Genomic DNA, 57,671 nt, shown 5'->3' on the forward strand with positions numbered 1-57,671 from the left:
GTCCCCCAGCACGAGGATGTAGCCGCTGCGATAGCGGCCGATCTCGCGCACGACATCTGCTAGCGGGCGGTTCACCACGCGGATCACGCCGCGAGTCCAGCCGTCGGTATCGTGGACCGACTGGCCCGCGAGGGGCGAGATCCGGTCCCGGCCATATCCCGCCTCCTCGCCCTCGCGGACGAGACGCGAGACGGCGTTCAGGTCGATGCGCACGCTGTGCTCTGTCACGGCCACGCGGGTCTCATCGCCGTCCAGCCTGACGAGGAAGCGCGTACCCAGCGCCGTGACGGTACCCCCGCCTGCTTCGACCACGAAGGGGCGCGCCGGATCCGGCGCCACCGTGAAGGCCGCCTCGCCGCGAAGCAGACGGATGTGGCGGCCATCGCCGAAGTCCACGGCGACGGCACTGTCGGTATTGAGCAGGGCAATCGAACCATCGGGCAGCGCAAGGCTGCGCCGCTCCCCGGTGTTCGTGATGGCATCGGCACGCAGGCGTAGTGCGATGTCCGCCGATTGCGTGGCGATCAGCAGCAGGACGCTGGCGGCAACGAGCCCCCGCGCCCATCCCGATGCCTTGTGCACCGGCGCGGAAACGCCGTGCTGCGTCCCGGCCGGGCGCCAGCGTGCGAAGCGTCCGCTCCGCCGCGCCGTGCCGCGCACCGGGACCGGCGGCATCGTCGTTTCGTCGATCGCCCGCCATGTCCGCTCCACGGCGGCGAAGGCGCGGGCATGGCGCGGGTCCTCGGCCAGCCACTGCGCCAGACGCGCCTCGTCGGCTGCGGACATGACACCCGCGACATGGTCACCGAAAAGGCGGGCGGCTTCCTGCCGCATTTCCGGCGTGATCGTCGTTTCAGGCACGTTCGTCATCATCCGGTTCCAGAGCATCCTGCCCGCGGCGCATCCCTACACCGTCCGACGTCTGCGGCAGCACTTCCGAAACCCGCCCCTTCCAGTTTTCATCGTCCAGCCGCTCGCAGCAATGGGCCATGCCCTGCGCGATGTAGCGCCCGACCATCTGGCGGCTGATCCCCAGCCTTGCCGCAATGTCCGTGATCGACACACCCTCTATCCGGTTCATCCTGATGATCTGCTGGCAGCGCGGCGAAAGTTCGGCCAGCGCCGCGGTCAGCCGAGCCAGCGCCTCGCGGTCGAGCATGGCGGTTTCCGCAGAGGGCACGGGCGCCGCGATGTCTCCGGGCAGTTCATCGCCGCTGGTGATGTGTCTGCTGCGCCGCTTGTCCGAGCGCACCATGTCGATCGCGACATTGCGGGCCATGCGGTAAAGGAACGCCTTCTTGTTGGCGATCGGCGGATGATCGTGGACGGCGTGGATCTTCAGCCAGAGCGCCTGCGCCACATCTTCTGCGCCCTCGTGTCCGACCAGTCCCTGCAAATGGCGCAGCAACGACGGACGTTCGCGCAGCAGCAGCCGGAAAAGGGACAGGGCGTTGGTCGTCACCCGCGCGCCCTAGCTTTATTGCGATCAATTCGCAACTACACACAAAGCGGTCGCCCTGCCTTTCCGTCACCAGAATTATTTTCCGCGGCCGGAAGGAATATCGCGCGCCGTGTCTCTTACGTGGCAGAACGGGAATCCAATCTCGGCAAATTCGATATTCGGTTGGGGAGGGCGTTACGCCAGGGGAGGCTGAAAAGGAGTTCGCGCGCAGGCGCCGCATCGCGGTCTGGGTCGCGCGCGAAATCGTGCCCCACGAGGCGCGGGTCCGGCGCTGGCTGGCCCGTTCGCGCCTCTCGCCAGAGGATGTCGACGAGGTGATGCAGGAAGCCTATTGCCGCATAGCCATGCTCCCCTCGGTCGATCACATCGACCGGCCGCTGTCCTACATGTTCGCCATCACCCGCAATCTCATGCTGCGCCGGATGAAGCGCCAGCAGGTGGTCGTTCTGGAAGCCTTCAGCGATGTCGAAAGCTGGTATGACGATGAAGCCCCCTCTCCCGAGGATCAGGCGTCCAGCCGCATGAACTACGCCCGCGTGCTGCAGATCATCGCCCGCCTGCCCGAGCGTTGCCGCCGCGTGGTGGAACTGCGCAAGATCGAGGGCTGGTCGCAGAAGGAAATCGCCGCGCATCTCGGGATGACCGAGAAGGCCGTGGAAAAGCAGGTCTGGTCGGGCGTTCGCGCGATCCGCGCCGCCTGGGACGCGGCAGAGGCGGAGAACGAGCAACGCCTCACGGGTGCGGAGCGCCGGGAGGCCCGCCCATGGTGAGCACGCACGATCCCCGATCCCGCGAGCGGGAGGCGGCGCGCGATGCCGCTGCCGCCTTCGTGGCGCGCATGGACGGCGATGCGTGGAGCGAAGCGGACGAGGCGCAGCTTCAGGCCTGGCTGGCCGAAGACCCGCTTCGCCAGGGACTGCTGCTGCAGGTACAGGCCCAGTGGTATGCCCTCACGCCCGCCGCCGTGCCGGAAGAAGAATCTGCTCCGCCCGCACAGGACGGCGAGGAAGCCGCGCCTGCCCGCCCTGCGCTGCTGGCGCGGCGCGGGCTGCTGGCGGGCATCGCCGCCTCGGCCGCGGTTGCCGTGACCGGCGTGCGCTGGAGCAGCGCGCCTGCCGTCTACGAAACGAAGCTCGGCGAAATCCGCCGCCTGCCGCTGGCCGATGGTTCGGTCATGACGATGAATTCGGGCAGCGAGCTGGTCGTCGACATGGCCGGGCGCAGCCGGGACATCGAACTTGCGCAAGGGGAGGCCTGGTTCGAGGTCGCCAAGGACGCCAAACGGCCCTTCGTGGTGGCCGCGGGCGACGTGCGCGTGCGCGCGGTCGGCACTGCCTTTTCGGTACGGCGGCGCGAAACCGGTGTGGAAGTGCTCGTCACCGAGGGCATGGTCGAAACCTGGAGCGCGGCCCCGGCGGGCGGGCCCGATCTGCACATGCGCCTTGAAGCGGGCGACCGCGCCACGCTCAGCGCCCATGCCGTGATCGACTATGAGGCCGGAATTCCCACCTCCGTCGACCGTTCGCTGGCCTGGCGCAGCGGCATGATCGATCTTGACGGGCGCACGCTTTACGAAGCCGCGAACGAATTCAACCGTTACAACGCCCGCCAGATCTTGATCGCCGACCCGCGCATCGCCCGCGAACAGTTCGACGGCCTGTTCCGCATCAACGACCCGGAAGGCTTCGCCGAAGCCGTGAAGGCCAGCCTTGGGATAACGCTGGATACCAGCAATCCCGACCTCATCAGAATTTCTCTCAATTCTTCGGATTAAAAACAAATTCAGGGGAAGGATTTTTCGGAGGAATGACTCTCTGACAATACGGGTTCGAAGAAACCCGCAATATATATTTGGGGTGGATAATAATGCACAAAAACAAAGTGCGTAATGCGCTGTTCGCGACTACGGCCATCGTCTGCACAATCGCATCCCCGGCGCAGGCCGCGGCGCAGACCAGAGAGTTCGTCATTGAAGCCCAGCCTGCCGAAACCGCCATTACCCAGCTCGGCCGGCAGGGAGACATCCAGATCATCGCCGCCCGCCGGCTGACCCACGAAATCCGCACCAATGCCGTGCGCGGCGAGATGACCGTAGACCAGGCGCTGGCGCGGCTGCTCGCGGGAACGGGGCTTTCGGCACGGCGCACTGGCCCGGCGTCCTACGCCATCGTTGCCGGCAGCCGAATGCCCGCCGGCAATCCCGCCCGCATGACCGTGGCGACCGTTCCAGTGGCTCTTGCACCCGCGCTTTCGGCCGAGCCGCCTGTCGCGCTCTCCGCCAGCATGGATGCCGCCCCCGCCGCCGAAGCCATGCCGACCGCCGAGGAAATCATCGTCACCGGCTTTCGCGGCAGCCTCCAGCGGGCCCAGGACGTCAAGCGCCAGGCGATCAACGTGACCGAGAGCATCATGGCCGAGGACATGGCCAAGATGCCCGACCTCAACCTCTCGGAATCGATCCAGCGCCTGCCGGGCGTGACCATCTCGCGCGAGGGCGGCGAAGGGCGCAACATCACCCTGCGCGGCTTCTCGCCGGACTTCACGCGCACCACGCTCAACGGCATGGAAGTGCCCGCCAGCAGCGACGGGCTCGATTCCGGCGGCTTCACGATCAACGCAGGCCGCGCGTTCGACTTCCACGTCTTCGCCTCCGAACTGTTCAACCGCATCGACGTGCAGAAGACCCAGCGCGCCTCGATCGAGGAAGGCGGCATCGCCGGCACGGTCGATCTCTATTCGGCAAAGCCGTTCGATTCCCCCGGCTTCCACGTCGTCGCCTCGGGCCAGGCCGGCTACAACACGGTCTCGCGGAAGGTCGATCCCCGCGCCACGGTCATGATCTCCGACACGTTCGCGGACGACACCATCGGCGTGCTGCTTTCTGCGGCCTATTCCAAGCGCACCGTCTATCAGGAGGGCTTTTCCAGCGTCCGCTGGACCTCGCCCTTCGTTAACGGCGATAGCTGGGCCGATACCGATCCCGAAGTCTCGGGCACGCCCGAAAACTGCGGCGCGGCGGATTCGCTCGACTGCCTCTGGGCCCCGCGCCTGCCTCGCGCCGACTTCTTCGGCAACGACCAGAAGCGGCTCGGCCTTGGCGGCTCGATCCAGGCCCGCCCGCTCGACGGGCTGAAGCTCACGTTCGACGCGCTCTATTCGCAGCTCGACAACGATCGCTACAGCTACAACTCGATGGAATGGCTGCTCACGCACGGGCCTGCGGGCAACTATGTCGGGCAGACCCCGCTTTCGTTCACGATTGCCCCCGATGGCAAGCAACTGGTCGCCGCGGCGTTCGATGACGTCACCTCATGGTACGAGAGCCGCCACCAGACCTCGACCTCGAAGTTCACCCAGTTCGTCTTCTCGGGCGAATACGAGGCGAGCGACAACCTCACCTTCGACGGCATGATCGGCAAGGCCCGCGACAGTGCCGACCGCAGCGAACTGCGCTTCTACGCGCGTTCGATCCCGCACTACTATTCCTATGACTATACCGGCAGCCGCGACGTGGCGGTGGTGGACTATGGCGACTACGACCCCAACGATCCGGAAAACTACATCAACGCGCTGACCGCGGCCAACCGGCTGAACAAGGTGGTGAAGGACAATTTCACGACCAAGGCTAACGCGAAATTCCAGCAGGGCCGCTTCACCGCGCTGGCCGGCGTCGCCTACAGCCGCCGCATGGTGCGCTATTCCGAAGCGCAGGGCGCGCTGCCGAGCTTCGAGCCCCAGGCCTACATGACCGATTTCCCGATCGGCCACTTCGGCGACGGCGTGGTCTCGGGCGGGCTGCCCACCTTCGCCGTGGTCGATTTCGACGCCATCGCCGGCTCGGGCCTGTTCAACGACGGCTACACCGCCAATGTCGCGGCGGGCTGGAAGGTCGTGGAGAAGACCACGGGCGGTTATGGCGAGGTGATGGGCGATTTCGACATCGGTTCGATGACCCTGCGCCTCGATGCCGGGCTTCGCTATGTCCGCACCGACGTGGAATCCAGCGCGGTCATCGCCGGTTCGCCAGTGGAGGTGAAGCGCCATTACGACAACCTGCTGCCCTCGTTCAACGCCGCGCTCAACCTGACGCCCGAGCTCGTCGCCCGCTTCGCCTATGCCCGCTCGATGACCCGGCCCGGCCTTGCCTCACTCAACATCGCCAGCCCGGTGTTCGAATATACCACGCGCACGGTGAGCAACCTCGGCAGCCCCGACCTCAAGCCCTACCTGTCGGACGACTTCGACCTCGGCCTCGAATGGTACTTCAGCAAGAGCGGCCTGTTCGCGGTGGGGCTGTTCCAGAAGAACATCATCCGCTCGCTCAAGACCTCGGTGATCGAACAGATGGTGCCGCAGGAATACTGGGCAGCGATCTATGCCGACCCGCGCTACGATCCTTCCTACAACGCCGATCCCGCCCAGGTGCCCTACACTTTCTACACGGCGGTCAATTCCTCCGATGGGGACAAGGTGAAGGGCGTGGAAGTGACGCTGAACCTGCCCTTCACGTTCCTGCCGGGCGTCTTCTCCAACTTCGGCATCGCGTCAAACTACACCCATGTCACGGCGCACGATTCCACCGGGCTTTCGCCCAATTCCTATAACTTCACCGGCTATTTCGACACCGGCAAGCTGGGCCTGCGCGTCTCGGTCAACAAGCGCGACGACTATCTGCTGAGCGAACCGGGCGGCAACGGCCATGTGCAGGAGCGCAAGTACGGCCCGACGCAAGTCGATCTCTCGGCCTACTACAACCTGACCGAGCGGCTCAGCCTCAACGTGCAGGGTATCAACATCACCAACGAGCGCGAGCGGATCTACGGCACCGGAGACGGCACGCAGTATCTCACCCGCGAATTCTCCCGCACCGGCGCGCAGTGGTTCGTGGGCGCCAGATACCAGTTCTGACGCTGCAAAAGTTGCTCCCTGGGCCGCCGTCCTCCCCCGGACGGCGGCCCCCTTTTTCCAAATTCGAGAAGCTGAAGGATGCGCGATGCCCAAGCTGTTCCGATCCGGCCTGACGTTCGCGATGGCGCTGATCGCCCTGCCGGGCTCGGCGCGCGAGGTGGACGAGAGCTATACCGTGGACCAGCGTTTCGCACAGTATCGCGACATCTACCCCGGCATCGCATGGCCCGCCGTGACATGGCGCGAAGGGCAATCGGTGCTGTTCGATCGCCCTTACAAGACCCTGGCAGCGCGGACGCTCCATCTTGACATCTTCGGGCCGGCGACAGCCAACGGACAGGGAATCGTGCTGGTCCATGGCGGCGCATGGCGTTCTGGCGCGAAGACGCATTTCTACGCGCTTGCCAACCTGCTCGCGCAGCGGGGCTATACCGTGTTCCTGCCCGAGTTCCGCCTCTCGGTCGAAGCGCCCTACCCCGCCGGGATGGAGGACGTGGCGGACGCACTGGCATGGGCAAAGAGCCATGCCGGCGAATTCGGCATCAGCGCCGATCGCATCGCACTGGGCGGTGCCTCTTCGGGCGGACAGATGGCCGCGCTGCTTGCCTATGCGGGGCCGGGCGGCCTTTACGGAGAGACGCGCAAGACAAGGCCCAACGCCCTCATCGACCTCGACGGCGTGCTCGACATGGCCGACCCCGAAGCCCTGCGCTTCGAGAATGCGGCAGGCCCCGATTCCCCCTTCGCCCGCTGGCTGGGCGGCAGCTTCGAGGCGATGCCGCAGCGCTGGCGCGAGGCCAGCGCCGCCAGCCATGTGGGGCCGCAATCGCCGCCCACCCTGATCGTCGGCAGCGGCATTGCCCGCTTCACGGTGGGCAAGGACCGGGTGATCGCCGCGCTTGACCGGAACCACGTGGCGCACCGCGAATTCGCCTTCGCCGGCGCTCCGCACGACTTCTGGCTGTTCGATCCCTGGCTCTCCCGCACCGCCGGGGAGATCGACACCTTCCTCCGCCGTCTCGCCCCTGCCGGGAGCCCGAAATGACACGCCTCCGCTTTCTCGCGCTGCCGCTCCTCGCGGCGATCGCATATCCCGCAGCGGCTGAGGCCCCCGCCACCGAACTGGCGGTGCGCCGCGATTGCACGGGAAGCGCCGCGCCCTGCTACACCTCCATCGGCATGGCGCTCGGTGCCGCAGCGCGCGATACGAGCGGGCGCTGGATCACGATCCGCGTCAGCGCGGGCGACTATGCGGAAAAGCCCGTCATCGCCCGCGACCGCATCCGCCTCGTGGGCAGCGGGCGCGAGAACACCCGCATCCATTTTGGCGCCGTCGCGCAGACCGCCAAGGCCTATCACCGCAACGGCTGGGGCACGCCGGGATCGGCCACGCTCACCATCAATGCGCGGGAGATCGCCGTCCGCGACCTCACCATCGAGAACACTTACGACTACCTCGCCAACGACCGCCTGCCTGATGGCGCCGAGAGCAAGATCGGAAACCCGCAAGCCGCCGCCCTGCTGCTCGACATCGCGAGCGACCGCGTGCGCCTCGACCGGGTGGCTCTGCTCGGCTATCAGGACACGCTGTTCGCCAATGGCGGCCGCGCGCTGATCCGCAAGAGCCTGATCGCCGGCAATGTCGATTTCATCTTCGGCAACGGACAATTGCTGATCGAGGATAGCGAAATCCGCACCCGCACGCGTGCAGCGCCCTATACCCCCGGCGAATTCCAGTCCTTCGTCGCCGCGCCATCGACGCCGCTGTCGCAGGCCCACGGCATCGTCTTCCACCGCTGCCGCCTGACGCGCGAGGCGGGCGTGCCCGACCATGCCGTGGCGCTGGCCCGCCCGTGGCACCCCACCACCCGCTTCGCCGACGGCCGCTATGCCGATCCGCAAGCGGTCGGGCAGGCGCTGTTCGTCGATTGCTTCATGGATCGCCACATCCATCCCGACCACTGGACCGAAATGAACGGCACCGCCCGCGACGGCACGATGACGCAAGTGTTCCGGGCGCAGGATTCGCGTTTCGCCGAGCTGTCCTCCAGCGGCCCCGGCGCACCGGCCCGCGACATCGGCATGCGCTGGAAAAGCCCCATGGGGATCGCGGCGATCCGCCGGGAGATCATGGCCGGAATGCCGCAGGACTGACCGGAAGCCGCCGCTGCGGCCCTTATGCCGGTCGGCCCGGGGACCGGCCAAGGCAGTGGACGAGCAACAGGCAGGCAGAGCCGATAGCGGGAAGGCCGATAGAGGCCGCCAGCACCGGGTTCCCTGCGCCCGCACCCGCTGCCGCGCCCTCGCACGCGGAAAGGACGGCCGCCAGCAGCATGGTGCCGATGCCGGAGGCGACTTTGAGCGTGGCGAGAAACAGCCCCACCGGCAGCGCTTCTCCTCCGGCGCCCGAAAACCGGCCGGACTGCACATGGGAGGCCAGAAGCGCCCAGACCGCCATGCTCATGCCCGCCAGGCTCGCGCCAAGCAGGAACAGGCACGCCGTGGCGGCGGGCTGCCGGAAAGCGAGGGCGAACCCGGCCATGGCCGCGATGAAGCCGAGATGTGCCAGCGCGAGGATGTCCCGCGATGAGCGCCACCGCGCGGCGCTCATCCAGAGCGGAAGCGAGACGCCGTGGCCAAGCGTGATCGCGAACAAGGCCCATCCCGGCCATGCGGGCTCGCTCATGGTGGCGCGCCCCAGGAACGGCAATGCGCGCATGAAGAACGGCACCAGCGCGCCCTGAACGGCGACGATGCCCAGTATCTGCCGATAGCCGCTGTCTGCAAGCAAGCTGCGTACCATCCGTACCGCGCCGCCTCGTGAAGGTTCGCGCCCGGTCGCGGGGAGATGCCGCGTCACCCCGCGGGCGATGAGCAGAGTTGAAAGATAGATCGTTCCCCCCGCCACGCCGAACGCAACGAAAGCGCGGCGCTGGTCCGAAGGATCGTGGATCGCCAGCACTTGCGCCAATGCCAGCCCGGTGCATCCCGCGCCGAGGGCACTGAATATCAGGCGCAGCGCCGAAATTCCGGAACTGTCCCGTTCGCTCGCCGCCATGCGGACCATCAGCGTGTTGTGGCCGACATCGCAAAGCGTATAGCCGATCCTGCTGCCGATCACGGCGGCCACCACGATGGCCGTTCGCGAAAACGCCGTGCCGCCCAGCACCGGCGCGGCGAAAATCAGCGCGAAGCAGGCGCCGCAAAGCGGTGCCCCGATGCCGATCAGCCGTGCCAGTCCGTCCTGCCTCCCGGTCCGGTCGGTACGGTAGGCTATGGCGAGATCGGCCAGCCCGTCCCACACCATGAGCAAGGTCAGCAACACACCGGCATGAGTGACGGGAACCCCGCCATGCAGCACCAGGAAATAGAGCAGCACGCTTTCGAAGCTGCTCCAGACAAGGCTCTTGCCCATGTTGCCGCTGCTGTAACCAAGCCTCATCGCCGTGGCCGCGCCGGGCCGCGCTGGCGGCGGGATGGAGGATTCGAACGCGGTGGCCATGCAGGTTGCCCTAGCCGCGATTGGCTTCGCTTTTTTGACGCCGTGGAAACAGTGACCCAGCCGCATGAGCGGTGTCCGCGTGCTCAGCTCGGCAGGTCGGACAATATCCGCGCGCGCGCCATCGTGAGCTGGGCGATCACATCGCTGAGCAGGTAGGCGTCACGCCGCCGGGTCCAGGGCTGGGCGGAGCGACGGTCGTAATCCACCGGAAGCGGCACCTCGCGGGCGGCGGCGGCCGCCATGCCGTTGGCGCGAGAGACCAGGATGCAGCGCTTCACATGATCGCGGTGCCCGACGACGGCGACCTTGCCCAGTGCCTGCGCCGTGCCGGCATGAGCGATCACGCCGCGCGCGACCCCATCGGTGCTGAGGTAGGTCTTGCGGCCATCCTCGCCCTTGGCCGGGTAGATCGGCACGACATCCTTCATGCCGTGCCTGTCGGCGAGGACTTGCGCGATTTCCCATTGCGCGTAGACCCGCACCTTGCGCAACCGCCGAATGGCCTTCACGGCATCGGCCAGCATCGCATTGATCGGCCCCGGTTCAGGCGCTTCCTCGCCGTCGGTAAGGCCGGTATCGGGATTCACCTTCCCCGTCGCCGAACGATAGCCGAAACTGTAGGCCACGACGCTGTCCGCCTCGCGAACCGGAAACATCGGATAGCCCCAGCGGAAACCGGCATCGGCGACATGAGCGGCAAGCTCATGGGCCAGGGCCTCGTCGCCCAGCTCGCCCTTCAGCGTCCGCGCCATGAGCCGTTCGAGCGCGGACAGGTCGTCGCCCGAAACACCGGCTTCGCCAAGCGCCTGCGCGAAAGCGGACGGAGCGGCCAGCAAGGTCGTCGGAGCACCGACAAGAAGCGCCCTGCGCGTGGTCATAATGTTCTCCAATGAATGCAAATATTCAGGGGCGGGGACAACCGGTCACGACCGGATTGCATCGCCAGCCGCGCGCCGACGGGGCAAGGTGATAGCCATTGCCGTAAATGTTGGGCGCCGTGAGATAATCGGTCGACACGATCTGCGCGCCACTGGCCAGTGCCGCATCCCGGCGGCCGGCGTCGTCGCGGCGGGCATCGCCGGTGTCGATATCGGCACGGGTGCGGACGAGATAGCCCTTGCGCACGGCATCTCGGATTTCGGCGCCATGCGTCAGCGCGTTATCGTAAAGCATGAACGCGGCATGGGCCATGCCCGGCTTGCCCTGCACGAAGGCCATTCGTCCTTCCAGCGAGGGCCGGCCATCGAGATAGGGCCTGAACGCCGCTAGGTTCATCGCGGGCACCAGGAACAGGAAGACGAACTTGCCCCGCGCCTCGCCCAGCGTTGGCCAGCGCCCGGCGAGCACGGCGTCTTCCAGCCGCGGCATCGCGCCGCGCACGTCGTCGGGCGCGATCACCCGTTCCCGGCCTAGAACCTCGCGGATCGCCGCGTCCACTTCCTCGAACTGCGCCTTGTCGAACGGCGGTACCCGGGTGGCGCCCGGAATGACGCGGTCCAGTCCGGAAAGCTTGGGTTCAAGCAGGACGAAGACAGGGCTGTGGTTCGGTTCCGCGTCCGACCACTGGCGCAGCAGCGTCAGGCAGGACCGGAAGGTGGGGCACTGGCTGCGGAAGTCGAGGTCCGCCAGATGCAGCACTTTCAGGCCGGGCCGGGCCAGTTCGTCACGGTAGATCGGCGAAAGATCGGTCACGCCCCGGGCCCGCAGTTCGCGATAGGGCAGCGGATCGGCATAGGCCCCGCCCTGCGGATCGGGCTGGAGATCGATCTCCACGCTGCGCACGCCGCTGCGAAGCTGGGCCTGAAGCGGCATCTGCACATAGTCGAGCGCCTGCGCCATCCCGCCGAGGCCGCCGGGATGCTCGTCCTCCATGGCGGCGCGCTGCTCGGCGCTCATGCCGCCGGTCATCGCCTGCATGAGCGCACTGAGGCGCGGGGCCATTACCGCCATCGCGCGCGGGTCGGCCGGAAGCGCATAGCTGTTGTGCGTGCCCACCAGCTGCAGCGCGTTGATCGGCAGCCTTTCCCCTTCGGCGGCCAGTGCGTTTACCGGCGGCGTGCCGAGCGGGGCGGCTTCGTCCGCGCTGACCATGGCCGCGCTGGCCCAGAGCGCGGCCATGGCGGCGATCGCCATGGCCGGTTTCATCCGTTTCATGCGTGCTCCCTCGGGTTCGCGCGGGTCAGAAGCTGACGTTGACGAAGCCGCCGACCGTGCGGCGCGCATTGGGCGACGTGTAGTGCAACAGGCCCAGCACGCCGTACTGCTGCCAGCCGGTGGAGAAGTACTTGTCGAACAGGTTGCGGGCGTAGACGCCGATCTCCACCGGGCGATCGGGCAGCTTCACGCTCACCCGGCCGTTGACCAGTCCGTAGCCCGGCACATGCGAATAGGCAGGCTGGCCCACCACGGTCCAGTATTCGCTGCGATAGGCATAGTCGGCATGGGCGCGCAGGCCGAGGCCGGAGCCGAACTCGTGATCGTAGTCGACCGCTGCCGTACCGGACCACTCGGGCGAATTCGTCAGGCGCGAGCCGGTGTAGTTGGTGGTCGCATTGTAGACGTAGTCCGTGAACTTGGCATCGGTGTAAGTCACCGCGCCGGACAATTGCAGGCCGCGCATCGGCTGGACCACAAGGTTCCCTTCCACGCCCTGCGTACGCAGGCCGCCGGCATTGCCGATGACCGTGGCGTTGATCGTGCCGCCCGATCCATCGGGTATCTGCGTCAGGATCGTGGCCTGGAAGTCCTTGAAGTCCGAACGGAACACGTCGAGGTTGAAGCGCAGGCGGCGTCCGAACCATTCGGACTTGATGCCGGCTTCCCATGCCTTGACCGTCTCGTCCTCGTAAGGCGCGTACTTGTTGCCGACGAAGGCGATCCCGGCCGGCTTGTAGCCGGTGGAATATGTCGCGTAGACCATGACATTGTCGGCAAGCTGATAGGTCGGCGCGATGCGGAAGGAGAAGTTGTCTCCCTTCACGCGGCCGAAATCATAAGCCGGAGCCGCGCTGGAAGCCACGAAGTTCGGCGTGTACCCGGCAATCGCCTGCGGGTTTATATAGACGTAATCGATGCTCTGCGAATTATTGTCGTGCGTGTAACGGCCGCCCAGGGTCAGGCTGAGGCGCGGGGTGAAATTGAACTTGAGCTGGCCGAACGCGGCAACGGTTTCGTTCACGGAATCGAACAGAGAGGCGTTCCCATCCTTGCCGATCGCCCCCGTCAGCGCGATCAGCGTGGGCAGCGGCGTGCCGGCGGCATCGTAGAGCGGCTGCCCGCCGGTCGACCACTGAAGCTGTGTCTGGCGAGCATGAAGCCGGTTGTAGAACGCGCCGACCAGATATTCCACGAAGCCGCCGGTCGGCGAGGCAAGGTGGATTTCCTGGCTGAACTTGTCGGTATCGAGCTGGCCGAGATTGAACGGGATGTAGGCGTAGCGATCGTAGGGCGTGAGGCTGGCGGGCGTCCAGTTGTCATAGCGGGTCGCGCGGTAGGCGGTGATGGAGGTCAGCTCGTGGTCACCCAGCTTCGCATTGGCACGCAGCGAGGTGCCGTATTCCTCGGTGATGATCTGGCCGAACGAGGAATCCGCGGTATCGGCGCTCTTCGGTCCGGGAACGACGCCCAATTCCTTGAGGATCGCGGTCACTTCCGCCGACTGGCCGGAAACCGGCGTGCGCACGCTGCTGTCCCAGTGGTAGGCATAGTCGCCCGAAAGCGTCAGGTTGAAGCTGTCCGACGGTTCCAGATAGAGCCGCGCCCGGCCACCGTACTCGTGCTGCGATCCCACCTTGCGGTTCAGCGTCACGTTGCGGCCGAACCCGTCGAAGGCCTGGTCGAACCCCGAGACGCGCAGCGCGGCGATGGGGCCGAGCGGCACGTTCACGGTGGCGTTCAGGATGCGCTCGTCATGCTCGCCAAAGCTGGCGCTGCCGCGCAGCGACCATTCGCCGATCTTCGGCTTTGTGGTGGTCACCGCAATCACGCCCGAGGTGGCGTTCTTGCCGAACAGCGTACCCTGCGGCCCCATCAGCACGTCCACCCGGTCGATATCGACCAGCCCGGTAAGGCCGTTGGCACGCTGGCCGTCCATGACCACGTCGTCCACGACCACGCTGACCGACTTGGCGTTCGAGAAGTCGAAAGAGGTGCTGCCGACGCCGCGGATCTGGAACGCGGCGCCCTGGGTCGGGTCGAACTGCACGCCCGGCATCGTGTACTGCAGATCGGTGACCGAAGTGTAGCCAGTCTTGGCCAGCGTCTCGCCGTCGATGGACTGGATCGCCAGCGGCACCTTCTGGCTGCTTTCCGCGCGGCGCTCGGCCGTGACGGTGATTTCGGGCAGCGCGTCATCGCTGACGGGGGCTTCGGCGGCCTGCGCCGTCATCGCCCAGCACGGCGCGATCGCACCTGCCAGAATGGTCGAGAGAAGGTGGATACTGCGATTGCGCTTGAAGGCAGACATAGGGGCTCCGTCCTGTTGACCACGGGTCTTCAGGACGCGCCTCTAAGCGCGCTTCATGACTCTTTCAGGACAATCGTATTGGTTATTTCACTGCATTTTTCGTTCAATTAAAACACTCGTACTGCTGCCAGTGAAAGCTTGAACGAGATCCGGCGCGGCCTGCCATTCCGCCTCGGTCGCCAGGCTGCGCAGGCCGTTTCCGATGGAAGCCATGACGATCGCCTGGATGCGCGCCCGGTCGCTGTCCGTGCGAATTCCGAGCCATTGCGCATATTGGCCATGGACATTTTCCGCCCGCCTGCGCCGCATGTCGATCGCGAAAGGCCGGAATGCCGGATCGCCCAGCGCCGCCAGCGCGCATTCGTGCGTAAGACGGATGATGTCGCTGCTGCCCAGCTTCGCACCGCTGGCATGGATGCGGCTGCGCAGGCGGCGATAGACGGCCTCCACCCCTGCGAACAGGATATCGCGGTGCGTCGGAAAGTGGTGAGCGGCGCTGGAGGTCGCCACGCCCGCCGCCTGCGCCACGGTGCGGTGGGACAAGGCACCCACCCCCTGCTCCACGATGATATCGGCAATATTCTCCGCAATGGCACCCTTGGCGCCCTGCGGCGGCACCGCGGTTTCGTCATAAGCGGCCGAGGCCGGCACCGCGAGCCGTTCCACCAGCGCCATGTGCCACCGCGAACCGGCGGGATCGCCGGACGCCCCGCTGCCGCGCAGCATCGCACGCACGGTCGAATGGCGCAGCAGCCGGTAATCGGTCTCATCGGCCAGAAGAATGGAGAAGACCTGTTCGTCCAGACAGTAGCTGGCGATGAAATGGGCCAGTCGCCCGCCCAGCGGGGTGGGGGGCAGCACGTCTCGCCAGAGCCCCTCCCCCTCATCCAGCAGCGCGTCGATCGCGCGAAGCGATTGCGGCTCGCGGCTGGCCAGCAAGGCCAGTTCGCACGTGACGATCGCGGACGTGCGCCGGGAATGCGCGCCCTGGTCCAGCCATTCGCAGATGAGATCGGCCAGGCTCCCGGCGCCGAAAGGGTCGTGATCCCCCACCCGCTCACGCCATTCACGGCGCGCTTCGGCCATGAGTTCGACTTCGCGATCGAGAACGGCGGCGATCAGCGCCGCGCGGTCACCGATACGATAGCTGATCGAGCCGACCGAAGTCTGCGCTTCCTCTGCGACGGTGCGCAGGCTCATGCCCGAGATGCCCCTGGCCGCAATCACCGTCCGGGCAGCATCGAGGAGGCCTGTGATATCGCTTCGAGATTTCATTCCGGCACTTCATATCGTCGTCCCCGGCCCAGTCCAGACGACGCTTCCGGTTTTCCGAAGGAGCCGGGGAGATCAGTGCGCGCTTGCCCCGGCGGCACCGATCCCGGTCTCGGAACGGACACGCTGCGCAAGATAGCCTGCACGATCCACTGCCGCGCGGCCGCTCCTGTCAAGCCGGGAAACGATCCAGATCGTGAAGAACGCCAGTGGCATCGAAAACAGCGTCGGCGAAGTGAAGGGGAACACCGGGTCGGCATGGCCAAGCACCGAGACCCAGACCGCGGGTGACAGGATCGTCAGGACAAGCGCCAGCGCAAGGCCGATCGACCCGCCCCACACGATCCCGCGCGTGGTGCAGCCTTTCCACAGCACGGACAGCAGCAGCACCGGAAAATTGCCCGAGGCGGCCAGCGCGAAAGCCAGGCTGACCATGAACGCGACGTTCTGGTTCTCGAACAGGATGCCCAGCAGAATCGCGACGAGCGCGAGGACCACCACCGTTCGCCGCGATACGCGCAGTTCATCCTCGGAACTCGCCTCTCCCTTGCGCAGCACCGACGCATAGAGATCATGGCTGACGGCCGACGCACCGGCAAGGGTCAGCCCGGCAACGACCGCAAGGATCGTGGCGAAGGCGACCGCGCAGACGAAGCCGAGGAACAGGTTGCCACCAACCGCATCAGCCAGGTGAAGCGCGGCCATGTTACCGCCGCCTCGCAAGGCGCCCGTCGCCGGATCGAGGAAGGCCGGCTCGGTCGCGACCATCACGATCGCGCCGAAGCCGATGATGAAAGTCAGGATGTAGAAATAGCCGATCCAGCCGGTGGCCCAGAGTACGGACTTGCGCGCGGCCCGGGCGTCGGGAACGGTGAAGAAGCGCATCAGGATATGCGGCAGGCCCGCTGTCCCGAACATGAGCGCCATGCCGAAGGAAATCGCGGAAACCGGGTCCTTGATGAAATTGCCCGGCCCCATGATCGACCGCCCCTTGGCCGCCGCCGTCGCCGGGTCGGCGCCGGCATCGAGTGCCAGCGCCGTCTTCACTTCTACCGCGCGCGCGAAGAGGGCATCGGGCGAGAAGCCGAAGCTGGCAAGCACGGCGAAAGCCATGAGCGTGGCGCAGCCCAGGAGCAGTACCGCCTTGATGATCTGGACCCATGTGGTCGCGATCATGCCCCCGAACAGGACATAGAACGTCATCAGCACGCCCACGATCACCACGGCATAGGAATAGGGCAGCCCGAACAGCAGCTTGATCAACTGCCCCGCGCCGACCATCTGGGCGATGAGGTAGAACAGCACGACGGCGAGCGTGCTGGAAGCGGCAAAGAGACGGACCGGGGTCTGGGCGAAACGGAAGGATGCCACGTCCGCGAACGTGTAGCGGCCGAGATTGCGCAGGCGTTCCGCCAGCAGGAAGAGAATGATCGGCCAGCCCACCAGAAAGCCCGTCGAGTAGATCAGCCCATCGTAGCCGTCGGCGAAAATCTGGGCGGAGATCCCCAGGAACGATGCCGCCGACATGTAATCGCCGGCAATCGCCAATCCGTTCTGGAATCCCGTGATACCGCCTCCCGCCGTGTAGAAATCCGCCGTCGTACGGGTCTTTCGTGCCGCCCAGCGGGTAATCCCGAGAGTTGCCAGCACGAACACCCCGAACATGAGGATCGCAGGCCAGTTCGTCGGCTGCTGCTGCGTCTGCCCGGTCAGGGCGTCGGCGAATGCCGGCACGGGAACAGCCATGCCAAGCACAGCCAGAACCGATCCGGAGCGCACTGCGGCAAGGCGGCCGCTCACTTCGCGGCATCCTTGCGAATGGCTTCGAGCAGCGGATCGAAATCGCGATTTGCGCGGAAGACGTAAAAGCCGGTGAGCGCGATCCCTACGAGGATCACCCCGAGACCCACCGGAATTCCCCAAGTCGTGGTCGCCTGGCCGATCGGTTCCGCCAGCAGGTCCTTGCGAAAGGCTATCACGAGAATGAAGCCGAAGAAGACCGCCAGCATTATTCCCGCCAATTGCCAGCCAAGGCGGGACCGGCTTGCCACCAACTTGCGGTAACGCGGATCGGAGGCAATCGCGGACGACGACGTGGTCGTATCGGCTTCGTTCTGCACGTCCTCTACCCTTCCCATCTTCTCGTTGGCGCCAACTATGACCTCGCCAAACTGCAAGGCAATGTTATTGTTGGAAGCAGGCCGTTTTCTTGGCCGATCCTTGCGCGGGCCGGCGCACTGCCTATGTTCCGCCGACTGGCGGCAAATTCGGCCGCGGCCAAACAAGCGGAGAAGGTCATGGGCTTCACGGGACGCGAACTGCGATCCACGATCGATGACGGCAAGCTGACACTGTCGCTGGAACAGGTGCGGATCGACGATCCCGCAGACGACGAGATCGTCGTCCGCGTGGAAGCCGCGCCGATCAACCCGAGCGACCTGGGACTGCTGCTCGGCCCTGCCGATATCGCGACACTCGAACGGCGCGATGGCGGAGGCGGAAGCCTGACTTTCGATATTCCGCCGGCCCGTCTGGCCGGTGTCGCGGCGCGGCTTGGCCAGTCGATGCCCGTGGGCAACGAAGGCGCCGGAACCGTCGTCGCAGCCGGACGGAACGCCGCCGCGCTGGAAGGCAGGCGGGTCGGGATGATCGGCGGAGGGATGTATGCCGACTATCGCCGTATCAAGGCGAGCGAGGTGATCCCGCTGCCCGAAGGCGCGACGGCGGCAAGCGGCGCTTCGATGTTCGTCAACCCGCTCACCGCGCTCGGCTTCGTCGAAACTGCGCGGCGCGAGGGGCACAAGGCGATCATCCATACCGCCGCCGCATCGAACCTCGGGCAGATGCTGCAGAAGGTATGCCTGCGGGACGGCATACCGCTGGTCAACATCGTCCGCTCCACGCAGCAGGCCGACATTCTGAACGAGATCGGCGCCGCGCACGTGATCAACAGCAAGGACGACGACTTCGCCGCCCGGCTTGCGGAAGCCGTGGAGCAAACCGGCGCAACCCTAGCCTTCGACGCCATCGGCGGCGGGACGCTGGGCAGCGACATCATGCAGGCCATGGAACAGGCGCAGGTCCGCGCGATGCCCGAATACAACCGCTACGGCTCACCCGTGTTCAAACAGCTCTACATCTACGGCGCACTGGACACTTCGCCGACGATCCTCAATCGGCTGGCTTTCGGCTTCCAGTGGGGCGTGTCGGGCTGGCTGCTGTTCCCGTTCCTCCAGAAAGCCGGCCCCGAAGTCGTAGCCCGCCTGCGCCGCCGCGTGATCGACGAACTGACAACGACATTCGCCAGCAAATACACCCGCGTGATCGGATTGGCGGAAGCCCTGGAGCCGGACGTCCTGCAAGCATACGAGCGCAAGGCCACAGGCGAGAAGTTCCTGATCGACCCTTCCGGAGGTTAGCCCGCGATAGCAGATTCTGGCGCAGCGAGGCGGGTCCCCTTAGCGCCCATTGCGGCCTCAGGACCCATTGATTGGCAGGCCGCTCATGCTCAGTCTCCTTGCGGAGCCTGAATCACATCGACCTCCGTCAATCAATGGGTCCTGAGCCTAATCTCTCCCATTGAATAACCGCGCACTATCTTGCGCTGTTTCCTCGGGATTGCGGCATCGCACCTCATATCAAAAATCAATAGATATGATGATTTTTCATTCACATAATTGATTATCGGCTATCGCACAAATCCGGGAGAACCTGCGACAGGCACAAGTTTGATGGAGGTTACCGCCCGTCCAAAGAACGGCAACCCTCCGATCCGCGCCTTCTTCGCGCCCTCACATCCCGGTCAGAAATCCATCCAGTCATCGTCCTGCCCGGTTGCCAATGCGGCCACCTTGGGGCTTCGAACTGAGATGGAAGGGATCGCCGCCCCTGCGCCGCGCGGCGTAGCGGCAGGAAACGAGCGCGGGGAATGGGACACGCCACCATTTCCGGTGCGGAACATTGCAGCGCGGTCCGAAAGAGCGGTGACTTCGCTGTTGAGAGTGCGCGCCGCTGCCGAAGTCTGCTCCACCATCGCCGCGTTCTGCTGCGTCGCCTGGTCCATCGTGCCGATCGCTGCGCTGATCTGCGTGATCGTCGATGACTGCACCTGATTGTCAGCCGCGATGTCGCTCAGCAGTGTATGCACCTCGGTCACGTCGCCCGAGATGTTCTGAAGCGCGCCGTCCACGCGCTGCACCGCTCCGACAGCAGTACCGATATCGGTCTGCGTCGCCGTCAATTGCTCCCGGGCTCGCTTGGCTTCCTCTTCCGAGCGCATGGCGAGCGCGGAGACGAGATCGGCCACCACCGCGAAACCGCGCCCTGCGTCGCCTGCGCGGCCTGCCTCTACGGCAGCGTTCATGGCAAGAACCCGGGTCTGGAAGGCGATCTTATCGAGCCCCTCGATCACCGAATCGATACCCTTGGCGCTCTCGCTGACGCGGCCCATGGCCTGCACGGCCTCATCGGCGATCGAGCGGCCGGTCTGAACCACACCCATAGCCCCATCGGCCCGCTGTACAGTGCGACCGGCGGCTTCGGCAGTGGCGCGCAGGCGCTGATCCATCTGGGTGATGGCCGCCGAAGTCTCTTCAAGGCTGGCCGCGTTGCTTTCGGTACGACGAGCCAGGTCCTCGGATGCCTGGGCGATTTCGCTGGAGCCGGTGCGGATCGTAACGGCGCTTTCAGCGACCGCACCGATGAGATCGCGCAGCGCTCCCACAGCCGAATTGAAGTTGTTCTTGAGTTCGCCATAGGCCGGCGGAAAATCGGCGTTGATCGACCGCGTCAGGTCGCCTTCGCTGATGGCCTGAAGGCTGGCTCGCAGCGTCGAGGTGACGACTTCCTGCTCCTTGGCGTGGCGCGCATCGATCTCGGCACGGGCTTCGGAGGCGACACGGAACTGCTCGACGGCTTGCGCTATCTCGCCGATTTCATCACGACGCTCACGATAGGGCACCGCCTGGTGGCCGCCTTCGGCAAGCGAGGTGGTGACCTCGGTGATCCGGCTCATCGGCGCGGCGACGGTGCGCACGAGCACGCGCCAGATGAGCAGAATTCCCGCGATTCCGATGATAGCGAGGCCAGCCGAGAGCCAGGTCGTCAGTTCGGCAGTGGCTTGCCCCTGCTCGGCTCGGCGGCTCGAAAGCTCGCGAACCTTGTCCACCAGAGCATCCGTGCGCGTCGTCACATCGCGCGAGGCAGCGCGACCATCGGTGTTCATCAATGCCAGCGCGCCCTCGAGATCGCCCGCGCTTCGCAGGTTCAGGGTGCGCTCGTTCACTGCATAGAGGCTATCGATCCCGCTCTTGAGCCGGGTAAGGTCGCCTGCCAGACTGACATCGGCTACCTGGCTGTATTCTTCCACCGCCTTGTCGAGATCGGCCCGCGCGGTGTCATAGCGCTGCTTGAGATCGCGCGCTTCGCCGGCGTCTTTCGCGATGTAGCTGGCATAGACCAGCGAGCGAAGCGCCTGCGCATTGCTGATGACCGCTTCCAGCGCCGACATGCTGGCGATGCCGTGATCGACGTGGCTTTGGGCGATAGAGTTCATGGTCCTTGTCGAAACAAGGCCATTGATACCCACTACGCTCAGAAGCGCGATGAGCAGGCTGAAGGCTGCCAGCAGCTTTTTAGAAAGCCGCCAATTGTTCAGAAAATCGAGCAAGGTAAATTCCTCGGGCCGGGGGGAGAACGAGCGCTTCACCGAACGCCTATATATCCCGCCGTTATAGACACTTGGACTTGCCCGTTCGGCCGCCCCTCCTTCACCGTACGCGGGAATCATCGGAATTCAGGATCCGCGGCATTTTCTCCTGCCGGGAAAACCGCGGAAATCCGCCCATTCACCGGCGGCAATTGGAAATCCTGCATAGCCATTCAATATGGGTTCGCATCACAGGCATCCCCCGCCGTGCCCTGCCGCATGGCAAGGCCTGACCATCGATCCGATCGATCAAAGTCCGCCGAGCGGCCCCTTGCCCGTCCTTTTCTCATTCTCAAGACAGAATCCGGGCGGCTGCGATTCCCTTCGCCCCGCAAGCGCAAGCTGGCACCATGGCCCGCCACACCAAGATTTTCACCGCGATGCGAAGCGACGGAGTGTTGCAGGTATCGTATTTCCTGCCCCGCCGAGCCCGATTCAGCCGGATTTTTCAAGGATTCCCGGTAAACTGCCGCGCCGATCTCGGAAAACCTCACTGTACGAGGCTCTCGGATGGTCTGATAGGAAATTCGGTGCTATGGGGCAGCGATGCAGCGAGACAAGTCCAAAAAAGGCGCGCCAATCATGATGCACGCGCCGTGATGACCGTTAAAGGAATCAAGACATCGATCGCCTCGCTCCACAATACGCACCTGCAATTGCAGGAAATATTTTCGAACCCAAAGGCAGAATTGCCCGGGATTTTGGCAAATGCAGCATTTACGTGCCAAAATATTTCGAAATAGATATACATCATTAAATTTTTATCTGACAATCAGCCACAGGGTATCATAGCCCTGTCAGAACACTTCGTATTGTAAGCTGATTGTTATTACGCCCGGCGCGCCGCGTTCAAGCGCATGGGCCATTTTTTCACCGAGCGCAACGAAGGTACGTTTTAGTCATGTCTTTTGACAGAGGAAATCGCGGTAACGGCCGTGACAGGTTCGGTAGTGGCAACGACCGTTTCGGCGGCGGCAATGACCGTTTCGGCGGCGGTAACGACCGCTTCGGCGGCGGTAACGACCGCTTCGGCGGCGGCAACGACCGTTTCGGTGGCGGGCAGCGCGGCGGCTTTGGCGGTGCGCGTAGCGGCGGTTTCGGCGGCGGCGGCCCTCGCGGCGGCGCTCCTGCTCAAGTCATCGGCGAGGGCAGCGGCGTGGTCAAGTTCTTCAACGCGGATAAGGGCTTCGGCTTCATCCAGCGCGAAGATGGCGGCGACGATGCCTTCGTTCACATCAGCGCCGTTCAGGACGCCGGCCTCACGACGCTTGCCGAAGGTCAGCAGCTTGAGTTCCAGCTGGTCGACCGTGGCGGCAAGGTCTCCGCAACGAATCTCTCGATCGTCGGCGAAGTCATCACCGCCACTCGGCGGGAATCCGCGCCGGCACAGCGCCAGTCCACGGGCGAACGCGCCAGCGGCACGGTCAAGTTCTTCAATGCGTCCAAGGGCTTTGGCTTCGTCAATCGCGATGACGGCCAGCCCGATGCCTTCGTGCACATCAGTGCCGTAGAGCGCTCGGGCCTGTCCGGCCTGCATGAAGGCGATCAGATCGAGTTCGAAATCGAGATCGATCGCCGCGGCAAGTCCTCGGCGGTCAATCTGGTCCTTCGCTGAGGTCCGCGGGCCTTGGCCGGTTTCCACCGGCCAAGGCCATGCTCTGGCGGCTGATCGGAATCACGAACTACAGCCTTCTTTATGCCCCGAGACATGAAAACGCATGGGCGTCATTGCCTGCGGCCTGCTTGATACCCATGATAGAGACGGGAAAGCTGTCGGCGTTCAAAATGGCCCTTGCCGGTTTGCCGTGTGACAGATCGCTGGCGCTTTGCCGCTGTGTCAGGCAATGCACTTTCAGACCGACGTCTTTGTCCTGGCGGAGCAACGCCGCCGAAGGCGCACAATGGATAAAAAGCGAACAAGAATGAGCAACGAAGATTATGGCGCGGAGAACGACGCACCGCTGATCGATTCCGGCCGGGGCTCGGTCGAGCGATTGATCGCGCGGGCCAAGCGCCTCGGTGTCATATCCGTCAGCGAATTGAACGCTGCGCTGCCGCAGGACCAGATGTCTTCCGAACAGATCGAGGACATCATGGCCGCGATCTCGGAAATGGGCGTCAAAATCGTCGAAAATGAAGACGATGACGATGCGGCCGATGCCGAGCCGGAACTGGACGCGGACGAGGATCGCGACGGAGACAGCGGTTTCGCCGAAAGCGGCGAAGGCACCCGACGCCGCGCGGCCGACAGCAAGAGTGCGGAAGCCCTCGGCCGGAGCGACGATCCGGTTCGCCTGTACCTGCGCGAAATGGGCGCGGCGGAGATGCTCAGCCGAGAGGGCGAAGCCGCCATCTCCAAGCGAATCGAAGCCGGTCGCGACATGATGATCCTGGGCCTGTGCGAGAGCCCGATCACCTTCCACGCCATCATCCAGTGGTCGGAAGCGCTCAACAACGGCGAGATGCAGCTTCGCGAGATCCTCGATCTCGACGCGATGCTCTCGAAGGAGCCCGCGCCCGAAAGCCTGACGGAAGACGGCGACGACGACGGCGAGATCAGCGAAAAGACCGCCGGTCCCTCCTTCAAGGACGAGGACGACGTCGAGGAGGAAACCTCCGAGGTCGACGAGGACGGCAATCCGATCCCCAAGCGGCAGGCTGAGGAAGAGGAAGAAGACAACACCCTCAGCCTCGCGCAGATGGAAGCGGCCCTCAAGCCCGAAGCGCTTGAGAAGTTCATCCTCATCACCGAGCTGTTCCAGGCCTTCGAACGCCTCCAGTCCGAGCGCCTCGACGCGCTGGCGCTGGGCATCGATTTCCCGGCCGCCAAGGAAGACCAGTACCAGCAGCTTCGCGAAGACCTCACCGCGCAGGTCGAATCGGTGAAGTTCCACGCGTCGAAGATCGAATATCTCGTCGACAACCTCTACGCCTTCAACCGCCGCCTCACCACGCTGGGCGGCCAGATGCTGCGCCTTGCCGAGCGTCACAAGGTCAAGCGCGCAGACTTCCTCGAAACCTACATGGGCCGAGAGCTGGACGACACCTGGCTCGCCGACATGGCGAAGAAGGACAAGAAGTGGGCCGCCTTCGCCGAGGCCGAGGCCGATCCTGTCGAACGCATCCGCTCGGAAGTCTCGGACATCGCCGCCACCACCGGCATGGCGCTTCCCGAGTTCCGCCGCATCGTCAACATGGTCCAGAAGGGCGAGCGCGAGGCGCGCATCGCCAAGAAGGAAATGGTCGAGGCGAACCTGCGCCTGGTGATCTCGATCGCCAAAAAGTACACCAACCGCGGCCTGCAGTTCCTGGACCTCATCCAGGAAGGCAACATCGGCCTGATGAAGGCGGTCGACAAGTTCGAGTACCGCCGCGGCTACAAGTTCTCGACATATGCCACCTGGTGGATCAGGCAGGCGATCACGCGCTCGATCGCGGATCAAGCCCGCACGATCCGCATCCCGGTGCACATGATCGAGACGATCAACAAGCTGGTCCGCACCAGCCGCCAGTTCCTTCACGAGCAGGGCCGCGAACCCACGCCGGAAGAAATGGCCGAGCGCCTGTCCATGCCGCTCGAAAAGGTGAAGCGGGTTCTGAAGATCGCCAAGGAGCCGATCTCGCTCGAAACGCCGATCGGCGACGAGGAAGATTCGCATCTCGGCGATTTCATTCAGGACGCGAACGCGGTTATCCCGGTGGACGCTGCGATCCAGGCGAACCTCAAGGAAATGATCACCCGCACGCTTTCCTCGCTCACCCCGCGTGAAGAACGCGTGCTGCGCATGCGCTTCGGCATCGGCATGAACACCGACCATACGCTTGAGGAAGTCGGCCAGCAGTTCTCGGTTACCCGCGAACGTATCCGCCAGATCGAAGCCAAGGCCCTGCGCAAGCTCAAGCACCCGAGCCGGTCCCGCATCATGCGCGCCTTCCTGGATTAAGCCAGACAAGGGGGGCCGCAGGCATCCAGTCTGCCGCCCCCTCCTGGGCATTCCCCTTTCAGCGAACCGGGCCGCCCGGGCAGGCTTTCACAGCAACAGTCAAGCGCAGTCGAGCGGGAATTCCAGAGAACTCCCCCTTCCCCGGCCGGTCAGATTTTCGGGCCGATGACTCCTGCCTGCCTTCCGCTCTCGCCGATTTCCAGCATTCTGCGATCGTTGGCCGGGCATTCCCAGTTTGCGCCGTCGTTGACATCGCCAGCGCCTTTGTACCGCGCCATTGCCGGATACTTGCAGAGCGGCATGGTCCGTCCCGGTGCCTTCGAGAAATCCTTCACGCCAAATCCGTTGACCGGATAGAGCGTCGCCATCAGCGCGTCGGGAGCCCGGCCGTTTTCAACCCACTTCTCCATTGCTCCGATGGCATCGAACGTGTTCGGGCCAATGCCGCCCATACTGCAGTGCGGCGTTCCGGGCAGCCCGAACAGACGTACGCTCTGCTGCACCTTCGCATAACCGCCATGGCGCGATGCAAGCTGGTTGTAGAGGTTCGTCGAAGCGTAAGGGGTGAGTACGTTGTCGGAAAGATTGTGCCAGATCAGCAGACGCGTCCTGGACTTGAGCAGATTGTCGAACCCCTCCGGCCGGTGCCCAATGCCCGAAAAGGCCTTGCGCCGCAGGAGCGCAACTTCCGAACCGGGCACGACGATGTGGAAGTTCGAGACCTGACCGGTCCCTCCACTGGCGAAGCTGACGACCGAACGCGTATGGAAATTGCGATCGTTGTCATGGACGAAGACCTTGAGCATGGCATCGGCAAGGGGCCAATATCCATTGTTCGCGACATCGCCATTGTCCGAGCCCGGAAAAGGTTCCGCGGCCGAAAGGTCTGCAGGACGCTTGGGCGTAATGAACGACGTTCCCTGCAATTCACTGACGGCAAGGCCCGGCTGCACGACCGCGCCGCGTTCATCGGTGACTGCACTGATGAGCGTGCTCACAGTCTCGACCTGTTCTTTGGTAAAGCAGGTGCCCGATGCTTGCCCCGGTTTGCAGATCGGCAGATCGCGTTCCGGTCGGAAATTACAGGCGGCCGGATTCTGGATCAGCCCATCCTGAACGCCGTCGAGCTTGTCGCATTGCGCCATGACGATGGGCTGGATCAGGGAAACGAGAGCAGGCGTCACTTGCGCCGCCGGTGATCGCAAGGACGCGATCGGGACACCGGCGAACTGGAACGCCCCACCTGACGTGTTGTAGGGCGATCCCGCTATGATGCCGTCGAATGCTTCAGGAAACAGGCTTGCGGCGACAAGCGCATCGCGTCCGCCGCCGGAACAGCCGTTGAAATAGGAATAGGCGATCGATTGCGGCCGATTGCGCAGCGCCCCGTAGAACGCCTTAGTGAAATCCTTCCCCATTTTCGAGAGCACTTTGTCTGCCCGGTAGTAGAAGTCCTCTATCGCGTCTTCATCCACTTCGCCCGACGGCTTCACCGCCCAGGTTCCGCCGGCCATTCCGGTGTGCCCCTCGTCAGTCGCGAAGATCGCGTATCCCTTTGTGATCGCGTCCATCGGTTTGCCCTGGCTCGTAATGACGATCGTCGGCATGGCCGGATCGCTTACGAAGAACTGGCCGCAGTGCCCCGAACAGCCGACCTGCATGTACTTCCCGTTCCAGTTGGCCGGAAAAGTCGCCATGAAATTCGCGGTCTTGCCGGTTGCAGGGTTGGTCACGAAGCTGCCGACTGCCTGACAGAATGCAGGCGTCGTGGCGGTCGAAGCGTAGAACCTTGCGCCTCCAGGCACCGTTGCGCCATTGGGAATGGCCTTTACCGTAACACCCTGGCCCAGCACGGATGCGACGTTTTGCAGTGCTGCGGCGCTGCAGGCGGCAGCCAAAGTCTCGTCATTGATCGAAGAGGGCTCCGGCCCTGAGGCAGCAACCGGCAGCGGGGCGTCGCTTGTACTGCAACCCGACAAGGCAATCGCCAGTACGCTGCAGGCCACATACCGTGCGCGCGTGAAATCGCGATATCCGATCATTTCGTTCTCCCTCCCGATCCGCCGCCCTTGCAGGCAGCTTCGGCATTATTTTTACCGACTAATCGGTAGATAATTTAGACCGAGGGGAGTTACAACGAATTTATTGCCGGGCCAGAAATAGTCCGCGGCCTCGGACAATGCGGTTTCCAACGCCAAATTCGGGATCGGCACGTGCCGGAGAGAAACCGCTTGTTCGTTTCTCAAAGGAAGGAGGTTCTGGCCTGAATACCAAGCGCCGCGATACCGCAGCGCCAGGCGTTGCAGTATCGCGGTAAATTCGCGTGGTTCCGCGGGCCGCGCCCTCAGACCGCGTTGGCGCGGATGATTTGCCGGTAGACGGCGGCGCTTGGCTTGAGCTTACGCGCGTAGGTCTCGCGGTCGACGGCGGCCAGCCCGAACTGGGGCTTATAACCTTGAAGCCACTCGAAGTTATCGATCAGCGACCAGTGCATGTAGCCCATAACGGGTACGCCCGCATCCATCGCATCGTGAAGCTGGGACAGGACCTGCGGAATGTACCAGGCGCGCCTGCGATCATCGGGTGTTTCGAGGCCGTTTTCCGTTACGAAGATCGGCTTTCCGGTCTGCTGGTGAACATATTCGACCGTATTGCGCAGCGCCTGCGGCTGCTTGATCATCTCTTCGAGATGCGCGCGATCAACGTAAGGCATGTCCGGGAGATCGGGAAGCTTGGCACCCTCGCCCGGAATCCGAACCTGCCGATAGGTCTGCACCCCCACGAAGTCTCCAGAGCGCTTGGCAACCTCCAGCCAGTCTCCATAAGCGGCCTTGCGCAGTTCCTGGTGCTTCGCGCCTTCGTTCGCGGGCTGGAAATCGACGAGGTTCAGCGTGACGCCGGTCGGAAGATCGCCCCGCGCCGCCTTGATCGCCTGCACCGATTTTTCATGGGCGGCCATGAGTTGCGGCGTCATGCCCTTGATATCGGGATGGTTCATCGTGACGAAGCGCGCGCTACCCGTCACGCGCGCAGCCTCCCGGTGCGCGGCCTCCTGCGCCTCGTCCAGCTTTCCGAAGTAGGCCTGTGACTGGGGCATGGTCCGATAGGTGAGGCCGACCTGCGGCTCGTTGATCGTGCAGGCAACGCCGATGATCGACGCAAGCTGACGCGCGGCCCGGTCACAATAATTGGCGAACAGGTCCGGCGAATCCGGATTGAGCCAGCCTCCTGCCTCAGCGAACCAACGAGGCGCCGCGACATGATAGAAGGTCATGACGGGCTCGATCCCCGCTTCGCGCAGAGCTTCTGCAAAGCGGCGATAATAGTCGATCTCGGCTTGAGAAAACTGACCTCTCGTCGGCTCGATGCGGGACCATTCGATGGAAAAGCGATAGGAATTGAGCCCGATCGCCTTCATCACCGCAATGTCTTCCCGCCAACGGTGATAGCTGTCGTCGGCATCGCCGGAAAACTCCGCGAACGTCTGCGGCTTGACGTGCTCCATCAGCCACAGATCCGCGTTCACGTTATTGCCTTCGATCTGGTAACCCGCGGTCGAAGCGCCCCAGCGAAAGCCTTTGGGAAACCGGCGCGAAGCCGGTGCGGCCAGTGCGGCGGATGCGCCGATGCCGGCAGCGCCCGCGACCATTGCAGCAGTCGCAGCCATTGCCTTGCGGCGGTCGAAACGAACCTGTCGATCCTCCATAATCTCTCTCCCATTCGATCTATGTTCTTTGTCGCGACCCTGCTTTGCGCGGTATCGCCGTATGCCTGTGGGCGACCCATCGGCATATGATTTGGCGCGGAAGCGGAAAATTGCTGCCGCGCCGAAGTCTTCAGTTCGTGCGAATGTACCTTGCGCGCTTCGCCTCGGTTGCGCGCCGCGCTTCCTCCACGGCCATTTCCTCCGTCGCGAACAACAGGCTGTCTAGCACCGATGCCAGATGGCCGCGCATGGCCGCCCTTGCCGCCGCCGCATCGCCCGCCTCGATCGCGGCAAGTACTGCCGTATGCTCGTCCACCACGGGCTTCACATTGGCCGTTCTGGCCTTGTCGTGCAGGAGGGCGCTTTCGGGCGAAGCCTCGCGAAGATCCCACAAACGCTCGACAAGATCGATCATCGCGCGATTGCGCGTCGCCCTTGCGATTGCCAGATGGAAAGCCCGGTCCGCGCGTTCCTTGCCGAGCGGATCGCAATTCTCGCTGGCAATCTGGTCAACGAGCGATGAAATTTCCCGCAGATCCTCGGCAGTCGCCTGGGTTGCCGCAAGAGCCGCCACTTCCCCTTCGACCATGAGACGCGCCTCGGTCAGTTCGAACGCGGTCATATCGAAACCGGGCACATCGTTATGGCCGGGCAGGCGCACGACATAGGCGCCGGATCCAATCCGCGTCTCCACGAAGCCCTGCACTTCGAGCGCGATGATCGCCTCGCGCACGATCGGCCGGCTGACGCCGTAGATGGTACACATGTCCCTTTCCGCGGGCAGGCGCGACCCCACGACGTAACGGCCCGCCACCAGTTCCTCCATCAGCTTGCGGGCAAGCTCCTGATATAGCCGCCCTCCGGAGGCATTTTCACGTTCAGACATATTGCTCTCTTTTGGCCTGACCAATATACGAGAAGTTGTACAGAACGACACCGCGCCGTCAAGGCGGGCGGAACAGGGAGCCGGAACGCCAGATGTTTATCCATAGCGCCAGGGTCATCGTGACCTGCCCGGGCCGCAACTTCGTGACTCTCAAGATCGAGACAGATCAGGGCGTCTACGGAATCGGCGACGCTACGCTCAACGGGCGCGAGAAGGCCGTCGTATCCTATCTGGAGGATCACGTTATCCCCTGCCTGATCGGCATGGATCCGCGCCGCATCGAGGACATCTGGCAATATCTCTATCGCGGAGCCTATTGGCGGCGCGGCCCCGTAACGATGCGCGCGATCGCCGCGGTCGACATGGCGCTGTGGGATATCAAGGGCAAGATGGCCGGGATGCCGGTCTACGATCTTCTGGGCGGGCGCAGCCGCGATCGCGTCATGGTCTACGGCCATGCCAATGGCGGCGATATCGCCGAAACGGTCGATGCCGTGGGCCAGTACATCGACATGGGGTACAAGGCCATCCGCGCCCAGACCGGAATTCCCGGCATCAAGGACGCCTATGGCGTGGGCCGGGGCAAGCTGTTCTACGAGCCTGCCGACGCCGCGCTTCCTTCGGTAACGGGCTGGGATACGCGCAAGGCGCTCAACCACGTGCCCCGCCTTTTCGAAAAGCTGCGAGAGACTTACGGCTTCGGCCACCACCTGCTGCATGACGGCCATCACCGCTACACGCCGCAGGAGGCCGCCAACCTCGGCAAGATGCTGGAACCGTTCCAGCTGTTCTGGCTGGAGGACTGCACGCCTTCCGAAAATCAGGAGGCCTTCCGCCTCGTGCGCCAGCACACCACCACGCCGCTGGCGGTGGGCGAGATATTCAACACGATCTGGGATGCCAAGGACCTGATCCAGAACCAGCTCATCGACTATATCCGCTGCACGGTCGTCGGCGCGGGCGGCCTCACGCACTTGCGCCGCATCGCCGATCTGGCCGCCCTCTACCAGATCCGCACCGGCTGCCACGGCGCGACGGACCTTTCCCCGGTGACGATGGGCTGCGCCCTGCATTTCGACACCTGGGTCCCCAATTTCGGCATCCAGGAATACATGCGCCACAGCGAGGAAACCGATGCGGTGTTCCCGCACGATTACCGCTTCGAAGATGGCCATCTCATCTGCGGCGAAACGCCCGGACACGGCGTCGACATCGACGAGGAGCTGGCGGCAAAGTATCCCTACAAGCCAGCCTATCTTCCCGTCGCCCGCCTCGAAGACGGCACGATGTGGAACTGGTGATCGAAGGGCGCCCCCCTGGGGCGCCCTTTTCACATCATTTGTCGAGCGTGATCGCGGCGACGACCGCCTTGCCGCCCTTGCCGGCGAAGTCGAGCTTCAGCACGCCGCCCCTGACATCTACAGCAAAGGTGATCGCCTTTGCCTTCAGCGCGCCGCCGGCCGATGCGGCAATGTTGAAGGCCGGCACTGCGAGAGCGCCGTTCGCCGATATTGCCATCATCGCGCTGCCCGGTGCCGCCGGGCTCGGCTGGAAGGTGAGCACCGTCACCTTCCAGCGGCCGTCCGGAGCCGGTATCGCATAGGAGAACGCCTCGCCTTCGCGCCAGAACTCGAAGAGCTCCGGAGACCCGGCTTCGACCCGGCGCGGATTGGCCGCCTTGCGGCCGAAGCCCTCCATGTTGAGGATCATGGGCGCGCCGCCGGTCACGAAATTGTCCGAGCCGAACCGGCGCCCCGCCACGACCCGCCCCGCCAGATCGCCGGCATCGATCGCAATGCCGGAAAGGGCCGGATTCGGACCGGTCCACACGGTGGCATCGCTCACCTTCGTGCCGCCGACCTCGGCATCGACCACCGCGCGGTTTTCCCCGGGAGCAAGCCTGACATCCGGCCAGATGCATATGCGGTCGGGGCAGTCGGTCTCGCCAATCATCTGGCCATTGACGGTAAGCCGGGCCTTCGCGGCGTTGGAATAGGCCCTGACCTCCATGACCGCATAGGCCCTGTCGACATAGCGCTTGCCCGTCAGATGGATCATCGGCTCCGGATTCCACTGCGCCTTGTAGTAGTAGAAGGCGTCCTTCCGGGTCTTGCGATCGAAGCTCACCAACCCCTTCGTGTTGAGGTCGATCGCATCGCCCTCCTGCCGCAAGTCGCTGGGGAAATCGAACATGTTCCACGCCCAGCTGGCGAACACATAATCCCGCTCGCGAATGACCGGCCAGTTCTCTTCATGAACGAAGGATTCGAATTCTTCCGGCTGGGGGCGTCCCGCCATGTTCACGAAGCCGGCACGCACATTGTCGCTGTGCTGGGTGAGCGATCCTCCGCCGCCGTATTCCGAAACCGAAATCGGCAAGGTGGGATGATCCGCATGGAGCTTGTCCAGCGCTTCGCCGAACTGCCTGCGCGCATCGGTCGGGTTGGGCATGTACCAGCCGTAGTAACGGTTGTAGCCGATAAGATCGGCGGCCCCGGCCAGCCCTTCGCCGGCCGTCTTGAACATCGTCAGCCCTTCGCAGCAATCGGCAAAAGTGGTCGGGCGTGACGGGTCTTCCTGCTTGGCGATCTGGTTGAGGTGCCTGAGCAGCGCAAGCGGCTGTGGCGGCTCTCCCTGGACGCCGAAACCCTTGGCGGAATCGACCTCGTTGCCCACCGACCACATCATGATCGAGGGATGGTTGTAGTTCTGCCGGATCTGCTCGCGAAGCTGCTGCTCCGCATTCGCCCATAGCCGGTCGCTGCCCTTCCCGCCCGACAGCGAAGGCGTCGTGACATAGGGCAGCTCCGCCCAGACCACCATGCCGGAGCGATCTGCCTCGTCCGACCATGCATCGGCGTGCTGATAGTGGGCCTGCCTCACGGTATTGGCCCCCAGTTCCTCGATCATGCGCATGTCGCGGGCATGGTCTTCATCCGAAAGCGCCCATCCCTTGCCCATGACGTCCTGATGGCGGGAAACCCCCTGCAGCTTCACATGCTTGCCATTCAGGAAGAAGCCGGCATTGGCATCGAACGAGAACGATCGCACGCCCAGCGGCACGGTGACAGTCTGCCTTGCCGCCCCCGGCTCCCTCGTCTCGACCGCAATGGAGTACATGTAGGGGTCGGCCCGGCCGTTCCACAGGTGCGGGCGGGGAAGCGACAGGCTCACCTGCCGGGAATCCTGCCCCGGCGCCAGGCTCAACGTCTGCGACTGTGTTGCCACCGTTCGCCCCCCGGCATCGCGAAGGGTTGTGGTCATCACCATTTTTCGGGGTGATGCGCCCTGATTGCGCAGGCGAACCAGCACGTCCACGCTTGCGCTTTCCGGCGTGACCGAAGTGGCCTTCGCGTAAACGCCGGGCCCGCCGAAATCGAGCAGATCGACACCGGCATCCGGCGCCGTCAGCAGGGTCACGCCCCGGTAGATTCCGCCATTGACGAAGAAATCGCCCGAAAGCGGTATGACCTGCCCGCTTTCGTTGTCCGCGGTAGGCTTCGAATTGTCCGCCCGCACGACGACCAGATTGTCCAGGCCCGGCTTCCAGACGGCTGTAACATCGATCCTGAAGCGCGCGAACGCTCCTTCGTGCCGCCCCACATGCGTGCCGTTCACCCATATGTCGGCAATCTTGCCCACGCCCGCGAAGTCAAGGAACTGTCGCTCGCGCGCGGCTGCCCGGGGCGCCTTGACGTGGAGTCGATACCAGCCCGCCCCCTGGTAGTTGTTGGCGGACGAGGATCGCTCCTTCACATACTCCCCAAGCCGGTTCCAGGTGTGCGGAACGGAAACCGTCTGCCAGGCCGCATCGTCGAAACCTTGCCGGCTGGCCTCCTCCGGCTGATCGCCGGCCTGGAACCGCCAGCCTTGCGATAGATCGAGCACGGACCTGCCCTGCGCCGCGGGCTGCTGGGCGCTTGCCGCCTGGGCGACGGAAGGAGCGAAAGCAGAACAGCAGCAGCCAAGCAGTGCCGCAAACAGGGCGCGCTTGCCCTTCGCATATCTTGTCACCGGAGCATCCCCATTGCAACTTTTTGGACTGACCATCATGGACCAATCGGTCCAACTCTGTCAGTCCAAATGAGGTTGGTCAATGGCAAGCGGAAATGCCAATGGCGCGCAGGCGGCGTTCCGGCACGCCCGCACCCTGTATCCACTTCGAAATCAGCGGGAAGAATTGCCCCTTGCGCCTGCCGGCGTTTCGCTTCCCAGCAAATCCGCCCGATCCGCGTAACGCAGCAACGCCTTGTGAGTGCGCCTCACCTGAATGGCCCAGATTCGCTGCGCCAAGTCCACTTCCCGGTGAGAAATGGCATCGAAGAGCAATTCGCGCTCCACCCGCATCGCCCGCAGACGTTCCTCATCCGCGACGGACATGCGCGCAAAGGCGGCGCGGTAACTATAAGTGGTATCCCATAGCCATTCTATGATGTGAGACAGCAGCGGCGCCCGATGCCCGCTGAAACAGAGCACATGGAATTCGCGAGTAAGCGCGAGATATTCCTCATACCCCAAATCATCGGCAAGGCGATCTTTGAGCTGGCGAAGCGCGTCGATCGCCTCCTCGCCAAGATGGGGAATGCTTTCGGCCAGCAGCATCGGTTCGAGAACCTCGCGGATGCGATAGGAAACATCCATGTCCTCCACGGTCCGGCTGACCACCTTCGCGCTCGCATTGGCGCGCAGCGAAACCATGCCCCGCTTTTCGAGTATCCTCAACGCATCGCGCACCGGGATCCGGCTCGTTCCCAACTCCACCGCAAGCTCGTCCTGCTTGATCGGCTCGCCGGCGGCAAGACGCCCCGTCATGATCCGCTCAGCGATGATCCTGGCAACTCGGTCGCCCGCCAGATCGGATTCATCGCCCATTCCATTGCCCTTCAAGATCGCTAGCCCCGCATCGTAGACTTCCTGCATTTCCGGGGCAAGGCGCCTCCCGATTTGCAAACACCATGGAACCATGCGACAGGTATTGTATACAATCTGAAAACTGGGAGAATGACTTTGTCGCTTGAAGGCAAGACAGCCGTCGTCACCGGCGGAGCACGCGGACTGGGCCGCGCCATCGCTCTTCGGCTCGCGGCCGACGGTGCTTCAGTAGCCGTCTGGGACCTGAACGAGGCCGGAGCCCGCGATACCGCTCAATTGATCGCCGAACGCGGCGGGCAGGCCATAGGTCTGGCGGCGGACAGTTCCCTCGCGGGCCAGATCAGCGATGCGGCGGTCAGAAGCCGCGAAGCGCTAGGCCCGATTTCGATACTGGTGAACAATGCCGCGCTCTCTCCATTCGCGAAGTTCGAGGAACTCGACGAGGAGACATGGGACAAGCTGATGGCCATCAATCTCAAGGGCCCGTTCCTCTGCGTCAAGGAAATCGTCCCTGACATGCTGGCACTCGGCTGGGGGCGGATCATCAATATCGCATCGTCGTCGGCACAGGCAGGGACGCCCAATCAGGCGCACTACGCTGCGTCAAAGGGTGGGGTTCTGGGTTTCACGAAGGCGCTCGCCATGGAATTCGCGCAGCGCGGCATCACCGTCAATGCCGTTCCGCCGGGGTTCGTGAACACCGAAGGGCTGCAGGAATCTCCCGTCGATGTAGCGGCATATGCACCGATGACACCGATGGGACGCGCGGGACGGCCCGAAAACATCGCAGCCGCAGTGGCATTTCTGGCATCGGAAGACGCGGACTACATCACGGGCCATACGCTGAGCGTGAATGGCGGCCGCTATCTCAACTGATGAAAGCTTGAGGATCGCATGAAAGAAAAAGGGGCAGCCTTCGCCGCCCCTTTTTTATACCGGGTTCCGGAAAGGCCCTACTTTGCGGCAGGAACCTTGGCCAGATCCGCATCGATCTGCTTCAGCTTCTCGTCAGTCAGCGCATCACCGGCATAGGACTGGAGCTGCTGCAGCGTCATGGAGCGCGCCATATCGATCTGCGGATTGCTGATCATCTCGTGAATATACTTGTCGAGGACGGCCTTGGTCTGCGGGTTGTCCAGCAACGTGCCGAGATCGGTATTGATTGAATAGACCGGCGCCGCAGGCGCTTCGGCAGCAATCGCGGGCGACACCGCCACGGGCACGGCAAGCGCGGCGGCACCTGCAAGCATCAGGTTGCGAAACATTCCCATTTCAGTTCCTTTCAGGTTGATCTCTCCGAGCCGGCACATTGCCACCGGCACTCCATCCCTTGTCCCTGCCTCATGTACCCTGATCCGGACCGCATCCCGCCTTGCACCGGGAGCGACTCCTCCAGAGCCTTCGGCAGCCAGACTGATATACCAACCGTTCGGTTCCTCAACGCAAATCACCATGGCCGGACAGTGTTGCGAGAATCGCCGGACTGGAAAGCGATAACCAAGGACAGCCGATTGTGGATTCGCGCAGCTTTGCGGCAACCCCGACCCGTCGATATCGGCACAGCGATGGACTTTCGGCCGCGTCATGCATCAGGCTTCCTGCAAAATCCGCTTCATTGCCGCCATCGCTTCCCTGGCCTGCACGGAGGCCGTTTGCCCTGCCCGCACACGCGCAAGACTGGGGCACTCGATCCCGATCGTCACATCCGATGGCGCAGCGCGCAGGATCTCCAGCAACGGGAATTCTCCTTCGCCGGGATAAAGACGATGCCCGATCGCCTCGCTCGCGGCAATTTCCGGCGGCACCTGCAAAGGCCCGTCGCAGAGCTGGACGTAACGGATCATTCCTTCGGGAAGCGCCGCAATATCGGCCACCGATCCCCCGGACCTGATCAGATGGAACGGATCGAGGACGACACCGGCATCCGCGCCGGACACGGCGATGAGTTCGGCGGCCTGCTGCAGCGAGCTGGTCTTCCCTCCCGCAACCGGTTCCAGATTGGCGCCGATGCCGTATTCCGCCGCGATCTCTGCAAATTTGCCGAGCAGTTCGGCGGATTGCCCGCGGTCGGGATTGGAGTAGTTGAGCACAAGGGCCGTTTTCCCACCAAGCCGGGCGCCGCGCTCAAGCGCGGGCCTATAGGCTTCGAGCGCTTCAAAGGAATGAAGATCGAAAACCTCCAGCGTCTCTATCGCGATGCCCGTGTCCCGGATGCGGCGCGCACAATCCGCTTCCTTTTCCGCCGTGCAGGCAGACGATGGATAGAGCGCCGGCGGCTGAACCCACAGGCTGATCGTACCGAAGCCCGCCTCTGCGGCCGCTTTGATCAGTTCCATCGGTTCGGTGTCGGTAAGCGTAAGACTGTCCAGCGAGAATTTCGGCATCACTCTCTCCCTTGTGCCGCCCATTCAGGGCGCGCTGTGCGGTCAAGCTAGCTCCCGAACGTACCGAGCCGCGACATCTCCCCGGCGAACTTCGATTCGCGGCGAGCACCACAACACCTTACCGACCAGTTGGTTTTCATGGCAAGGTCAGCCGTCACTGCCCCGTCGATCCCAAACCCGATATTGTATTCAATGCTATTCCAGCACCCATTGAACACGCCAATTTACCTTTGGGCGCCCACGATATACGCGATGATCGTATACAGGATGAATCGGCCTGCCTATTCGCCGCCGCAATTTTTGCTGGTAGGCAGGCCCCTCCGGCAGACAGGGATCGCGCGGTCACCCGCGATTCCGCGCGAAGTCAGAACCATCGGGAATTGGGAGAATGCAAATGGCCGTAAACAGCACCGTCGCATTGGTCACGGGCGCCAGCCGCGGCGCGGGCAGAGGGATTGCGCGGGCTCTCGGCGCTCATGGCTGCACCGTCTACGTCACCGGCCGCACGCTCAATCCCGGAGACGCGGAAGTGCCCGGAACCATCCATGCAACCGCTCTTGAAGTGACCGAAGCCGGCGGAAACGGCATCGCGGTTCAGTGCGACCATGGCGACGATCAACAGGTCAAGGCTCTGATTGACAGGATCATCGAAGAGCAAGGGCGCCTGGACATACTCATCAACAATGCCTGCTATCAAAGCCATGCGATTTCGGCGCCGGGCCAATTCTGGGAAAAGCCCCTCGAGATTGCCGAGATGATGAATGTGGGCCTGCGCAGCGGCTTTGTCGCAAGCTGGTACGCCGCACCGCACATGGTGAAGCAGGACAAGGGCCTTGTGCTGTTCACCTCCTCACCCGGCGCAAACCACTACTGCTTCGGCCCCTGCTATGGCGCGCAAAAGGCTGGCGTGGACAAGATGGCGCATGACATGGGCATCGATTTTGCCGATTCCGGATCGCATGTTGCCGCAGCTTCGATCTGGATGGGCCCACTGACGACCGAACGGCTTCTCGAGATGATGGAGGCTGCGCCGGAAAAGTTCGGCCACCTTGAAGGCAAACTCGAATCCACCGAATATACGGGCCATGTCGCCTGGGCGATGTTCAACGATCCGCGCATGATGGAGCGCTGGAACGGAAAGGTCGTCATCGGCGCCGAAGTCGGCCGGGAGTATGAGATAAAGGATCGCGGTGGCAACTACCCGCTTTCGGTCCGCAGGACGACCGACACGCCAACCCCGGAATTCGCGGCCTACAAAGTGAAGTAAGCACGGCGTTCCCCGGCGCCTCTCTCGGCAGATGAGCTGGCGCCGATAAACTGCTCCTCTCCACCGGCGGGCTAATCAGCAGCCCGCAGGACAGCACCGCGACATGCGGCCAATCGCCTGCACGTTATTCGCCTCGCATTGTCCGGCTAAAATGTGCCGCTTTCCGGCTCATTCCCTTACGCGCGGATCAATCTCCGGCCTGGCGCGTGCAGCAGTGGCACGATTTCGGTTGCGCTATCGACCAACTGGTTGGTAGTTTTGTTTTCAGTCGAGAGACCGGGGATCTTTACGTCAGGATTCTCGCGTGACGAAAATCATGCGCACAACGCAGGCGGGCCAGCGTCCGCGGCGAGGTGAGCAGCCCGAAAACGATAAAGTCCTGGAGAGAATTGTGACCGAGGAACTGGCCCTGAAGGACCGCGACTACCTTACGGACCCTACGCTCCTGAAGGACCCCTACGAATATTTCAGGGCCCTGCGTGCGCAAGGCCCGGTCTACCAGCCCAAGACCCGGGATCTGCTGATCGTTACCGGATTTTACGAGACGCTCGAAGTCCTGAACAATCCCCGGGACTTCTCCTCCTCCATCGCCCCCGGCGGCCCGGCGCTCCCCCTCCCCTTCACACCCGAGGGCGACGACATCACCGCGCAGATCGAGGCGCATCGCGACCAGATCGTTGCCGGCGATCTTCTGGTCGCGCTTGACGACGTCCATCATGCCAATGCACGCGCCGTGCTCAACCGCCTGTTCGTTCCCTCCCGCCTCAAGGCGAACGAGGAATACATTCAGCATCTTGCCGACCGGATCGTCCGCGATGTGGTTCGCACGGGCCGATGCGAACTGATCAAGGAGATCTCGGTTCCGTTCGTCACCCTCGTGATCGCGGATTTGCTCGGTGTTCCGTCCGAGGACCGCGAAGTGTTCAGCAATATCCTCGATCAGGGTCCGCCTCCGGGCAGCATCGCGGCGGAAGGGGCGACGACGGATGTCGGTCCGCTGGAATTCATGGCCGGTTACTTCGTCCGCTACCTCATGGAGCGCAGGGCCGCTCCAAACGGTGACGTTCTCAGCGACCTGGCGACGGCCACCTATCCCGACGGATCGCTTCCGGACATCATCGATCTCGTCAAGATGAGCACTTTCCTGTTCGGAGCCGGTGCGGACACGAGCGCCAAGCTGCTCGGCAATGCCATGCTCTATCTGGCCCGCATGCCGGATTTGCAGCAGCAACTGCGCGAGGATCGCAGCCTGATTCCGGCCTTCATCGAGGAAATCCTTCGCCTGGAGGGCTCAAGCAAGGTGACATTCCGTCTGGCGCGCAGACCGACGAAGATCGGCGAGATGGAAATTGCGCCGGGAACCAAGGTGATGCTCGCACTGGCGGCCGCCAATCGGGATCCCGCCCGCTGGGACAATCCCGATCAGTTCGAGCTGAACCGCCCAAAACTGCGCGAGCAGGTCGCATTCGGTCGTGGTGGCCACGTCTGCTCGGGGGCCCCGCTCGCGAGAGTGGAAATCCGCATCATCATCGAGCGGTTTCTGGAACATACCAGCCACATCGCCCTTGACGAAGCCCGGCACGGTTCCGCGTCCGCACCCGATCTCAGCTACGAACCGAGCTTCATCATCCGCGGGCTGGAAGAGCTCCATCTGAAATTCACGCCGGCCGCGGCCTGATCCCCCATCCTTTTTGCGAGGAAATTACATGACCAGGAAAACAGTCATCGTCACCGGCGCAGCCGGTGGCATCGGGCTCGGTATTGCCCAGCGCTTTGCCCGCGACGGCCATCCGACCGCGATGCTCGACATGAACGCAGAGCTGCTTGAGGCCGAAGCGGAAGCTTTACGGGCAGAGGGACATCAGGTCCTCACCCATGCGCTCGACATTACCGATCGCGAAGCCATCGATGCCGCCTATGCCCGGGTCCGGGCAGAATTCGGCCCGATCGGCATTGTCATCGCCAACGCCGGCATTTCCGAATTCGTACCCTTCACCGACCTCAGCCAGGCCTTGTGGGATCGCATGCTGGCGGTCAATCTGACCGGCGTATTCCACACGGTGCAGGCCGCCCTGCCGGACATGATCGACCAGTCCTGGGGCAGGATCGTCACGATTTCATCGCAGGCCGCACAGTCCGGCGGGCCGCAGCAGGTCCACTATTCGGCATCGAAGGGCGGCGTCATCGGCATGACCAAGGCACTCGCGCGCGAATTCGCGCCGCACGGCATCACGGTGAACACCATCCCGCCCTCGCTCGTCGAGACGCCGACCATGCACCGCCACGCGGAGAGCAGCGGCTTTCCGCTGGAGGCCATCGTCCAGATGATCCCGATCTCCCGCCCCGGCACGCCCGCAGACATCGCTGGAGCATGCGCCTACCTCGCATCCGAGGATGCGAGCTATGTCACCGGCCAGGTTCTCGGCGTGAACGGCGGCATGTACATGTAGTGCGCCCCTTGGCCTGAACGCCTGTGCGCCGGTCCCTCGTCAGGCTCACCAGGTCGCAGCTTCCACCTTGACCTTGCCATCCAGTACCGCGATCGGATCCGCGGCAATCTGCGGATAGTACCGCTTCAGCATGGCATGCCAATCGTCGGGCAGGTCGGCAAAGCGGCTGACCTTGCCCCCGTTCGCGAACAGCGCCAGCGATCCGGGCCGGTCGTCCATCTTCAGCCATGCCGGCCAGCTGCGAACATCGTTCGACTGGACGCGGGCGTTGACGGTCGTGGTTCGGGGGTCGAGCACGATTTCGCGCGGACCGGCGATCGTGCTGACTTCATTGAGGAAGGATACCGAGCCGTCCGGCGCGGTGACGCGCGCGTGCGAGCGGTCGCGAAGGGCCAGTTCGGTACGGCCGAGCGGGAAGAAGCTGACCGGCATATGTTCATGCTCGTATTTCGGCTGGCCGGGCACTTCCGGGATGACGAACTCGTTGTCGGCCGACACTTTCAGGTGAGTGGGAACAGGCCCGCGCCCGCCGACCGTCACCGTCTCCCCGGTGACCGGGTTGCGCAAGGTTTTCAACCGCTCGCCTGTCTGTACATCGACGCGGAAACTGATCTCCAGATCGATGAGCTCGAAGCTGCCGTCGGCATTTTGCGTCACGCGCTGGATGGCCCCGAGGTTCAGGGCGTACATGGGAACGAGGTCGCCGCCCGTCGATGCCATGTATGGCCCCTTGATCCAGGAAAACAGCAATCCGTCATCCGTGCGGTAGCGCAGCTTGCGATAGATCAGCCGGGCATCGGCAGGGTCGGCAGGATCAAGCTGACGCGCCGCCGCTCGTGCCGTTACCGATGGCAGCGCGGTAGACGCGGCCATCCCCAGCCCCAGTTTCAAGGCGTCTCGCCGCCCCGGCCGGGCAATATCGAACATGCTGGACATCACACACCCCGCGTCATGGAAGCTCTATTCTTGCCCATGACCGAAGAACCGGCACAGCTCTTGCGCGATTATCCGCCGTTCGGGGAATTTGCAGCGAAGCGCCGCCGCTCTACTCATATGCCGTCCTGTCCAGCCTGCCGGTTGCGCGCAACAAGGCGGCCTCGGCCACCAGCACGTCGGACCGGGCCAGGGCGACAGCAAGCTGTGCGGCGCGGAAGCTCTGATCCGCAACGAGAATGTCGATCGTAGAACGCAGGCCGAAGCCATATTCCGCGCGGACGCCCTTGAGCGCGAGATCGGCGGCGGAGAGCCCTTCGCCATTGGCGCGAAGCCTGCCCTGTGCCGCCTTCAACATGGCCCAGGCCGTGTCCGCGCCGCGCACGGCTTCGCGCTCAGCCGCATCGGCCTGAAACCGCTCTGCCCGATTGTTTGCCTCGGCCTGCCGCACGCGCGAGGAGACGAGACCGCCCGTGAGCAAGGGCACCCGCAGTGTCATCCCGACAGAGGCGGCGCCTTCGAAATCGCGCAGGTTCCCGCCGGCCAGCCTTCCGCCGCGCCCGTAAGCCCCGCCAAGATCGACGGAAGGCGCGCCTTCCGCCCGCGCCCGATCAATTCGCGCGGTCGAAGCCCCCACCGCAAGGCGCTGCTGGAGCAGCAGGGGATTGGCCGCTTCCGCCGCCCGGCGCGCATCGTCGTTGCTGGCGGGCAGCGCGGCTGGCGATGGGACATCGGCCGTCAGCACGCCCGCGTCACGTCCCACGGCCGCGCGATAGGTCGCCGCCGCCGTGGCAAGCGCGCCTTCGGCATCGGCAAGGTTGGCGACGACGGTGGAACGCTGTGCTTCGAGCTGCGCGACGTCGGTGCGCGTCGCCTGCCCGAGATCGTAGCGAGCGCGGGTTTCGGCGACCTGGGTATCCAGCCGCTCGATGCCGACGCGGGCCACTTCCACCGCCTGCTGGTTGTAAAGCAGCGCGGCATAAGCAGCGACGACGCCTTGCAGGATCGCCGCTGCAGTGTCGCGCAGTCCTTCCTCCCCGGCGGCGACATCCCCGTTCGCCGCGCGCACCGCCGAAGAAACCCGGCCACCGGTCCAGACCGGCAGGGCCAGGTTCGCGGTCAGCGATCCTGCCCTGCCATAGCCCTGCCGGTCGTAGCCGGCATCGCCATCGACCGACACCGTGGGCCGGGCGAGCGCCCGCTCCTGTTCAGGCGTTTCGGCAAGGGCTTCCTGCCGGGCGCGGGCGGCGGCAAGCTGCGGGTTGGTCTCGTAAGCGGCGGCTATCGCCTCGCCGAGGGTTTCGGCCGAAGCCGGAGAGGCGAGCAGCAAGGCGGACACGGCCCACGCCGATCCTCTTTGCATGGCCCTATTCATGGCGCAGCGCCCATGCCGGAGCCGCACGGCTAGCCCGCAGCGATTGGCCCATTACCGTCAGGATCGCGATCACCGTTGCCAGCAGGCTGCCACCGATGAAGAAGAGCGGCGAAAGCGCGATGCGGTCGTCGAAGCCGGCCAGCCATGTCCGCATCGCCACGAAGGCAAGCGGCCATGCCAGCAGGTTGGCCAGCAGCACGGGGCGCAGGAACTGGCCGACCAGCAGCCTGGCGATATCGCCGGAGGATGCCCCAAGGGTCTTGCGGATGCCGATTTCCTTGATCCGCATCTGGGTGTTGTAGGACGCCAGCCCCCATAGCCCGACGCAGCCGATCAGCACGGCAAGGCCCGCGCCAATGGCGAAGAGCCGCGTCGCGCGGTCGTCCGCCTCATAGAACTTGCCAAGCTGAGTGTCGGCGGTTTCCGCCTCGAACGGCACTTGCGGCACGGTGCGTTGCCAGATCGCGCGCACGGCATCCATCGTCACGCGCGGATCGCCGGCGAAGCGGATCGAGGCGACTGTCGTGTAGGCCTTTTCCGGCTCGCTGTAATAGACGTAGTAGCTGGCGCTGTTGGGTTCGCGCGGCGAGAAGAAGCGCATGTCCTCGACCACGCCGATGATCGTGCGTGGGCGATTGCCACCGACAGTCCTGCCAATGGCATCCTCTGGCGAGCGGAAGCCGAGCGTCGATACCGCGCGGCGGTTGATGACGATGTTGCGTTGCTGCCCGTCGGTGCGGGAAAGCGCATCGTCGTCGCGGTGGCTCTCGTCGAACACGCGGCCGGCAAGGATTCGGGTGCCGTGAACCTTGAAGAAATCGGGCCCGACGATCATCCAGCGCAGCGAAGGCCCGTCTCCGGCGCGCCCCGGCAGGGGCACGTTATCGGCGTTGTTCTCGCCGCTGCCGCCCACCGCATTGTTGCCGAGCGCGGCGGCACGAACCGAAGGCAGTTCGCGGATCGCCGCCACGACCGCGCGCGTTTGTGCGGTGGCGACAAGGCTGTCGCGGGTGGAGAGCACCACCATCAACCCCTCTCGCTGGAAGCCGAGATCGGATTGCCGGACATGGCGGGTCTGCGCGACCAGCACGCCGGTGCCGACCATGAAGGCGATGGCAAGGCCGAACTGGAGCACGACCAGCCCCTCCCGAACGCGGGTTCCCACGCGGCCGCCGCCGGGCGAACGGGCAGAAGCCAGCACACTCGCAGCCGGGTATCCGGAAAGCAGCAGCGCCGGATAGAAGCCCGCCAGCAGGCCGACGACGAGCGTCAGCACCACCAGCGCGGGAACGACCAGCGCATAGGGGATCGACAGCGTCAGGCCGCCGGCGGCATTGACCAGCGGCAGGCTCAGTTCGGCCAGAATGAGCCCCAGCAGGGCCGCGACGCCGACCGTCAGCATGGCTTCGGACAGGAACTGCCGCACCAGCGCAAGCCGGTCCGCGCCGAGCACCTTGCGCATGGCGACTTCACGGGCACGCATATTGGCGCGTGCCGTTGCCAGATTGACGTAGTTCACGGTGGCCACCAGCAGCGTCAGAAGTCCTACGATCGCAAGTGTGACGACGGTGATCTTCTGGCTGGCGCTGGCCTGCCCTTCCGGTTCCAGATGCATGCGGGCAAGCGGCAGCAGCGAGATTTGCTGCGTCTTCCAGGCATCCTTGCCCAGATCGGCAAGGCCCCGCCGGTTCACGAAAGGCGGCAGCTTCTGTTCGAAAGCGCGCGCGGCCTCCGGCGTGTCGAACCGCAGGAACGTCTGGAGCGAGGAACTGCCCCAATGAAACCACTGCGGCACAGGCGGCGTGGTGGGCATCGGCACCAGCAGCGACAGCTTGAAATCGGTATTCCTGGGCAGATCACGGAAAACCCCGGCGACGCGGTAATTGATGGTCTTGTCCATCGCTATCGTCAGGGTCTGGCCGATCGGATCGCTTGTCCCGAAATACCGGCGGGCCAGGGTTTCGCTGATCAGCACGCTGGTGGGCTGGCGCAGCGCCGCGCCGCTGCCGCGCACCATCGGCAGGTCGAACACGTCGAAAAACGCGGGATCGACTTGCGCGACATCGACCGACGCGGCAACGCCGCCACGAATGACGACGCCGCCGTTCCTGCCGCCCCGGATGCGGGTGCCGACAAGGCCGGGAAAGTCCTCGCGCATCTGTTCGAGCAGGCCGCTCATCGTATAGGGATAGGCACCGTTGAACGGGCTTTCCGGCAGGTTCCACACGGTCTGCACCACATAGATGCCCTCATGCCGGGGCAGCCACTTCTCGTAGCTGGTTTCGAACCGGGCGTAGAGCCCCAGGACGAGGAACACCGCGATCCCCACCGCCAGCCCGCCGACATTGAGCGCGGCATAGAGCTTGTGGCGGGTGAGCGAGCGGTAGAGCGAAAGCAAGGCGAAGCGGTTCATCCCCGGCCCCTCAGATCGAGCGCATGGCCGAGGCGACGATGCGCCCGTCGAGCATGTCGATGCGGCGTCTGGCCATGTCGGCATGGCTGGGCGAGTGCGTGACCATGACGATGGTCGCGCCTTCGTCGTTCAGCGCCTGGAGGATGTTCATCACCTGCTCGCCATTGGCGGTATCGAGGTTGCCGGTCGGTTCGTCCGCAAGGATCAGCCGGGGATCGCCAACGATGGCGCGGGCGATCGCCGCGCGCTGCTGCTGGCCGCCCGAAAGCTGGTGCGGAAAGTGACGCGCGCGGTGCGCGATGCCGACCTTGTCCATCGCCGCCGAAACCCGCGCGCGGCGATCCCCGCCGTTGCTGCGGTAGGCAAGGCCGAGGGCCACGTTCTCCTCGATGGTCAGTTCATCGATCAAATTGAAGCTCTGAAACACGAAGCCGAGCGTGGAGCCGCGAAACTTCGCCAGGTCCTTCTCGCCCATCGCCGCCAGATCCCGATCGCCGAACAGGTAGCGCCCGCCCGTGGGCCGGTCGACCGTGCCGAGCGTGTTGAGCAGGGTGGACTTGCCGCAGCCCGATGGCCCCATGATGGCAAGGAATTCCCCGGCGGCCACCTCAAGGTCGATATCGCGAAGGGCCGTCGTTTCCACTTCGTCGGAAACGTAGCGGCGCTGGATCTTTTCCAGTCGGATCATGAGAATGGCTCCCTGTTAGCGGATATTGAGGATGTCGCCGGTGACCGACGAGGTGTTGGAGGTGACGATGCGCTCGCCCGGCTGGAGGCCGGAGAGGATCTCCACCTGTTCGGGATTGCGGCGGCCGGTCTTCACGGCGCGGCGGCGGGCATGGGCGCCATCGGCGTCGAGCACGAAGACCGAGGAACCGCCGCCCGCTTCCAACCAGCCGCCGACAGGGGCGACCAGCGCAGGCGCGGTGCTGCCAAGCGTGATGCGGATATCGAGCGTCTGCCCGCGATTGAGCCCGGCGGGCGGCGCGCCCGCAAAATCCAGTTCGGTGCGGAAACGCCCATCCTTCACGGCGGGCAGGACTTTCGAAACAGTCAGGCGGGCGCCATCGGCAATGGCCGTCTGCCCCACGGCGACGCGGCGCAGGTAATATTCGTCGACATCGGCGGTCAGCTTCCACGAACCTTCGCTGTCGACCTGCCCGGCCGGATCGCCCGGTTTGAGCGCCTGTCCGGGCTGGATCGTGAAATTGGTGAGGCGGCCGCCCATCGGCGCGCGGATCGTCAGCGCATCGAGGCTGGCGCGCACGGCCGCAAGATTGCTTTCGAGACGGCTGCGGGTGTCACCAAGCCGCGCGCCTTGCGTGGCGGTGATGCCCGCCTCGCGCGCGCTCCCCGATTGCAACTGGGCCAGCCGCTTCTGCTGGTAGGCGGCCTCTTCGGCATAGCTGCGCACACCGGCATCGGAGAGATAGCCCTGATCGTAAAGCTGCTGGCGGATAGCCAGTTCGCGGCGGGCCTTGATGAGATCGTAATTGGCCTGCGCCACCTGCCCGGCGCGGTCGATGCGGTTGCGCTCGATGCCGAGGTTCTCCCCCGCAACGCCGCCAAGCTGGCTCGCGATCTGCGCCTCGCGGGTCAGCACGTCGAGCCGCAGTTCGGGATTGGCGAGCGAGGCCAGCGGCTGGCCTTCGGAAACCATGGCGCCGTCCTGCACCAGCAGCTTCTCGACCTGCCCGCCCGAAAGCACGCCGACCAGCGTGGTGACTTTCGGCGCAACCGCCGCGCGCACCGGCAGATAGTCGGCGAAAGGCGCGCGGCTTACTATGCCGGTCTCGATCTGGGCAGCGGCGATGTCGGTCGATCCGCTGGCCGGCAGCAGCCGCCAGAGCAGCACGGCGGCCACCGCGACGCCGGCAATCGCCACAACGGCGGGCCGCCGCCATAGCGGCGCGCGGCGGCGCTCGACTTTGCGATCCATCTCCGCGCCGGGGGAAACGGTTGCATGTACGGGCTGTTCGGTCATCATGGGAACAGTGTCACCCATGTCCGCCGGAAAGCCTAAACCTCGATGAATGCTGGAGTTTTTGAAGATGCCGGTCCCAGTGACCGTCCGGCCGCGGACACACTGTCCGCAAATGGACAGTCAGGCGCCTTGTCAAGCGACGGTACGATTCTCCTGATCGACGACAACCCTGCCGTGGCGGGGGCCATGGAAATCGCATTTCGCCTGGCCGGGCGGCGGCTCGATACGGCCAGCGGCCCGGAAGAGGCATTGTCGCGCCTTGCCAGCCGGCGGTTCGATGCCATCCTGCTCGACATGAATTTCACGCCCGGCCAGTCCAACGGGGAGGAAGGACTGGCCTTGCTCTCGCGGATCATGGCCGACGATCCGGCGGCCTGCGTCGTCGTCATCACGGCGCACAGCGGCATCCGGATCGCGGTGGCGGCCATGCAGGCCGGAGCGCGGGACTTTGCGATGAAGCCATGGCGAAACAGCGAACTGGTGGCCAAAGTGGAGGCCGCTATCGCGCGGGACGCCCCTGCCGCCCCGGTTCCGACCGCCATGCCGCCCGAAGCGGAGCCTGTCCGGCTGCTCGGCGAAAGCGCGGCGATGCAGGCCCTGCGCGAACTGGTTCGCCGCGTGGCCCCCACCCCAGCCGGGGTGACGGTGACCGGGGCATCCGGCAGCGGGCGCACGCTCACGGCGCTGGCCGTCCATGCGGCGTCCGGGCGGGGCGAGGAGGAGCCCCCCAGGATCGACCTGCGCGACGACGGCGCATGGGTTCGCCTTCAGGACAGCACCGGCACGGTAATCCTGCGTCACCCCGACAAGCTGGGCGAAGTGGCGCAGGCTCGCCTGTTGGATCGTCTGCCGTCAGCCGTGCGCTGCATCGCGATCGCCGACGATCTCGCCACCCTGTCACCGGCGCTGCGGCGCCGCATCGCCACCGTCGAAATCGCGGTGCCGCCACTCGTCCGGCGGGAAGGCGACGGCATCCTGCTGGCGCGGCACTTTGCGCGCAGGGCCGCGGAGCGCTTTGGCCGTCCCCCGCCCCGGCTGACGGCGGCGGCCGAAGAGGCAGTCCGCTCGACCGTGTGGGACGATGAAGTGCGCGGACTGGCGCTGGCCATCGAACGCGCGGTGCTGCTGGCGGAGGACGGAACGGTCGATGCGGCGGCACTGGCATTGCCGATGGCGCCGGTTGCCACCGGTTCCCCGGATGCCAGCTTCGACCTTACCGACGCCGAGAAAGCGATGATCGAGGCGGCTTTGCGCGAACATCGGCACAATGTGACTCATGCCGCCGCCGCGCTGGGCCTCAGCCGGGGCGCGCTCTATCGTCGGATGGCGCGCTATGGGCTTTAGGCTGGGCGCCATCCCTTCCGGGATCGGGCTCGCCCTGAGCGGTGCGGTGGCGACCGAGGCCTGGCATCGGGGCATGTGGGGCACGCTGACCGGCGCCAGCCTGCTCGCGGTCTGGATCGTCCTGATCCGCGCCTGGCGCTCGGGAACGGAACGGGTGCCCGCTGCACAAGCCGTTCTGCCCGCGCCGCCGGAAATCGGCTCGCATCGTCTGCTGCTCGATGCCGCGCCCACCCCGATGCTCGCGATACAGGGGAACAATGCACATGCCCTCAACCGTGCGGCGCGCAAGCTCTTCGCGACGGACGACAGGGTTCTGCCCGTGCCGCCCGCGCTGGCCGATGGCCAGGCCAGCCATTTCCGCCATCAGGGACGCAGCTGGCGGATAGACAGGGTTCTGCTGGCAGCCGAAAGCCGCACCGTGGTCACGCTGATCGACATCGAGCAGGAAGAACGCGCGGCGGAAGCGCGGGCGACCGCCGAAATGATACAGGTGCTCGGCCACGAACTGCTGAACGGCCTGGCGCCGATCGTCTCGCTGGCGGACAGCGGCCTGGCCGCGATTGACAGCCCCGCGCCCGACACGCCGCTGCTTCGCGAGATCCTCGGCACATTGACCCGGCAGGCGGAAGGCCTTCAACGTTTCGTCGAAGCCTACCGCATTCTGGCGCGCCTGCCTGCTCCGCAACTCCGCTCCATCCCGGTTGAGCAGCTCATCGAAGACCTTACGCGCCTTTGCGCCGGGCGCTGGCCGCAGGTCGCGATTTCTGTGGACGTCAAGGAAGGCCCTTCCCGGCTGATGGACCGCGACCAGATCAGCCAGGCCCTGTGGGCGCTGATCCAGAACGCAGCGGAGGCCGCAACCGCCGATCGCGGCGCGGACGCCCGGATCGAACTGGTCGTGCGCCGTCAGGATCAGGGGCTGGCCTTCGAAGTCCGCGACAACGGCAACGGAATCCCGCCCGAACACGAGGCGCTGGTGTTCCGGGCATTCCACACGACCAAGCCCGAAGGCACCGGAATCGGCCTCAGCCTCGCTCGCCAGATCGCGCATGCCCATGGCGGGACACTCTCGACCTGGCGTAGCGATCAAACGATATTCTGCCTGATCTTGCCGGACTAGAACCGCCCTCGCAGCGCACATCGGCCCGGCGCCGGATTCCGGCCGGGCGATAGCCCGGTCCGAGCTTGGTCCCCTCCATTTCCCTGAAGTGGATGTTCCGCTGGACCGGCCACCTGCTTCATCCCCCCGCCGGGCCACAGAGCCTTGTCAGATCGCTCACCATGACGAGGGCGACCGTGAATCAGGGATTTAAAATGACGGAACAGCTTCTTCGCGCGCGCCGCCGGCCTTTCCTGGCCGGCACCGCGCTTCTTGCCCTGTGCACAGCGGCCACGCCGGCCCTTGCCCAGACGGGCGCGCAAACTTCTTCGGCCGATGCGGACAAGACCGGCGACATCGTCGTCACCGGATCGCGCATCGACCGCCCCGGATACGAATCGCCCACCCCGCTGCTCCACATGACCCAGGCCGACCTCGACGTGGTCAGCCGTACCAACGTCGGCGCCGCGCTGGCCGATCTCCCGCAGTTCAAGGCCTCGCAGTCGCCCCAGACCTCGGGCACCAATGCGCAGGCCGGCCGCTTCCCGATCAACATCCGCGGCCTCGGCGAGACACGCTCGCTCGTTCTCGTCGACGGACGCCGGCTGGTCAGCGACAACGATCTGAACACCGTGCCTTCGATCATGGTCAAGAGCGTGGACATCGTTACCGGCGGCGCTTCGGCGGCCTGGGGTTCCGATGCCGTCGCCGGCGTCGTGAACATGATCATCGACAGCGATTACGAAGGCGTGCGCCTCGGCGCCGAGGGCGGTTTGTCCTCACGCGGGGATGCGGGCCAGGTGAAGTTCGAGGGCAAGTACGGCACCGCCTTCGCGGGGGGCCGTGGCCACCTGGTGATCGGCGGCGAATACCTCGACAACAAGGGCATCCTCAAGAAGACCGACCGCAAGAACACCGGCCGTTTCGCCACCATCAGCAACACGCTGACCCCCGATGTCGGCCTGGCCACCCGCCTGATCGGCGGCTACATCACCTCGGGCGTGCTCAAGGGCTATGGCTTCAACCCTGACGGCAGCCTGCGCACGCCCGATATCGGCACCGTGGTCGGCACCAACATGGTCGGCGGCGAAGGCCCGTCCGACGACGAACGCAGCCCGCTCATCACGCCGCAGCAGCGCTACACCCTGATGGCCAAGACATCGTTCGAGCTGACCGACACGCTCAAGCTCAGCGCGGACCTGCGCTATTCGCGCTACTACAACAGCTACACCTGGTTCGGCGACCACACCGGCAGCGTTACCATCAAGTCCGACAACGCCTTCCTGAACGACGACATCAGGCAGATGCTGGCGGATGCCGATCAGGGCAGCTTCACCATGGCCCGCTACAACGCGGACCTGTCGTACAGCACCATCAACCTCGACCGCCGCAGCATCCAGGGCACGCTCGCGCTCGACGGCAGCTTCGGTGACGGGCGGTGGCGCTACGGGGCCTATTACAGCCACGGCCAGTACCGCAACAAGATCAACACCCCGGGCTTCCTGATCACCCAGAACTTCAACAATGCGGTGGACGCGGTGATCGACCCGGCCACCGGCGAGGCGGTCTGCCGTTCCGGCGCGGCGGGCTGCGTGCCGATCGACCTGTTCGGCGAAGGCGCGCCCTCGCAGGAAGCGATCGACTACGTGACCGGCACGCCGCGCCTGAACAGCCTCAACAAGATCGACACTTACGGCGTCTCGCTGCGCGGCGAGCCGTTCGACCTTCCCGCCGGGCCGGTCTCGATCGCGATCGGCGCCGAAGGGCGCAACCTGTCCACCGTGTCGAAGGTCGGCGAACTCGATGCCGCCAAGGCCTTCACCTCGTTCTGGTTCAACTCGCTGCGCGGCAAGTACGACGTCAAGGAAGCCTTCGCCGAAGTGGTGGTGCCGGTGATCCGCGATGTGCCCGTACTGCGCAAGCTGGAACTGAATGGCGCCGTGCGCGCATCGGACTACAGCACCAGCGGCACGGTATGGTCGTGGAAACTGGGCGCCACCAACGAATTCCTGCCCGGCGTGATCGGCCGCGTCACCCGCTCGCGAGACATCCGCGCACCCAACGTCAGCGAACTCTACACGAACCAGACGGTCAGCAACGTCAACATCGTCGATCCGCGCTACACCGATGACGGCAGCCGCAGCGTGGTCGTCTATGGCGGCGGCAACCCTTCGCTGAAGCCCGAAAAGTCGGACACCTGGACGGCCGGCATCACCACCGCCCCGCTGCACGGCCTGACTGCCTCGATCGACTATTTCAACATCGCGATCAGGGACGTCATCACCAGCATCAGCGCGCAAGTGCTGATCGATCGCTGCGATGGCGGCAATACCAGCCTGTGCGACTATATCACCCGCGACAGCACCGACCGCATCACCAGCGTCGCGTCGTCCTCGGTCAACCTGTCCGAGTTCAAGAGCGACGGCGTGGACGCCGAAGTGGCCTACACGCTGCCGGTCAACAACGATGCCAACGGCCGCTTCAACTTCCGGCTGGTGGGCACCTGGGTGAACCACTTCACCACCGACGATGGCGTGACCAAGGTCGAATACGTGAAATCGCAAGGCTATGCCTTCGTCAACGGCGTGCCGCGCATCCGCGCCAATGCCTCGGTCGGCTATGCCAGCGACGGCTTCAGCGGCATGGTGCGCGCACGCTACATCTCGGCCGGCTACTGGAACCGCACCAGCACCGCGCTGACCAACAACCGCATCCCCGCCTATGCCTATGTCGACCTGCAACTGAGCCAGAAGGTTCCCTTCGGCGACGGCGGCAAGCATTTCGAGATCTACGGCAACGTGTCGAACCTGTTCGACAAGGACCCGCCGCTCTACTCGACCTTCTCGCCGTATTACGACGTGATCGGACGATACATGACGGTCGGCGCGCGTCTGGAGTTCTGAAGAACGCCCGGCGGCAAAAAGGAAAGGCGGCGGGTTTCACACCCGCCGCCTTTTTTTTTGGCCTGTAGCATCACCCGAAAGTCAGGGATTGAAGCGGCGCATCCACTCCACCAGCACCGGGTCAGGGTGCGAGGCAATTATATGCGAGAGAACCTCGGGCCGTTCGTCCTGCCCCAGCTTGAAAATGCCCGTGCACGAACGGATTTCCGCGCGAAAGCCGATGATCGCATCTGCCAGTCGGGAATAGCGCCCGCCCAGTTCCTCCTTGCTCCACGGCTCCGGGCGGCAGCGTTCCATCTCGTCTATCAGGATCTCCAGCGCAGGCCCGGTCAGTGCATCGTCGAAGCGCAGGTCCGCCGTTATCTTCAGTTGCACATAGTTCCAGGTGGGCGCCCAGTCGCGAAGGCCCGCGTGCTCGGGCGAAACGTAGCCCTGCGGCCCGGTGAACAGCAAATGGGCGGCAGAACGCGCGCGCAAGGCGCGGTGGAGCGGATTGTGCCGGGCCATGTGCCCGATCAGTGCAGTCAGGTGCCCCTGTTCATCATATTCGCCCACGAGCGGCAGCAGCGATGCCTGAACCTCATTCCCGCCGGCCCATGACTGCACCCAGGCGAGCGGGTACCCTTCGATCAGGAAACGGACGTCCTGCGGGCCATAGGCCGCGAATGATTCATTCAAAGCGCTGCTCCTCGTGCACGCGGCGATAGATACCGCGCCGATCCGTGCAGTGGGTCAGGCACTGGTCCACCTCAAGGTCCAGTATCGTCAAAAAGCGGGGTCCAGAATGGCGGATGGTCCCAGGCCCCGCCGGGGCCTTCCGCCCCGGCAAAAGGCTCAGTACTCGAACGAGGCGGCGTTGCCCTGTGCTTCCTCGAAGGCGGCCGCCGTCTTCATGGCCAGCGCGACCTCGCTTCCGGACATGCCGGCGAACCACGGCGCGGCCTTCGGCTTGCGGCGCGGCCATTGTTCGTCCAGCGTGGCGGCGTCGTAGAGACGGCCGTTCTGCATCACCAGCTCCAGCGAACGCGTGTTGCGAATGTCGGCCAGCGGGTCCTTGTCCAGCACCAACAGGTCGGCCAGCTTGCCCGGCTCGATCGAACCGAGATCGAGCGCCCGCCCGATCACCTGGGCCGAGCCGATCGTCGCCGCCTGAAGGATCTGCGCAGGACTGGCCCCGCCCGATGCCATCGCCTCCAGTTCCCAGTGATAGCTCAGCCCCTGCACAATGCCATGAGCGCCGACGCCCAGCAGACCGCCCGCGCTGCCGATGTCGCTCGCCTGCCGGGCGAACAGGGCGAACCCCTGCCCGTCCGCACGGTTCCACTGCGCGGAATCCCGTTTTGCCGCGAACGCGAACTCGGGCACGAAGCGGGCAAGCTTGCTGTCGAAGTCGTCCTGATGCCCGGCCACCATCGCGCCCAGCGGCCCCGGCGCACCGTAGAGCACCAGCATCGTGGGCACCGTGGCGATCCGCGAACGCACCAGCATCTGGATCATGTCGTCATGGATCGGCGCGATCGGCAGGCTGTGCTCGTTGCCGGCATAACCGTCGAGCATCTGCGTCAGATCAAGGCGATAGTCGCTCGCGCCTTCCGTCGTCGGCATCAGGCCCAGCGCCTGCGCCCCTTCGATCAGATGCCGCCGCTCGGCCCGGTCGCCGACCATGTACTCCTTGATGTTCGGCGTGCGGTAATAATCCGAATAGCGCCGCAGCGTGGCGATGGCCTCTTCGCGATCGCCCATCGGGCTGGTGCGGAACACGCCCTCTCCGGTCGAGAAGGCGCGCTGCCCGATCATGAGCCCGGCGTCGATCATGTCCGCATAGCCGAACACGTCGGGGTCGAAGGTCTGCACGTCGAGACCGGTGGTCACGCCGTAGGCGAGGTTGGCGGCGAAATCCCAGTGCCCGATGTCGAGGATACGGCGGCGTGTCTCGAACCAGTGGGCGTGAGCGTCGATGAAGCCGGGCACGATGAACTTGCCCGTCACATCGCGCACCTCGGTGCCGTTAGGTACCTTCAAGGTGCCTTTAGGTCCTATGCCGGCGATGCGATTATCGACGATAAGCAGGTCGGCATCGTCGATGACCTCCGCCCCCTTCATCGTGGCGACCCGCGCGCCGCGCAGCAGCAGCCTGCCCCTCGGAACGTCGCGCGGCAGTTGCACGTCCATCAGCGCACTGCGCGCCCGCGCCTCGACGGCAGCCGGTTTCCCGCTTTCGGCGGCGCCCAGATCCAGTTGACGCACCGTCGAGCCCACCGACCATACCAGCGAGCGCATGTCCGGCGCCCAGTCCATATAGTCCGCCCCGATCGCCGTAATCCGCCGCGCACCGGACGCCGGATCGCTCACCGTGACGGTCGGCGCCTCGCCCTGCTTCGCCTCCGGCACCGGAACGAGGTACAGCTGCGAGGCATAACGGACCAGCGCGGTTCGGCCGTCCGCGCTGAGCTGCGCGTTCTTCAGCGGCGCGGGCGCGTCGAAATACTGGCTGTCGGGCCGCGCGACCAGCTTGACCAGATGGCGGGCCGCGTCCTCAGCCGATGCTGCGCCGTCAACCGGGTGCGAGGAAATCCAGCCATCGGCATAGTAGCGCACCCGCCCCGGATCAGCATCGCGCCGCAAGTCCATCGCCGCCCCGACACTGCCGAGCGAGGTCATCACGCCCCCGTCGGCCGGCACGCGCACCAGCGAAGAAGGCATCGGCCCAAGGCTCTCGGCGGAGCGGTAGAGCCGGTCGTGCTGGCTGGCGCTGAAGGCCACCACGTCCCGGTCGCCCGCCAGAAACAGCGGTTCCGAGTAATAGGCCGCCTGCGACGTGATGCGGCGCGGCGCGGTCCTGCCATCCGCCGCCGCGACCCAGACATGGCCTGCCTCCTTCGCGGTCCAGGTAACGTAAGTGACAAAACGGCCATCGTCCGACCAGCTCGGCTGCCATGCGGAACCGGGCACCTCAAGGCGCCGGGGCTTGGCGCCCTTGCGGTTCTCGGCAATGTAGAGACGGCCCAGGGCGCCGAACACCACGCGCTTGCCGTCCGGCGAAAGACGCGGCGTCTGGATCACGCGGACATGGACGGGGCCCTGATCGATGCGGTGCTGGCGCCGCAGGTCCGGCCCCATCTCGTGCCGGACGTGCGCCTCGAAGGGGATGTCCGCCAGCGACCCGCTCGCGATGTCGAGCCGCTTCAGACCGCCGCCCTGCCCCAGGTATATGCTGCGATCGTCGGCGGAAAACACCATGCGGGGCAGCAGGTCCACATAGTATCCGCCGGACTGGCCGTCCGGGTCCAGCGGACCATGAACCACGCGGTCCGAGCCGTCCTCAAGGTCTCGCAGGTGCAGGACGGTCTGCTGGCCCTCATGCGTGGCATAGGCCAGCAAACGGCCGTCATGCGACAGTGCCGGGCGCATGGCACCGCCGGGCGTGGTCATGAAAGCCTGCTGCTGGCGGGTCGCCAGATCGAAACGCACGATCGTCCAGTGCGGCAGCGCCCCGCTGGTCCATGTGGTTCCCGCCTTGGTGGCGTAGTACAGGCTCCTGCCGTCGGGCGAGGCGACCACGCCCATCGCATTGCGCCGCTCCGGGTGAGGATCATCGCCGTTCGGCTGCGCCTTGACCAGCACTTCGCGAGCGCCGCTCGCCACATCGAACGACAGCAGCTCGAACGCCAGCACACCCCAGATCATGCGCGACACGTAAAGCGTCCTTCCATCTGGCGACCATGCCGGCGAGCCGTAGTGCGGCGCCCCGCTCTCGTCTTTCGACACGCGGCGAGCGTTGCTGCCGTCGGCATCCACGATCCACAGGTTGTCACGCCCGTCACGATCGCTGACGAAGGCGATATGGCGGCCGTCCGGCGAAAACACCGGCTGGGTGTCAAAGGCGGCGCCGGTCATCATCGGCCGGGCCTTCCCCCCTTGCACGGGGAGGGCATAGATATCGCCGAGCAAGTCGAACAGGATGGTGTTGCCATCCGGCGCGACATCAAGCGCGGGCCAGGTGACTTGCCGGGTATCGTATTCGATCACCCGCCCGGTCAACGGCGGTAACGTATCCGCCCAAGCCGCCGGGCTTGCAAGCAGCGCCGCGGCCGTCACGATCGCCGAATTCGCCAACCACCTGTTCACCGCATCACCTTTCACGTCATAAATCGGGGCACATTCCATTGCGGTCCGGGCACCGCCCGCAAAACATCCAGTTTGCATCCAGCGAGGGGACCATTGCCGGCGTGCCGGATCGGCCGGTCAGACCGTGCTGAGGAGCAGGCTGGTCTCGCTGTTGAGCACCCCGTCGATCATGCGCACCTGCCGCAGCACGCGATCGAAATCCGAGAGGCTCGCCGCACGGATGTCGGCGACCAGATCCCAGCTACCGTTGGTTGTGTGCAGGGTGCGAATCTCGACGATCCCCCGCAGCTTGCGGATGACCTCGGTCGTCGATTTTCCCGTGATTTCGATCAGCATCACCGCACGGACCGACAAGTCGTCGTAATCGTCCCGGACGCGGATGGTGAAACCCAGCAACGTCCCGGTATCGACCATCCGGTCCAGACGGCTCTGCACGGTGCCGCGCGCCACACCCAGGGCATCCGCCATCCTGGACAGGGACGCGCGCCCGTCAGCCCGCAGATAACTGATTATGCGCCGATCGAGATCATCGGGGATGAATTTTGCAGACACCACGCAGCAGCACTTTCATTCATGCAATTTGCCTAATTGGACTATAAAAATTCTCCAAAATTGGGCGAATTGCAAGGCAACCTTGCCATTTATACCAACAGCGTGCCGCCTTACG

42 protein-coding genes (1 of these 42 only partly in view) are annotated in these 57,671 nt (G+C 64.7%); 17 read left to right on the top strand and 25 right to left on the bottom strand.

Features of this window, described 5'->3' with window-relative positions; translation table 11 throughout:
- Window positions 1–870 carry the 5' portion of a FecR family protein gene (locus tag ACXJ16_RS21385; RefSeq protein WP_463921849.1) on the bottom strand. Its footprint begins 132 nt before the window's first position, so the window shows 870 of its 1,002 coding nt (coding positions 1–870); the start codon lies at window positions 868–870; its stop codon lies beyond the left edge, outside the window.
- Window positions 854–1,462, bottom strand: a complete 609-nt coding sequence (locus ACXJ16_RS21390) for an RNA polymerase sigma factor (RefSeq protein WP_463921851.1) — start codon at window positions 1,460–1,462, stop codon at window positions 854–856. The genes ACXJ16_RS21385 and ACXJ16_RS21390 overlap by 17 nt, the downstream gene beginning before the upstream one ends.
- Window positions 1,463–1,707: 245 nt before the next feature.
- On the opposite strand from ACXJ16_RS21390, the gene ACXJ16_RS21395 reads away from it, so the two are divergent.
- From ACXJ16_RS21395 to ACXJ16_RS21415, 5 genes are all read left to right on the top strand, one after another.
- Window positions 1,708–2,232, top strand: coding sequence for an RNA polymerase sigma factor (locus tag ACXJ16_RS21395; protein ID WP_231635673.1), 525 nt, complete (start codon window positions 1,708–1,710; stop codon window positions 2,230–2,232).
- Window positions 2,226–3,236 carry a FecR family protein gene (locus ACXJ16_RS21400; RefSeq protein ID WP_463921853.1) on the top strand — a complete coding sequence of 337 codons (1,011 nt, stop codon included), beginning with the start codon at window positions 2,226–2,228 and terminating at the stop codon, window positions 3,234–3,236. The genes ACXJ16_RS21395 and ACXJ16_RS21400 overlap by 7 nt, the downstream gene beginning before the upstream one ends.
- Before the next feature lie 92 nt (window positions 3,237–3,328).
- Window positions 3,329–6,370 (top strand): TonB-dependent receptor, encoded by a 3,042-nt coding sequence (locus ACXJ16_RS21405; RefSeq protein ID WP_463921855.1) that lies wholly within the window; start codon window positions 3,329–3,331, stop codon window positions 6,368–6,370.
- A gap of 85 nt (window positions 6,371–6,455) precedes the next feature.
- Window positions 6,456–7,415 carry an alpha/beta hydrolase fold domain-containing protein gene (locus tag ACXJ16_RS21410; RefSeq protein ID WP_463921856.1) on the top strand — a complete coding sequence of 320 codons (960 nt, stop codon included), beginning with the start codon at window positions 6,456–6,458 and terminating at the stop codon, window positions 7,413–7,415.
- On the top strand, window positions 7,412–8,524 hold the full coding sequence (locus ACXJ16_RS21415; protein WP_463921857.1) for a pectinesterase family protein: 1,113 nt from the start codon (window positions 7,412–7,414) through the stop codon (window positions 8,522–8,524). The genes ACXJ16_RS21410 and ACXJ16_RS21415 overlap by 4 nt, the downstream gene beginning before the upstream one ends.
- Window positions 8,525–8,546: 22 nt before the next feature.
- Here ACXJ16_RS21415 and ACXJ16_RS21420 read toward each other — a convergent pair whose 3' ends face one another.
- The 7 genes from ACXJ16_RS21420 to ACXJ16_RS21450 form a co-directional block, all read right to left on the bottom strand.
- Complete coding sequence (locus ACXJ16_RS21420; RefSeq protein WP_185999913.1) at window positions 8,547–9,872, bottom strand: MFS transporter; 1,326 nt, start codon at window positions 9,870–9,872, stop codon at window positions 8,547–8,549.
- Between the two features lie 83 nt (window positions 9,873–9,955).
- The gene (locus ACXJ16_RS21425; RefSeq protein WP_463921858.1) at window positions 9,956–10,750 is read right to left on the bottom strand and encodes a hypothetical protein; all 795 of its coding nucleotides are present in this window, start codon (window positions 10,748–10,750) and stop codon (window positions 9,956–9,958) included.
- 25 nt (window positions 10,751–10,775) lie between these two features.
- On the bottom strand, window positions 10,776–12,026 hold the full coding sequence (locus ACXJ16_RS21430; RefSeq protein ID WP_463921859.1) for a Ca2+-dependent phosphoinositide-specific phospholipase C: 1,251 nt from the start codon (window positions 12,024–12,026) through the stop codon (window positions 10,776–10,778).
- 25 nt (window positions 12,027–12,051) lie between these two features.
- Window positions 12,052–14,337, bottom strand: coding sequence for a TonB-dependent receptor (locus ACXJ16_RS21435; RefSeq protein WP_463921861.1), 2,286 nt, complete (start codon window positions 14,335–14,337; stop codon window positions 12,052–12,054).
- An 87-nt stretch (window positions 14,338–14,424) separates the two neighbouring features.
- A complete protein-coding gene (locus tag ACXJ16_RS21440; protein ID WP_463921862.1) occupies window positions 14,425–15,612 on the bottom strand; it encodes a TetR family transcriptional regulator in 1,188 nt (395 codons plus the stop codon).
- Between the two features lie 72 nt (window positions 15,613–15,684).
- The gene (locus ACXJ16_RS21445) at window positions 15,685–17,355 is read right to left on the bottom strand and encodes a cation acetate symporter (RefSeq protein ID WP_463923307.1); all 1,671 of its coding nucleotides are present in this window, start codon (window positions 17,353–17,355) and stop codon (window positions 15,685–15,687) included.
- Between the two features lie 50 nt (window positions 17,356–17,405).
- Window positions 17,406–17,747 carry a DUF485 domain-containing protein gene (locus tag ACXJ16_RS21450; RefSeq protein WP_454798367.1) on the bottom strand — a complete coding sequence of 114 codons (342 nt, stop codon included), beginning with the start codon at window positions 17,745–17,747 and terminating at the stop codon, window positions 17,406–17,408.
- Window positions 17,748–17,906: 159 nt separating this feature from the next.
- Here ACXJ16_RS21450 and ACXJ16_RS21455 point away from each other — a divergent pair, with 159 nt between their 5' ends.
- On the top strand, window positions 17,907–19,028 hold the full coding sequence (locus ACXJ16_RS21455; protein WP_463921864.1) for a zinc-binding dehydrogenase: 1,122 nt from the start codon (window positions 17,907–17,909) through the stop codon (window positions 19,026–19,028).
- Between the two features lie 383 nt (window positions 19,029–19,411).
- Here the strand turns inward: ACXJ16_RS21455 and ACXJ16_RS21460 are convergent, their stop codons facing one another.
- The gene (locus ACXJ16_RS21460) at window positions 19,412–21,277 is read right to left on the bottom strand and encodes a methyl-accepting chemotaxis protein (protein ID WP_463921865.1); all 1,866 of its coding nucleotides are present in this window, start codon (window positions 21,275–21,277) and stop codon (window positions 19,412–19,414) included.
- Between the two features lie 389 nt (window positions 21,278–21,666).
- On the opposite strand from ACXJ16_RS21460, the gene ACXJ16_RS21465 reads away from it, so the two are divergent.
- The 3 genes from ACXJ16_RS21465 to rpoD all read left to right on the top strand — a co-directional run bounded on the left by ACXJ16_RS21465 (window position 21,667) and on the right by rpoD (window position 25,260).
- Window positions 21,667–22,059, top strand: a complete 393-nt coding sequence (locus ACXJ16_RS21465) for a hypothetical protein (protein WP_454798370.1) — start codon at window positions 21,667–21,669, stop codon at window positions 22,057–22,059.
- 158 nt (window positions 22,060–22,217) lie between these two features.
- Complete coding sequence (locus ACXJ16_RS21470) at window positions 22,218–22,931, top strand: cold-shock protein (protein WP_463921867.1); 714 nt, start codon at window positions 22,218–22,220, stop codon at window positions 22,929–22,931.
- Window positions 22,932–23,238: 307 nt separating this feature from the next.
- Window positions 23,239–25,260, top strand: a complete 2,022-nt coding sequence (gene rpoD / locus ACXJ16_RS21475; protein WP_132469189.1) for an RNA polymerase sigma factor RpoD — start codon at window positions 23,239–23,241, stop codon at window positions 25,258–25,260.
- A 149-nt stretch (window positions 25,261–25,409) separates the two neighbouring features.
- Here the strand turns inward: rpoD and ACXJ16_RS21480 are convergent, their stop codons facing one another.
- The 3 genes from ACXJ16_RS21480 to ACXJ16_RS21490 all read right to left on the bottom strand — a co-directional run bounded on the left by ACXJ16_RS21480 (window position 25,410) and on the right by ACXJ16_RS21490 (window position 29,852).
- Window positions 25,410–27,302, bottom strand: a complete 1,893-nt coding sequence (locus tag ACXJ16_RS21480) for a tannase/feruloyl esterase family alpha/beta hydrolase (RefSeq protein WP_463921868.1) — start codon at window positions 27,300–27,302, stop codon at window positions 25,410–25,412.
- Between the two features lie 302 nt (window positions 27,303–27,604).
- Window positions 27,605–28,966 (bottom strand): glycoside hydrolase family 1 protein, encoded by a 1,362-nt coding sequence (locus ACXJ16_RS21485; RefSeq protein WP_207906116.1) that lies wholly within the window; start codon window positions 28,964–28,966, stop codon window positions 27,605–27,607.
- A 130-nt stretch (window positions 28,967–29,096) separates the two neighbouring features.
- Complete coding sequence (locus tag ACXJ16_RS21490) at window positions 29,097–29,852, bottom strand: FadR/GntR family transcriptional regulator (RefSeq protein ID WP_185999921.1); 756 nt, start codon at window positions 29,850–29,852, stop codon at window positions 29,097–29,099.
- Between the two features lie 92 nt (window positions 29,853–29,944).
- Here ACXJ16_RS21490 and manD point away from each other — a divergent pair, with 92 nt between their 5' ends.
- A complete protein-coding gene (manD, locus tag ACXJ16_RS21495; protein ID WP_463921870.1) occupies window positions 29,945–31,153 on the top strand; it encodes a D-mannonate dehydratase ManD in 1,209 nt (402 codons plus the stop codon).
- A gap of 34 nt (window positions 31,154–31,187) precedes the next feature.
- Here the strand turns inward: manD and ACXJ16_RS21500 are convergent, their stop codons facing one another.
- Both ACXJ16_RS21500 and ACXJ16_RS21505 read right to left on the bottom strand, forming a co-directional pair.
- Window positions 31,188–33,866, bottom strand: coding sequence for a glycoside hydrolase family 2 TIM barrel-domain containing protein (locus tag ACXJ16_RS21500; RefSeq protein ID WP_463921872.1), 2,679 nt, complete (start codon window positions 33,864–33,866; stop codon window positions 31,188–31,190).
- A gap of 153 nt (window positions 33,867–34,019) precedes the next feature.
- On the bottom strand, window positions 34,020–34,724 hold the full coding sequence (locus ACXJ16_RS21505) for a GntR family transcriptional regulator (protein WP_082370175.1): 705 nt from the start codon (window positions 34,722–34,724) through the stop codon (window positions 34,020–34,022).
- A 129-nt stretch (window positions 34,725–34,853) separates the two neighbouring features.
- Between ACXJ16_RS21505 and ACXJ16_RS21510 the strand changes: the two genes are divergently transcribed.
- Window positions 34,854–35,600 (top strand): SDR family NAD(P)-dependent oxidoreductase, encoded by a 747-nt coding sequence (locus ACXJ16_RS21510; RefSeq protein WP_463921873.1) that lies wholly within the window; start codon window positions 34,854–34,856, stop codon window positions 35,598–35,600.
- Between the two features lie 77 nt (window positions 35,601–35,677).
- Here the strand turns inward: ACXJ16_RS21510 and ACXJ16_RS21515 are convergent, their stop codons facing one another.
- Together ACXJ16_RS21515 and ACXJ16_RS21520 are read right to left on the bottom strand one after the other, a co-directional pair.
- Window positions 35,678–36,310 (bottom strand): hypothetical protein, encoded by a 633-nt coding sequence (locus ACXJ16_RS21515; protein WP_463921874.1) that lies wholly within the window; start codon window positions 36,308–36,310, stop codon window positions 35,678–35,680.
- Window positions 36,311–36,313: 3 nt separating this feature from the next.
- On the bottom strand, window positions 36,314–37,108 hold the full coding sequence (locus ACXJ16_RS21520) for a sugar phosphate isomerase/epimerase family protein (protein WP_463921875.1): 795 nt from the start codon (window positions 37,106–37,108) through the stop codon (window positions 36,314–36,316).
- Between the two features lie 394 nt (window positions 37,109–37,502).
- Here ACXJ16_RS21520 and ACXJ16_RS21525 point away from each other — a divergent pair, with 394 nt between their 5' ends.
- The 3 genes from ACXJ16_RS21525 to ACXJ16_RS21535 all read left to right on the top strand — a co-directional run bounded on the left by ACXJ16_RS21525 (window position 37,503) and on the right by ACXJ16_RS21535 (window position 40,825).
- Entirely contained in the window at window positions 37,503–38,375 is an 873-nt protein-coding gene (locus ACXJ16_RS21525) for an SDR family NAD(P)-dependent oxidoreductase (protein WP_186000171.1), read from the top strand.
- A 391-nt stretch (window positions 38,376–38,766) separates the two neighbouring features.
- Window positions 38,767–40,053, top strand: a complete 1,287-nt coding sequence (locus ACXJ16_RS21530) for a cytochrome P450 (protein WP_243692648.1) — start codon at window positions 38,767–38,769, stop codon at window positions 40,051–40,053.
- A gap of 28 nt (window positions 40,054–40,081) precedes the next feature.
- Window positions 40,082–40,825: an SDR family oxidoreductase gene (locus tag ACXJ16_RS21535; protein ID WP_463921876.1), complete on the top strand. Its 744-nt coding sequence runs from the start codon at window positions 40,082–40,084 to the stop codon at window positions 40,823–40,825.
- A gap of 45 nt (window positions 40,826–40,870) precedes the next feature.
- Here ACXJ16_RS21535 and ACXJ16_RS21540 read toward each other — a convergent pair whose 3' ends face one another.
- The 5 genes from ACXJ16_RS21540 to ACXJ16_RS21560 all read right to left on the bottom strand — a co-directional run bounded on the left by ACXJ16_RS21540 (window position 40,871) and on the right by ACXJ16_RS21560 (window position 47,551).
- Entirely contained in the window at window positions 40,871–41,761 is an 891-nt protein-coding gene (locus ACXJ16_RS21540) for a DUF1838 family protein (protein ID WP_054435744.1), read from the bottom strand.
- A 109-nt stretch (window positions 41,762–41,870) separates the two neighbouring features.
- Window positions 41,871–43,097 (bottom strand): TolC family outer membrane protein, encoded by a 1,227-nt coding sequence (locus ACXJ16_RS21545; RefSeq protein ID WP_463921878.1) that lies wholly within the window; start codon window positions 43,095–43,097, stop codon window positions 41,871–41,873.
- Window positions 43,098–43,125: 28 nt separating this feature from the next.
- The gene (locus ACXJ16_RS21550; RefSeq protein WP_463921880.1) at window positions 43,126–45,546 is read right to left on the bottom strand and encodes an ABC transporter permease; all 2,421 of its coding nucleotides are present in this window, start codon (window positions 45,544–45,546) and stop codon (window positions 43,126–43,128) included.
- Between the two features lie 10 nt (window positions 45,547–45,556).
- Window positions 45,557–46,234, bottom strand: a complete 678-nt coding sequence (locus ACXJ16_RS21555) for an ABC transporter ATP-binding protein (RefSeq protein WP_185999929.1) — start codon at window positions 46,232–46,234, stop codon at window positions 45,557–45,559.
- A 15-nt stretch (window positions 46,235–46,249) separates the two neighbouring features.
- Window positions 46,250–47,551 carry an efflux RND transporter periplasmic adaptor subunit gene (locus ACXJ16_RS21560; protein WP_231635619.1) on the bottom strand — a complete coding sequence of 434 codons (1,302 nt, stop codon included), beginning with the start codon at window positions 47,549–47,551 and terminating at the stop codon, window positions 46,250–46,252.
- A 108-nt stretch (window positions 47,552–47,659) separates the two neighbouring features.
- Here ACXJ16_RS21560 and ACXJ16_RS21565 point away from each other — a divergent pair, with 108 nt between their 5' ends.
- The 3 genes from ACXJ16_RS21565 to ACXJ16_RS21575 all read left to right on the top strand — a co-directional run bounded on the left by ACXJ16_RS21565 (window position 47,660) and on the right by ACXJ16_RS21575 (window position 52,876).
- Window positions 47,660–48,874, top strand: a complete 1,215-nt coding sequence (locus tag ACXJ16_RS21565) for a sigma-54-dependent transcriptional regulator (protein WP_463921882.1) — start codon at window positions 47,660–47,662, stop codon at window positions 48,872–48,874.
- Window positions 48,864–49,994 carry a sensor histidine kinase gene (locus ACXJ16_RS21570; protein WP_463921884.1) on the top strand — a complete coding sequence of 377 codons (1,131 nt, stop codon included), beginning with the start codon at window positions 48,864–48,866 and terminating at the stop codon, window positions 49,992–49,994. Before ACXJ16_RS21565 ends, ACXJ16_RS21570 begins: the two co-directional genes overlap by 11 nt.
- 194 nt (window positions 49,995–50,188) lie before the next feature.
- The gene (locus ACXJ16_RS21575; RefSeq protein WP_185999932.1) at window positions 50,189–52,876 is read left to right on the top strand and encodes a TonB-dependent receptor domain-containing protein; all 2,688 of its coding nucleotides are present in this window, start codon (window positions 50,189–50,191) and stop codon (window positions 52,874–52,876) included.
- A gap of 81 nt (window positions 52,877–52,957) precedes the next feature.
- Here the strand turns inward: ACXJ16_RS21575 and ACXJ16_RS21580 are convergent, their stop codons facing one another.
- The 3 genes from ACXJ16_RS21580 to ACXJ16_RS21590 all read right to left on the bottom strand — a co-directional run bounded on the left by ACXJ16_RS21580 (window position 52,958) and on the right by ACXJ16_RS21590 (window position 57,559).
- Window positions 52,958–53,554, bottom strand: a complete 597-nt coding sequence (locus ACXJ16_RS21580; protein ID WP_463921885.1) for an FMN-binding negative transcriptional regulator — start codon at window positions 53,552–53,554, stop codon at window positions 52,958–52,960.
- Between the two features lie 156 nt (window positions 53,555–53,710).
- Entirely contained in the window at window positions 53,711–57,004 is a 3,294-nt protein-coding gene (locus tag ACXJ16_RS21585; protein WP_463921887.1) for an amidohydrolase family protein, read from the bottom strand.
- Between the two features lie 117 nt (window positions 57,005–57,121).
- Window positions 57,122–57,559, bottom strand: a complete 438-nt coding sequence (locus ACXJ16_RS21590; protein ID WP_054435761.1) for an Lrp/AsnC family transcriptional regulator — start codon at window positions 57,557–57,559, stop codon at window positions 57,122–57,124.
- Between the last annotated feature and the right edge of the window lie 112 nt (window positions 57,560–57,671).

The organism is Novosphingobium sp. TK71, from assembly GCF_055361505.1.

Bases quoted from the DNA above. Each gene is read 5' to 3' on its own strand.
- ACXJ16_RS21400 (WP_463921853.1), top strand. From the start codon at position 2,226: ATGGTGAGCACGCACGATCCCCGATCCCGCGAGCGGGAGGCGGCGCGC.
- ACXJ16_RS21405 (WP_463921855.1), top strand. From the start codon at position 3,329: ATGCACAAAAACAAAGTGCGTAATGCGCTGTTCGCGACTACGGCCATC.
- ACXJ16_RS21410 (WP_463921856.1), top strand. From the start codon at position 6,456: ATGCCCAAGCTGTTCCGATCCGGCCTGACGTTCGCGATGGCGCTGATC.
- ACXJ16_RS21415 (WP_463921857.1), top strand. From the start codon at position 7,412: ATGACACGCCTCCGCTTTCTCGCGCTGCCGCTCCTCGCGGCGATCGCA.
- ACXJ16_RS21420 (WP_185999913.1), bottom strand. From the start codon at position 9,872: ATGGCCACCGCGTTCGAATCCTCCATCCCGCCGCCAGCGCGGCCCGGC.
- ACXJ16_RS21425 (WP_463921858.1), bottom strand. From the start codon at position 10,750: ATGACCACGCGCAGGGCGCTTCTTGTCGGTGCTCCGACGACCTTGCTG.
- ACXJ16_RS21430 (WP_463921859.1), bottom strand. From the start codon at position 12,026: ATGAAACGGATGAAACCGGCCATGGCGATCGCCGCCATGGCCGCGCTC.
- ACXJ16_RS21435 (WP_463921861.1), bottom strand. From the start codon at position 14,337: ATGTCTGCCTTCAAGCGCAATCGCAGTATCCACCTTCTCTCGACCATT.
- ACXJ16_RS21440 (WP_463921862.1), bottom strand. From the start codon at position 15,612: ATGAAATCTCGAAGCGATATCACAGGCCTCCTCGATGCTGCCCGGACG.
- ACXJ16_RS21445 (WP_463923307.1), bottom strand. From the start codon at position 17,355: ATGGCTGTTCCCGTGCCGGCATTCGCCGACGCCCTGACCGGGCAGACG.
- ACXJ16_RS21450 (WP_454798367.1), bottom strand. From the start codon at position 17,747: ATGGGAAGGGTAGAGGACGTGCAGAACGAAGCCGATACGACCACGTCG.
- ACXJ16_RS21455 (WP_463921864.1), top strand. From the start codon at position 17,907: ATGGGCTTCACGGGACGCGAACTGCGATCCACGATCGATGACGGCAAG.
- ACXJ16_RS21465 (WP_454798370.1), top strand. From the start codon at position 21,667: ATGGCCCGCCACACCAAGATTTTCACCGCGATGCGAAGCGACGGAGTG.
- ACXJ16_RS21470 (WP_463921867.1), top strand. From the start codon at position 22,218: ATGTCTTTTGACAGAGGAAATCGCGGTAACGGCCGTGACAGGTTCGGT.
- rpoD (WP_132469189.1), top strand. From the start codon at position 23,239: ATGAGCAACGAAGATTATGGCGCGGAGAACGACGCACCGCTGATCGAT.
- ACXJ16_RS21480 (WP_463921868.1), bottom strand. From the start codon at position 27,302: ATGATCGGATATCGCGATTTCACGCGCGCACGGTATGTGGCCTGCAGC.
- ACXJ16_RS21485 (WP_207906116.1), bottom strand. From the start codon at position 28,966: ATGGAGGATCGACAGGTTCGTTTCGACCGCCGCAAGGCAATGGCTGCG.
- ACXJ16_RS21490 (WP_185999921.1), bottom strand. From the start codon at position 29,852: ATGTCTGAACGTGAAAATGCCTCCGGAGGGCGGCTATATCAGGAGCTT.
- manD (WP_463921870.1), top strand. From the start codon at position 29,945: ATGTTTATCCATAGCGCCAGGGTCATCGTGACCTGCCCGGGCCGCAAC.
- ACXJ16_RS21505 (WP_082370175.1), bottom strand. From the start codon at position 34,724: ATGGGCGATGAATCCGATCTGGCGGGCGACCGAGTTGCCAGGATCATC.
- ACXJ16_RS21510 (WP_463921873.1), top strand. From the start codon at position 34,854: ATGACTTTGTCGCTTGAAGGCAAGACAGCCGTCGTCACCGGCGGAGCA.
- ACXJ16_RS21515 (WP_463921874.1), bottom strand. From the start codon at position 36,310: ATGACGCGGCCGAAAGTCCATCGCTGTGCCGATATCGACGGGTCGGGG.
- ACXJ16_RS21520 (WP_463921875.1), bottom strand. From the start codon at position 37,108: ATGCCGAAATTCTCGCTGGACAGTCTTACGCTTACCGACACCGAACCG.
- ACXJ16_RS21525 (WP_186000171.1), top strand. From the start codon at position 37,503: ATGGCCGTAAACAGCACCGTCGCATTGGTCACGGGCGCCAGCCGCGGC.
- ACXJ16_RS21535 (WP_463921876.1), top strand. From the start codon at position 40,082: ATGACCAGGAAAACAGTCATCGTCACCGGCGCAGCCGGTGGCATCGGG.
- ACXJ16_RS21540 (WP_054435744.1), bottom strand. From the start codon at position 41,761: ATGTCCAGCATGTTCGATATTGCCCGGCCGGGGCGGCGAGACGCCTTG.
- ACXJ16_RS21550 (WP_463921880.1), bottom strand. From the start codon at position 45,546: ATGAACCGCTTCGCCTTGCTTTCGCTCTACCGCTCGCTCACCCGCCAC.
- ACXJ16_RS21555 (WP_185999929.1), bottom strand. From the start codon at position 46,234: ATGATCCGACTGGAAAAGATCCAGCGCCGCTACGTTTCCGACGAAGTG.
- ACXJ16_RS21560 (WP_231635619.1), bottom strand. From the start codon at position 47,551: ATGGGTGACACTGTTCCCATGATGACCGAACAGCCCGTACATGCAACC.
- ACXJ16_RS21570 (WP_463921884.1), top strand. From the start codon at position 48,864: ATGGGCTTTAGGCTGGGCGCCATCCCTTCCGGGATCGGGCTCGCCCTG.
- ACXJ16_RS21575 (WP_185999932.1), top strand. From the start codon at position 50,189: ATGACGGAACAGCTTCTTCGCGCGCGCCGCCGGCCTTTCCTGGCCGGC.